Here is a 57,671-nt window from a genome sequence, read left to right as displayed (position 1 = left end):
GCGTTGCCATATTAAGGAGAGAAAAGTGGATGAAGGAATTATTTCAGGCAGTTACCATTAAAGAGGCGCGGGAAATAGTTTTAAACCATGTGTCATTTCCCCGGGAGGGGGAGAAAGTTTCATTGTTGTCCGCCCTCGACCGTTGTCTTTTGCACGATGTAGTGGCCGTTGACGATGTGCCCGGCTTTGACCGTTCCACCATGGACGGTTTTGCCGTGCGGGCAAGGGATACCTTTGGCGCCTCCGAGGGCCTGCCCGCCTACCTGGAAGTGGCGGGGGAAGTCCTGATGGGTGTGGCGCCGGGAGGGGAGTTAAAGCCGGGCCAGGCCTGGCGCATTGCCACCGGCGGTATGCTGCCTCCGGGCGCCGACGCGGTGGTGATGGTGGAGCATACCGAGGAGCTGGATGAGAAAACCATTGGCGTTACCAGGCCCGTGGCCCCCGGGGAAAACGTCGTCCGCCGGGGCGAGGATGTCCCGGCCGGGAGCGTGGTGTTGCCGGCGGGACACCGCCTGCGGCCGCAGGACCTGGGGATACTGGCCGCAGCCGGGGTTGTTGCGGTGGAAGTAAGACGCCCCTTAAGGGTGGGTATCATCTCCACCGGCGATGAAGTGGTCTCCCCGGAAGAAAAGCCGGCTCCGGGCCAGGTGCGGGACATCAACTCCTATACCCTTTACGGCGCGGTGGCCGCCTGTGGCGGCGAACCCCGCCTGTACGGCATTGTCCGGGACGACTTTTACCAGCTGCAGGAACGGCTGGCCCGGGCCCTTTCTGAAAACGATATGGTGCTGCTCTCCGGGGGTAGCTCGGTGGGCACCCGGGACGTGGCGGCCCGGGTGATTGATTCCCTGGGGCAGCCGGGGGTTTTATTTCACGGAGTTTCCCTGAAACCCGGCAAGCCCTCCGTGGGGGCGGTGGTGAACGGCAAACCGGTCTTCGGGCTGCCCGGGCATCCCGCCTCGGCCCTGGTGGTCTTTGAGCTGCTGGTGGCCCCTTTGATTAGATCTTACAGTTACCCCCAGGAAAGCTTTTGGGAATTCCCCTTGAGGGCACGGATAACCCGCAATTTGCGTTCCGCCGCCGGGCGGGAGGATTTCGTGCGGGTGAAACTGCGTTTGCAGGACGGGGAGCTTCACGCGGAGCCCGTGCTGGGCAAATCGGGCCTGATTACTACTATGGTTCGTGCCGACGGGCTGGCCCGCATCCCGGCGGGCAAAGAAGGTGTAGAAGCAGGCGAATGGGTGGAGGTCAAACTTTTTTGAGGAGTGATGGCGTTGTCTAAAGTTACGGGCAAACGGGACGTTTATCTGGACGACCGGCCCTGGGAAGAAGCCCTGGAAGAATACATGGCTTACCTTGAGCAAAAGGGGGTACTTAATCCCGGCCCGCCCGAGGTGGTGGCGGTGGAGGAAGCCCGGGGCCGGGTGACGGCGGCTCCCGTTTATGCACGGGTGTCTTCGCCCCACTACCACGCGGCGGCCATGGACGGCTATGCGGTCAGGGCTGCCCTTACCTTTGGTGCTTCCGAAACTGCTCCCAAACGGCTGGCTGTGGGCAGCGAGGCCATCATGGTCGATACGGGTGATCCCCTCCCCGAAGGGTGCGATGCGGTGATCATGGTGGAGGACGTGCATTTTGTGTCCCCGGAAGTCCTGGAGATCACCCAGCCGGTTTATCCCTGGCAGCACGTGCGGCCCATTGGGGAAGATATCGTCGCTACGGAAATGATCGTTCCCGCCAATCACCGGGTGCGCCCGGTGGACATCGGGGGGCTCCTGGCCGGCGGGGTAACGGAAATTTCCGTCCACCCCCGGCCGCGGGTGGCCATTTTGCCCACCGGTACGGAACTGGTGGAGCCGGGTCGGGAGCTGAGGCCCGGGGATATTATCGACTATAACAGCCGGATGCTGGCAGGCCTGGTGAGCGAGTGGGGGGGCGATCCGGTCCGCAAAAAAATCACCGCCGATGATTTTGAGGCCCTGCGCCAGTCCCTGCTCGAAGCCCTGCAGGAATCCGATGTGGTCCTGATCAATGCCGGTTCATCGGCCGGCAGCGAGGACTACACGGCGGAAGTAATCAGAAGTCTGGGCCGGGTGCTGGTGCACGGTGTGGCCACCAAGCCGGGGAAACCGGTGATCCTGGGGGAAGTGGACGGGCGGCCGGTGATCGGGGTGCCCGGTTACCCCGTATCGGCCTACCTGTGTGCCGATTTGTTTGTTAAACCAATCATATACAAAAAGCTTGGTTCCGTCCCGCCAGCCCGCCGGAAAATTGAAGCCACCGTTTCCCGCAAGCTGGTCTCCTCCCTGGGAGTAGAGGAGTTTGTACGGGTCAAACTGGGACAGGTGGGGGACAAGATCATTGCCACACCAATATCCCGGGGAGCGGGCATTATTATGTCCCTGATCCGGGCCGACGGGATTGTGCGGGTGCCCCGGCTTTCCGAGGGTTACGGTGCGGGCCAGGCGGTGCCGGTGGAACTCCTGCGTCCCCTGGAGGAGATCAAGGAAACCACCGTCATCATCGGCAGCCACGATATCGCCCTGGACGTCCTGGCCAATTACCTGCGGCGCCTTTACCCCCAGGCAAGCCTGTCCAGCGCCCATGTAGGGAGCCTGGCGGGTCTGAACGCCTTGAAAAGGGGGGAGGCCCACTGTGCCGGCACGCACCTTTTGGATGAGGAAACGGGGGAGTACAACGTTTCCTATATCCAGCGGCTGCTGCCGGACAGGGGAGTAGTGCTGGTCAACCTGGTCTACCGGGAGCAGGGGCTGATTGTGGCCAAAGGCAATCCCAAAGGGATCAGGGGGCTGGAAGACCTGGCCCGGCCCGGTGTCACCTTTGTGAACCGGCAGCGGGGGGCGGGTACCCGGGTTTTGCTGGATTACCACTTGAAACAGCTGGGGATCAGCCCGGACCAAATAAACGGTTACGAGCGGGAGGAATACACCCACATGGCCGTAGCGGCGGCCGTGGCCGGCGGGGTGGACGCAGGGCTTGGCATCCGGGCCGCCGCGGTGGCCCTGGGGCTCGACTTCATACCCCTGGCCGAGGAGCGTTACGACCTCTGCATCCCCCGGGAATACTGGGATACACCTTACATCCAGCGTTTGTTGACCGTGATGAACCTGCCGGAGTTCCGGAAAGAGGTACAGGCCCTGGGCGGCTACGACCTGCGGGACTGCGGCAAGGTCATGTGGGAACAGAAGTAAGAGGCAATCTTGATACGACCATGTTCCAGGGATATAATTCCGGGCCGGTATCCATATTTATCCGGCCTTCTTTCAGGGGAGAAGGATGAATGACTAAAGATGAATTACGTCTATTGCTGGAGGATGTGCAGAGCGGCCGCCTGAAAGTGGATGCGGCTTTGGACAGGCTCAAGACACTGCCCTTTGAAGACCTCGGGTTTGCCAAGGTGGATCACCACCGGGCCCTGCGCAAGGGTTTCCCGGAATTGGTTTTCTGCCAGGGCAAAACCACGGAACAAGTAGTGGAGATTGTGCAGAGGCTTTGCGGGGACAACCGGACCGTTCTGGCCACCCGGCCCGGCCGGGAGGTTTATGAAGATGGTGGGGGTCTGAATGTGAGAGTAGCGTACTTTGATTGTTTTTCCGGCATTAGCGGTGATATGTGCCTCGGTGCGTTGATTGGCGCGGGGGTGGATTTCGAACATCTGGCCGGGGAATTAAAAAAACTGCTGGTGGAAGGTTACCGGTTGCGCCTGGAAAAAGTGAAGCAGGGTGGCATATCGGCTATTAACTTCTTTGTAGACGTGGACGCCCACGGCCAGCCAGACAGGCATTTGAAGGATATTGAGGAAATAATTGCCCAAAGCTCCCTGCCCGAAGAGGTGAAAGAGAAAAGCAAAGCGGTATTCCACTGCCTGGCCCGGGCTGAAGCCAGGGTGCACGATACAACCCCCGAGCGCATTCACTTTCACGAGGTGGGTGCGGTAGATGCCATCATCGACGTGGTGGGCACCGTGCTCGGGCTGCATCTGCTGGGCGTGGAAAAAGTCATCGTTTCACCCCTGCCCATGGGAAGGGGGCTTATTCGCTGCATGCACGGGCTGATCCCGTCGCCTGCCCCGGCCACGCTGGAGATTCTATCTGAAAGGAAAGTGCCGGTCTACGGGGCCGGCGTTGACGGCGAACTGGTGACGCCAACGGGGGCCGCCCTGGCGGCCACCCTGGGCAACGACTTTGGGGAAATGCCCCCCATGACCGTTTTCCGGGTTGGTTACGGGGCCGGAAAGAAAACTTTTAAGCACCCCAACCTGCTGCGCGTGATCATCGGAGAAGCTCAGGATAATTGTAAAAATACCATTAACCTTGCCTTACCCGGCGGTCAATTACATGGGTTGCCCAACCATCATGGACATAATTGAAACCTCAAGAGTTTATATCCTCTTGAGGTCATCACGCCGGTATTTGGGCCGGCACCTGTGGATGAGTCCAGGCAGGATACTAGTTGGCTTTACCCCGCCGCGTCGCTTTCAAAAACCCGGTAAAGGGATGTAATGTAGTTTTCCCGCCGGGGTTTTACTTTAAATATTTCCTCGAAGGTGCCTGTTTTGACCAGGCGGCCGTTTTTGAGCACGGCCACCCGGTCGGTGAGGTAGGGCACCTCCGAAAAATCATGGGTTACAAAAATAGCAGCAATCCCCGTGTCTTTTAAAAGCCTGTCCAGTTCATTGAGCAGGGACAGGCGGGTGGGGAAGTCCAGGGCGGAAAAGGGTTCGTCCAGGAACAAAACATCCGGTTCCAGGGCAAAGGCCCGGGCCAGGCTGACCCTCTGGGCTTCTCCCCCCGAGAGCTGGTGGGAACGGCGCCCGGCCAGGTGGGCGATGCCCAGCAGTTCGAGCCAGCGGTCTACCCTTTTTTTCATTTCCCCCTGGGGAACCCCCCGCAGCTTCAGTCCTGTGGCTACATTCTCATAGACCGTGGTATTTAAAAGAAGCGGTTCCTGGAACACCACGGCCATGCGCCGGCGAATGGCCAGGGCATTTCGGGGGGTGGCCGGTACGCCCCGGAATTCCACGGTTCCGCGGGTTGGTTTTAATAAAAGGGCCATTACCTGCAACAGGGTGCTTTTGCCGGCTCCATTTGCCCCGATCAGGGCGATGGTTTCCCTCTCGTAAAGGGCAAAATGATCGATATTTAAAATTTCCCGGTTTCCCCGTTTGAACTGTAGATTGTGCACTTCTAAGATAGTGTTATTCACTGGATGATCCTCACTTCTAAGATCTGCTCCATACTTAATTAACGCAAAGCTTAAGGAGCCCGCCCTGCATTTATGGTTAAAGGGTTTAAGGCAGGGCGGGCGGTTTTATACCTATCCTACTTCCCCAGTTCTTCTTCCTTTTTACCGGCATCGGGGAAGAACAACGGCTGGCCGTACTTGTCTACCCCGAACTTGCCGATGATCTGCTGGGTTTCAGGTGAAACCATGAAGTCAACAAAGGCCTTTGCACCTTCGGCATTGACCTTACTGAACTTTTCCGGGTTGACCTGCATCACGTGATAGATGTTCAGCAGGGTTTTATCTCCCTCGTACAAAATTTTCAACTTCAGGTGTTTCTGGTTGGCCAGGTAGGTTGCCCGGTCACTGAGGGTATAGCCTCCCTTTTCCGAGGCAATGTTCAGAGTATTGCCCATGCCCGTGCCGGCTTCCTGGTACCATTTGCCGCCGGGGGTAATGCCGGCTTCTTTCCAGATGTCTTTTTCTTTCTTGTGGGTGCCAGATTCATCCCCGCGGGAAACAAAGGTGCTCTGGGTTTGGGCGATTTTCTTAAAGGCTTCCACAGTGTTTTTGGCCGACTTGACTCCGGCCGGGTCATTTTCCGGGCCGACCACCACAAAGTCGTTGTGCATTACCAGCCGGTAGTTGATGCCAACGCCGCTGTCTACCAGTTCCTTTTCTGCTTTGGGGGCGTGCACCAGCAGCACGTCCGCTTCACCTTTTTTGCCCATTTCCAGGGCCTGTCCCGTGCCCACGGCAATGGTTTTCACTTTATAACCGGTTTTCTTTTCAAATTCGGGAATAAGTACATCCAGGAGACCGCTGTCCTGAGTGCTGGTGGTGGTGGCAAGAATTACGTCCTGTTTTTGCGGTTTTTCCTGGGCCGGCTGTCCCTGTTTTGCTTTTTCCCGTGCGGTATTGGAAGAGCAGCCTGCAATAAGCATGAGCGCAAGGAGAAGGGTTAATACAGGGGTAAGAATTCGCTTAAACATTGTCATTCACCTCTTCAGGTATTGGATTGTTTCAAAGGTAAGTGTTCAGTTAATCCGCATAAGGCACGGCCCAGCACTCACCACAATATGACTCTGCTTCCGGTGTTTCAGGTTTAACTGACAAATCAGGTTTTGGGAAGAGCTAGTATTCCAGTGAGTGCTGGGTCCCCGCTTACTCATATCCTCCGCGCCGGCAACAAGTTTCAAAGATCGCCTCTCTCACCTCCTGACTGCCTTAAGGACAGGCCATACAAAATTGAATTCGCAGCCTGCGCAGGGACCTCAAGGCCTGTTCCAAAACAAAAAAGCTGTGCTCTGGCGAAAAGGCAGAAGCACAGCCATTTTCCGGGCGGCCAGGTGGTTATACGTCTGCAGAAAAAAACTGTGTTCTGCGGGAAACAGAACACAGGCCTACCCCTTAAAAGCTTGGCAGTGTTCTCCTTTCCGCACTGGGAGGCATACCAGTTTCCCGGTATACCCTGCCGGCCCGAAAACCATAGCCCTGGCCACAGGTAATCGGGCTCGGAGAACGGTTGTTATATTGTCCTATTGCAAGTTGCTACAGGACATAATACTTATTCGAGGGAATGAAAAGAAATCCTCCCGAAGGAATAATTTTTTAACCACTAAAACCCACGGGCCTGCCTCCCGGCTAAAAAGGTGTCGCCCGTTAAGGGCGCCGGGCTTGTTCGGGACGATGTTCACAAAAAATGACCGGGCAGAAGAAATAGTGTTCATAAAATTTGCCCGCGGCGGCAGGGATCGGTCGTCCATTTGTAGAAGTAAAATGTAATAAAGATAAATTTCTCACAAGGGAGTTGGAGAGGATGGCCGAAGCCCAAAAACAACAAAAAGAGGTGGTCATTACTTTAAACGGTGTCCAGTTTGTAGTGCCGCCGGGAACCAAAGTCAAAGATGCCGCTGCGTCTGCGGGCGTGGAGATTCCGCCTTTAAAAGTGGATCCGGGAAAATGCAAGGGTTGCCAGATGTGCACCAAGGCCTGTGAAACAGGCGCCATCTCGGGCAATAAAAAGGAACCCCATTCCATTGACCAGGCCCTGTGTATCCGCTGCGGCGAGTGCCTGGCAAAGTGCAAGCTGGGTGCTATTGTTCCTGCTTAAAGGCGGAATGTTAAAACCAGGCCCGGTGCCGGTGCCTGGTTTTAATCTGTCCGTTAATTCGACCCAATGGCAGGGAGGCGAAAATGTGAAAGAAAAAAAGGATACTTCCGTGGAACCGCGGGTTCTGGAAGCCGTAAAACAGGCAGCGGTTGACGGCCGGCTGACCTGCACGGCCGCACGACGGCTGGCCGGGGAACTTAACGTACCGGTACGGGTGGTGGGGGCGGCCTGCGACGCCCTGGGCATTAAAATTAAGGCCTGCGAGCTGGGTTGCTTTTAGCTACGGCACGATAACCCGTTCACCATGGGTATATATGTTCATTCTGTCGTCCCGGGCAAATCCTACCACGGTGATGCCCACCGCTTTGGCCATTTCCAGGGCCAGGTCGGTGGGTGCGCCCCGGGCAATGAGAATGGGGATACCCATGCGGGCCACCTTGATCAGGATTTCCGAAGAAACGCGGCCGCTGAAAACCAGCAGTTTATCCCTTAAGTCCATATCGTCCAAAAAGGCGCGGCCAAAGATCTTATCCACGGCATTATGCCGGCCGATATCCTCATAAAACAGCAGGCGTTCGTTCTGAGAGTACAGGGCTGCTCCATGGGTACCGCCGGTGGATTGAAACATGGCGGCTGCTTCTTCCAGCTCCCGGGCGAAGTTAAGTATTGAGTCGGCCCTGATGATCAGGGATGAGGTTACCGGTGATATACCCCGGGCATCATTGATAAAATAAAAGGAGGTACGACCCCGGCCGCAGCAGGTGGTGATGTAGCGCTTTAAAAAGTTCTTCCGGCCTGGAACCGGTCTTGAAGTTTCCACCCAAATCAATCCTTCCTCGGGGCGGATAAAGACACCCATTAAGTCCGTACGCCTCTGGAGGATCCCTTCAGAGCATAAAAAACCCACTGCCAGCTCTTCCAGGTGATCCGGCGAACAGACCAGGGTAACCAGTTCCTCATCATTCAAAAATAGGGTTACCGGTACTTCTCTGATCACCTGATCTTCGATAACCGCTGTATGATGACCGGTTACTTTTTTTATGGTTACGGTGGTGGTTTTGGGTAAGACCATGGGGTTTACCTCCTTTACTGTCCCATTTTACTCTTTTATACGTCATACTTCAACCACTTAAAGGCGCATAACTACTTAGACGGCAGTCGTTTTCGTGAATGTCCCCGGTACGGACCTTTTCGTGGGCAGCTTGTTATACTTAAGTTGGAGGTGTTGGCCATGTGGCGTGTAGGTATTCTTACGGCCAGTGACAAGGGCTCCCGGGGTGAACGGGAGGATAAGAGCGCGCAGGTAATCCGGGATATGGTGGCCGGCATCGGGGGGAAAGTGGTGTCTTACCGTATTGTGCCCGATGACCTGGATGTCTTAAAGGAAATACTCATTAAAATGGTCGATCAGGAGAAGCTGGACCTGATTTTAACTACCGGGGGTACGGGTTTTAGCCCGCGGGACAACACCCCCGAGGCGACCCGGGCGGTTATTGAGCGGGAGGTGCCGGGTATTCCCGAGGCGATGCGCTACGAAAGCCTCAAGAAGACTCCCCGGGCCATGCTCAGCCGGGCCGTAGCTGGCATCCGTCACCAAACGCTCATCATCAACCTGCCGGGCAGTGCCAGGGCGGTCAGGGAGTGCCTGGAAGTGATTTTACCGGCGCTTTCTCACGGATTGGAAATACTGACCGGCCGGAGCGGGGAGTGCGGGGCGGATTAAGGGGAATTTTGCCCGCGGCAAAAGCTTACGGCTGGGTTTCCCAGCCGGACTACGGGGAGCAGGCCCTGGAATTCTGCGACCTGCTGGTGACGGGCGCCGCCGTTGACGTGGTGGTCGTGGACCCGGTGGCCGCCCTGGTGTCGTAAAACGAGATCGACGGGGAAGATGGGCGAGGTGCAGGTGGGGCTCCGGGCGCGCCTTATATCCCAGGCCATGCGCAAGGTGACGGCGGTGGTCTCCAAGAACAGGGCGGTTGTGATCTTCATCAACCAGCTCCGGGAGAAGGTGGTGGACAACAGGTTCGGCCTCGTCCCCGAGGTCACGCCCGGCGGAAGGGCGCTGAAGTTTGTTCAAGGAAACCGTGGTGGACTTATGGTGATATAAAGAAAGAGAGAGCCTTGCTTTAACAAGGTTCTCTCTTTATGAGTCTAGATAAAAAAATCAAATGATTTTTTCTCCCGGGTTACTTACCGAAAGATCATAAATCTCATCTATAGAAATTTTTACTGCTGCTTTGGGCTTGGGCACACCCATTTTAGCAAATTCTTCAACAAAGCGTTCATAAAGGGGGCCTTCAAAAATCAACTCGGCCCGGCCAACAAATCGATAGCCTTTCATCGACTGTCGGTCGGCAACCACTACGGCAACTCTGGGGTTTTCCAGTAAGTTCCGGTAAGTTTGCTTTCCAATCGCTTCACCATACGCTAGGGTTTGTTGGTCTAGCACCGCCATGGAAGCCTTGGGGGCTGCAGACGGCTGCCCCGTTTTATCAGCAGTTACTATAAAGCACAGCTCCCTCTCAATGATGGACTTCATTTCCTCAGTAATCTTAGGCATAGGTTAATACCCCCTAAACTTATTTCGCAGATTTCATCACTAAAAAATGCCGCCTATAATAATGCTTCGGCTTTTTCTACCTTGAACAGTACTTCATTTTCTTTGACGCATGCTTTTCCGCTCAGGCGGTAACCGACCTTGCCGGATACCGCAACTACCTGCATTAAGCCTTTTTTAGAAAGGTTTTAGCGGGTTTTGACCATCTTGTATACGCCGAAAACCAGCGTATCATCATCCCGGATTTCCTTTGCTTGGCCGACCACATGACCTTTTTGATTTCTGGGATCAAAACCGTGCCGCAACCTGCAGAGCAACTACTTTTTTCTTACTCACCTCCCCTTAAAAAAGTTTAACTTGATATTAACACTTGCCCGGGGAGGGAGCTGTAAAAGATTTTACATTGATCACACGAAATTTAAAAGCATCGATCACGTAAAACATAGTACTTTTCTTCCCGGTAGAGGTAATTACTCGTGGCCAGTTCTTTCAGCACCTGTGCCACCATTACCCGAGATGCTCCTACCATGGAAGCTATTTCCTGCTGAGTTAGATGGAGCTTGATACGCGTACCTTCAGGGCAGACTTCACCGTGTTCCCGGGCCAGCCGTATTAATAAACTTAACACTTTCTCCCGGGTAGTAAGCGAATTTAATTCGGCTACCTGCTCCCAGGTAGCATAAAGACGGCTTCCCAAGCTAGCAATAACCTGCCACGCCAGATCCGGTGTTTTTTTGATTACCTCTTCCACGAGGCGTCTGCTGATGCTGCAAACTTTGGCGTCTTCTAGAGCGATGGCAGTTGCCGGATGACATTTTTCCTGAAACAGAGCAGCTTCACCGATTGTTTCGCCCCGGGTAATGATTTGCAAAATTGTCTCCCGGCCATCTTCGCTTACCCGTACCATTTTAAAACTTCCTTCCTTAACCAGGCAAACAGTATCTACTTTATCCCCCTGGTAAAAAAGAACCTCTCCCCTCCGGATATAGCGTTTTGTAGCAGCCTGGCAAATGGGCCGAAAGGTTTCCCTCTCCACACCAGTAAAAAGGGGAATATCCTTAAGGCAAAGGCAACGTTTTACTTCCATCTTCTTTTCCCTGCCCATCAAATTTTCATTCAACTTAATTGTGCTGTTTCTAAACACATAATTTTACCATAACTTTTTTTCAGACAATGTAAAAATTTTAACATGTAGCGTTCGTCGCCGAGCGGCTGGGGCACTCAAGCGTGCAGATTACCCTGGCCACATACTCCCACGTCCTGCCCGACACCCAGGCCGAGGCAGTGAAGCCATCGAGAGCATCTTCAGCAAGCAGGTTTGCAAATGTTTGCAGCTGGAGAAAAAAGGCCGGGAAGCCTCGATTTTCGGGATTTCCCAGCGCCTGTACAGACACTGCATGTATAAAATATTTTCATGTATAAAATGTTTTTTTGTGGGGAAAATGTTTCTAGAGCAGCTAAGAAATGTTTACACAAAAAGCAGTGATAACAGCTCATTGGTGGGAGAAAAAGCGAGATAATTCCCTGTAATTTCCCTCGATCGGTGCAAAAGGGGGATTAAGTCTTTTGAGGAAAGTTGCTTTTTGCCCTTCCCCCTTTATATTATAGTACTTGGGTATTAGCACTCGGTTTAAATGAGTGCTAACAATAGAGGAAACCAATCTCTTATTTTAAAGGAGGGGTTTTAGGTGAGGATTAGACCATTAGGTGAACGGGTGGTTGTCAAGCCGCTGCCCAGCGAGGAGAAGACCAAGGGGGGCATTGTGCTGCCTGAAACCGCCAAGGAAAAGCCCCAGGAGGGGGAAGTGGTGGCGGTAGGTCCCGGCCGCCTGCTGGAAAACGGCACCCGTGTACCTATTGATCTCAAGGTGGGGGACAGGGTGTTGTTCTCCAAGTATGCCGGTAACGAGGTCAAGATAGATGATGAAGAGTATCTGATCATGCGTGAAGCTGACATCCTTGGGGTTATTGAAAAGTAACTGGTGCTTTGGAACGCGTGATCAAAATATCTAAGGAGGTCGAGGAAATTGGCTGGTAAAGAGATTATTTTCCGGGAAGATGCACGCCGTGCCCTGGAAAGAGGCGTAAATGCCCTGGCTGAAGCGGTGCGGGTTACCCTGGGACCAAAGGGCCGCAACGTGGTGCTGGAGAAGAAGTTTGGTTCTCCCATGATCACCAACGACGGTGTGACCATTGCCCGGGAAATTGAATTAACCGATCCCTTTGAGAATATGGGCGCCCAGCTGGTTAAAGAAGTAGCCACCAAGACCAATGACGTGGCCGGCGATGGTACTACCACTGCTACTGTACTGGCCCAGGCCATTGTCCGGGAAGGTTTGAAGAACGTAGCCGCCGGCGCCAACCCGATGATCATCAAGCGGGGCATTGAAAAGGCGGTGGAAAAAGCCGTAGAGGCCATCAAGGCAGCCGCCAAGCCGGTGGAAAGCAAGGCTGCCATTGCCCAGGTAGCTTCCATCTCGGCCAATGACCCGTCCATCGGCGAGTTAATCTCTGAAGCCATGGAAAAGGTGGGCAAGGACGGTGTAATTACCGTCGAGGAATCCAAGGGTATCGGTACCACCCTGGAAGTGGTGGAAGGGATGAACTTCGACCGGGGTTACATATCCCCGTACATGATCACCGATACCGAGAAGATGGAGGCCATCCTCAACGATCCCTACATCCTCATCACCGACCGGAAGATCAGCGCCGTGGCCGACCTGCTGCCTATTCTGGAAAGGATCGTCCAGGCCGGCAAGCCGCTGTTGATCATTGCCGAGGATGTGGAAGGCGAGGCCCTGGCCACCCTGGTGCTGAACAAGCTGCGTGGCACCCTGTCCTGCGTCGCCGTCAAGGCTCCCGGCTTTGGTGACCGGCGCAAGGCCATGCTGGAGGACATCGCCATTCTTACCGGAGGTACCGTGATCAGCGAAGAGCTGGGCTTGAAGCTTGATAAGGCTACCATCGACATGCTCGGCCGGGCCTCCAAGGTACGGGTGAAGAAGGAAGAAACCATCATTGTCGGCGGTGCCGGTTCCCAGGACAAGATTAATGCCCGGATCGCCTCCATCAAGAAGCAGATCGAAGAAACTACCTCCGACTTTGACCGGGAGAAGCTGCAGGAGCGTCTGGCCAAGCTGGCCGGCGGCGTAGCGGTGATCCAGGTTGGCGCAGCCACTGAAACTGAAATGAAGGAGAAGAAGCTGCGTATCGAGGATGCGCTGAACGCCACCCGGGCTGCAGTGGAGGAAGGTATTGTCTCCGGTGGCGGCGTGGCCTATGTGGCAGCCATCAAGGCTCTGGACAATATCGAAACCAGCAGCCTGGATGAAAAAGTCGGTGTGGACATTGTACGCCGGGCCCTGGAGGAACCCCTGCGCCAAATTGCCAATAACGCCGGTGCGGAAGGTTCCGTGGTGGTGGAGAAGGTCAGGGCCCTGCCCGATGGCATGGGCTTCAACGCCTTGACCGGCGAGTATGTGAACATGATTGAAGCCGGTATTGTGGACCCGGCCAAGGTCACCCGGTCTGCCCTGCAGAATGCCGCTTCCATTGCCGCTATGATTCTGACCACTGAAACCCTGGTGGCGGAAAAGCCGGAAAAGGAAAAGGATACCGGCATGGGCGGCGGAATGCCTCCGATGTAATTTAGCCGGGCTAAGTCCCCGTGGAGTTCCGCGGGGACTTAATTTATGCCAGCCGTGAATAAAAAGCAGGTTTTTCGAAAGGGGTTGAGGTCTTGCCCGTCTTTAATGATATAACGGAATTGATTGGTGGTACCCCCATGCTCCGCCTGCAAAAGATTGCTTCCGGTCTGCCTGCCGTTGTTCTGGCCAAGCTGGAGTATTTTAATCCCGGTGGCAGCGTTAAAGACCGGATTGCTTACAACATGATCCGTGAGGCGGAGGAAAAAGGGTTAATCAACAAGGACACCCTGATCATCGAGCCTACCAGCGGAAATACCGGCATTGGCCTGGCCATGGTTTGCGCGGCCCGGGGTTACCGGCTGGTGCTGACCATGCCTGAAACCATGAGTGTGGAACGACGCAGGCTTCTCAGCGCCTACGGGGCGGAAGTGGTCCTTACCCCCGGGAACGAGGGCATGGCCGGGGCCGTACGCAAGGCCCGGGAACTGGCGGCCTCCCATCCCAATGCCTTTATGCCGCAACAATTTGCCAACCCGGCCAACCCGGCCGCCCACCGGGCTACAACCGCCGAGGAAATCTGGCGGGATACCGGCGGGGAAGTGGATTTCTTTGTGGCCGGTGTTGGTACTGGAGGTACCATTACCGGGGTGACCTCCGTTCTGAAAGCCCGCCGTCCCTCCCTGAAGGCGGTGGCGGTGGAACCGGCCGCCTCACCGGTGCTTTCCGGCGGGAAGCCCGGTCCGCATAAAATTCAGGGCATCGGTGCGGGTTTTGTGCCGGAAGTAATAGATATGGCTTTGCTGGACGAGATCATAAAGGTGGCCGATGAAGATGCGCTGGACACCGCCCGTCGCCTGGCCCGGGAGGAGGGCCTGCTGGTGGGTATTTCTGCGGGGGCGGCCGTCTGGGCGGCTTTACAGGTGGCCGGCCGGCCGGAAAACCGGGGTAAGACCGTGGTGGTTTTGCTCCCGGACACCGGGGAGCGTTATTTGTCTACGGGGTTGTTTGTATAAGCTCACCCGTGTGAAAACCAGGGGGTAATTCCGGCCGTAAAAGCCGGGCTGTCAACCCAGTGGGGCGACTGGTATTTTGGCAGCAGTTGTCCTGGGTAAAGCTTCCGGATGTGACCGGTGGAAGTTCACTTGCCTGGCAGGAATCTCTGCTCGATTGGTAGAAGTATGAAGAGTAGTCCTGGTTGTTTAAAGTAGGAGACTTGATGAATGAGCATGCCTCAAAAAGCACCAGAATATTGCTCCCTTGAAGAGGGGTCGGGGTTATTAACCGCCGGCCTGGAGCGTCCTTTTATCAATCCCTACCTGGCCATCCTGGTGGGAGTGGTGGGAGCCGCCTTTTCTTCCATCTTTACCAAGCTGGCCATGGCCCCACCCCTGGTCATTGCCTTCTACCGGTTGGGGTTTGCCGTGCTCATGATTGCTCCCATTGCCCTGACCAGGGGACGGGAAGAACTGCGCTCCATGGGCCGGTGGGACATAATGCTGGCCTGTCTTTCCGGCGTGCTGCTGGCATTGCATTTCACTGCCTGGATTACTTCCCTTGAGTACACATCTATTGCCAGTTCCACCGTGCTGGTCACCATGCAACCCTTATTTGTGGTTTTAGGCGGCTACCTGATCTTTAAAGAAAAAATCGCCCGCACGGGGCTTGTGGGGGCAGCCCTGGCTTTAACCGGCAGCACTATTGTGGGTGTGGGTGATTTTCAGATCGGCGGGCAGGCTTTTTTGGGAGACATCCTGGCTTTTGCCGGGGCTATTTTTATTGCCGGCTATGTATTGATCGGGCGCGGCTTGCGGCACCGCCTGTCACTATTCCCGTACATTTTTGTTGTTTACGGGGTCAGTACCGTGACTTTGTTCCTGGGTGCGCTGCTGGCCGGCTTGTCCTTTTTTCCTTACCCGCCTTCCACATGGCTGTGGTTTTTCCTCCTGGCCCTGGTGCCCACCATTTTCGGGCATACCATTTTCAACTGGGCCCTGCGTTATGTCAAGGCTGCCGTGGTCTCAGTGAGCATACTCGGCGAGCCGGTGGGGGCAACCATTCTGGCTTATATTATTTTTCACCAGGTGCCTTCACCCTTACAGCTTGCGGGCGGGGCGATTATTATCACGGGCCTGTCCATTTTTATCCGGGCGGCAGCGGAAAAATAGCTTGTTCCATTTTGCGGCTGTGGGGGGGCGTTCTGTGAATGGGTTTCATTTATTATCCACCAGAGCGGGCTGGGTTGGTACTGCCTGGGGTAGGCAGGGGCTGCTGGTCCTGACATTTCCCCGGCCCAGCCGGGAGGAAGCCCTGGCTGCTCTGATGGATGAAGTAATACCCGCAGAAGTCAATCAAGGAAGTGGGCCTGCATTAAAAAGGTGGCCCGTGGCTTTTCTGGAAGAAAGGCTGAACCAATACTTCCAGGGCCGGCCGGTTTCCTTTACGGATATTCCCGTGGATCTTTCCTGGTGCACCCCTTTTGTGGCCCGGGTGCTGGATTTTGTACGGCACATCGGGTACGGTGAATTATGGTCGTACCAGCAGGTGGCGGCAGCCGTCGGCAGCCCCCGGGCCGCCCGGGCCGTGGGCGGGGCTTTGGGGACCAACCGGGTTCCACTGGTTATTCCCTGCCACCGGGTAATCCGCCGGGATGGATCGCCCGGCGGTTTTGGCGGCGGCCTGCCTCTAAAACTGCAGCTATTGCAACTCGAAGGCGTGCGACCCGGCCCCACCGGGCGATACCAATTGACAAATGACTCTGTTTGCGTTAATATAAGTAATGCGCCGGGTAGTCAAATGAGATAACAGAAAAGTGCTGGTGTGGCTCAGGGGTAGAGCAGCGCACTCGTAATGCGCAGGTCGTCGGTTCGAATCCGACCACCAGCTCCAAAAAGCTAGACGCCGCAAGGGTTTGCGGCGTTTATTGTTTATTATATTACATTGTCTTGCTTCTTTCAGAAGGGAAAATAAAAATGGATATCGTATATTAACTTTTGGGTGCAGGTATCTTGTCCGCAGACATGGCTTTGGTACCGGTGGTTATGAATTTTGTCTACAAGGATTATTCCTCTCTGCTCCTTCTGGTTGCTGGCGGAGCACGTCATGTCCGTTCTTATCCACACGGGCCTGTTTTTGTATTTTCTCTCATCATATTTCCCATACCTAACAGTTCTTCAGGGGCTGAATTTTTCGCTGGTGGAAAATTTTCTGTGTTCTGGCGGTGTTGAATCAGCCTTTTAACTGTTAAATTAAAAACTTTATTGTCTTTATTGTGTTAAAGGCAAACCACTCGAAAGGGTGGGGCGCAAAGCCATGGGTCTGCAGCCCTAAAGGGTATGACTGCCAGGCTGCCGCGATAAAGGTATTGATTGTTTTCTTTTTAATGGTGTTTTGTTGCGGCAGCCTGGTCAGGCTGCCGTTCCTGCTTATAAAAAAGTATGTTTACCCATTTGGGGTATAGAGGTCGACTCTAACAGAGCCAATGGCTGGGACATTTGCTGGCAGTATTGTGGCAATTGAAAGGGCATGGGGCCGGGAGGGGCTGAAAGGCAGAAGGGTGGTGAAAAAATGCAACGGTGTCTTGAATGCGCAAAGAAAGAACCGGACCGTCCTTGTGTGGAGTGCCAGTATTTTGTCCAGCTAAGCCCCCTTCGGCGGGTGCCTTCGCCGCCTGTCCGGGTGTTACTGGAAGATGAGCATGGCAGGCAGTATCCGGCTCACATCCTGGTGTTAAATACCACGGAGTTTGGGCTGGAAACGGAAGCTCCTGTTCCGGGGCGGTATGTAATCAGGCTGCAGGAAAACTTGTGGGTCGAGGTGGCCGGGGTACCGTTCAAAGGGAAAAATAACGTCCACGTTTTTGATATCCTGTGTGTCCACCGGAAGCAGGGGACTGCCCGTCGTCTTAGCAGGGAGGAGTATCAGTTGCTGGCCGGAAGCGCCGGCGAGCTAATACAGGAGATTTCCCGGCACTTGCCGGAGCACCTTCAGGACCTGGTCAGGGAGAAACTGCTGGCTGAGGTGGAGAAATCCGAACTAATTAACGCTCTCAGGGTGGGGAAGGTGATGAAATATGAAGGAGGGCGCTTCCGCTACCTTTCAGGCCAGGCTGACCTGGACCTGCCTATGGAAGAAGCGGAAAAACTGATGCGCCAGGCTATCCGCCAGGCCGAACACCGCCGCGAGGTGATCATTAGCGCTGACGGGCAAAAGGTGTTTGACCTTCACGGCGTGCCCTTCGACCACAGGAGCGGTGGACTGCTGGCCTTTGACATCACCGAGGTGATTGAAAAGGAGAGAAAGATGCACCAGCAGGAGATGCAGGCTTACCGGGAGGCCATAGCGGCGGTAACGGGGGGCCGGTTATACCTGGTGAATAGTGGAGAAATGGAAAAAGTGATCTCAGAAGGGACGGAACTGGCCAGGGGTGAGGTCCGGCAGACCCATGACATTCCGGAAGCCCGCCGGGCAATGCGGGAAGCCTTGCCTGTTCTCGACAGCCGCAGGCAGCACGCGATTGCCTTGTGCTTGACAGAGGCGCTGGCCAATGCTCTCAAACATGCAGGGGGCGGTTGCTGGCAAGCCAGGCAGTCAGGGGACACCGTCAGGATTATCGTTCAGGACCGGGGTCCGGGAATCAAAACCAGCGAATTGGCCCGGGCAACGTGATGCAACATTATTCAACCAAGAATTCCCTGGGGTGTGGATTTACCCTGATGCTCTACTATGCGGACCACCTCTACCTTAATACAGGACCGTCAGGTACCGCCCTGGCCCTGGACTTCGGCATTAAAACCGGACAAGACCAATGAAAGAGGGGGTGATTTTGTTGCTGAAAGTAGATGTTTACGTTGACCGGGGGGTGTGCCGGCTGGTGCTGAACGGTGAATTGGACGTGGAAACGGTAGCGCAGTTGCAAGAAGTTGTTGGGAAAGTGGGAGAACACACGCTGGAAGTTGACCTGTCGGGCGTTTCTTTCGTTGATTCCACCGGTTTGAAAAGTTTGCTGGACATTAGCAACGACTGGCGGCAAAAAGGGGGCCAGATGCTGATTTTGAGGCCGCAACCTGATGTGGCGGAGGTGATGCGGCTGGTAGGGTTGGACAGGCTCCTGGCGCAAAACACCGCTCCGGGCGGAGAAGAGAGGTAGGAGCAGGATGGGAGAAGTGATTACAGTGAATGGAAAAATACTAAGAGCTTACGGGTTGGAAGTTAGTGGGTGTAGCCTGCCTGCCGAACAGGTCGGGGGGGATTTTTTTGAGTTTATTTCCTGCGACGAGAGAACCGTGTTTGCCGTCATCGGAGACGTAATGGGTAAAGGATTCCATGCGGCCCGGCTGATGGAAACAATCCGCCATATGCTCCGGGAGTGTATCAGGATTAATCCCCATCCTCTGGAGGTGGTGCGCCGGTTAAACAGGGTGGGAGGGGATGAACTGCGGAAATGCGGGGCTTTTGCCACCCTATGCCTGCTGTGTTACGACGGGATAGCTGGACGCCTCTCCTGTGTCAATGCAGGGCACCACCCTCCCCTCCTTCTATCTGACGGCAAGGTGAAAGTGGCCCGGTGCCGGGGAGTCGCCCTGGGCCTGCTGGAAGATTACCTCGGGTCAGGGGTGGAGGAATTTTTTCTTGCCGACGGAGATGCGGTGGTGCTGTATACCGATGGACTTGTGGAGGCCTGTGGCCCGGGCGAGCAAAGGTACGGGCAGGAACGATTGAAGAAGATAGTTCGCCTTCAGAATGGTGCTGATGCAGACAGGATGAAACAAAACATTTTATCAGACCTGGAGACATTTACCCGCGGTTTTTCCCAAAAGGATGACGTGACACTGGTTGTTATGAAGGTGACGGGAAAGGGAGGTGAAAGGGGTGGAGATTAGAGTCCGGCAAAAGAAAGGGATGGTAATCCTGGAGGTGGAAGGCGAACTGGATTTCAGCAACGTGGAGCAGTTGCAACAGGAAATTCAGCGACGGACGGAAGAAGTGGTGGAGATAGATCTGCAGGGACTTCGGTTCATAGACTCTTCCGGGGTGGGAATGCTCCTGAGTCAGGTCAGACACCTGTACAAGCAGGGGCGTACCTTGAGAATTGTTCGTATCCCCGATTTTATTCGAGAAGACCTGGAAGTAATAGGTTTTTTTCAAGTACTGGAAGCTCTTAAGACAAATCCCAGCGCTTAGCAGGAGGTGGGTTCCTTATGAAATATGAAGAGACTATCCGGGGCTCCCCCGCAGCAACAGCGAGTACAGTGGACAATGCTTTTCCGGATGGAGAATCGGTGGGTCCATATGCTTTTGTGAAACAGGGGCGCCTTGTTGTATGGCACCGACCGGAGGGACCTTACCCGGTGGTGGTACCTTGTCCGGGGGTAAGGCTGATTGTTAACGGCCGGGAGTGCACTCAACCCACCCCCGTATCCATGAAGGATACGGTGCGGGTGGAAACGGTGGAAGAGCGTAGAGAAGGGAGCTGGTCTGTATCCGTTTCTTCCGATGGTCTACAAGCGATATTGCGAACGCGCCCTGCGGTGGTAGTTCATCGGGAACTGCCGGATCTCCCGCCTGCCAGGGTACTGCAACTGAAGGTAGTGGAACGGGAAGAACGTTTTCCACCACTCACTAAGGACGAACTATTGCGGGAGTTGTCCCGGTTGGGGATTAACCATGGCGTAGACTGGGAAGCATGTTCTCGCGGTGTTGCATCCTGTGTTGAAGAGGAGGTGGTTATCGCCCGGGGTATTCCTGCAGAACCGGGAAAAGACGGCCGGGTAGAATTGCTTTTTTCCTCTATTTCCAAGGTGCCGGTACTGGCGGAGGAAGACGAAGCGGTGGATTTCCGGGAACGCTATGTTTTTACGTCGGTAGAGGCGGGAGACGTCCTGGCTGTCAAACACCCGCCTGAGCCGGGTCGTCCCGGCACCAGCGTCAAGGGTGAGGTAATTGTGCCGCCGTCGCCCCGGGACTTCATCCTTTCGGTAGGCGAAGGAGCGGTGCTTACCAGGGATGGTGAACGGGCCGTAGCGGCCCGGGCTGGACGTCCTGTGGCTTCCCGCTGGCGCGACCTGGTGAGAGTAAGCGTATTGCCTGAACTGGTGCATGCTGGTGACGTAGATCTTGCTTCAGGTAACATTGTCTTTAAAGGAGATATCCTGATTGCTGGAAATGTGGCAGAAGGGATGGTGGTAGAAGCGGGCGGGAATGTCAGGGTGGGAGGGTTGGTCTCCGGCGCGAGGGTTCAAGCCACGGGGTCCGTCGTAATCAGGATGAATATCCTGTCATCGGTGGTAATCGCAGGAGGAGTTCCTGCTTTCCTGCAAGGAATGTTACCACAGGTTCATACCCTGGCGACCGGTTTGCAAGAGATGACCATGGCTATCCGGCAGTTACTGGGTCACCCGGCGTTCAAGCAGGGCGATCTTAAAGGCGGTATCGGCCCCCTGGTAAGGTTGCTGCTGGAGGGGAAGTTTCACCACCTTCCCGCTACCGCCAGTACCTTCAAGAAACAGGTTAAAAACATGCCTCCGGGAATGGTCGCTGAAGGCCTGGAAGAGTTTGTCCGGGAAGTCGAACGGGCGCTGGTTCGTTCCCCTCTGGCCGTGCGTGACCTCCAGGAGCTCGAAACATTGGCCAGGCGAGCCGGGGAATGGGAACAGGCCTTTGCGTCCCCGCCGTCTGCAGAAAGTGATGTGGTGGCGTCAAGCATCCACAATTCTACCGTTATAGCTACCGGCGATGTCCGGGTGGTGGGGAGTGGTTGTTATAATTCCCGGATCCATGCTGGTAAGAAGGTGACTGTATCCGGGGTCTTTCGCGGTGGCGAGATACAGGCTGGCGGGGATGTGCATGTGGGAGAGCTGGGGTCCAGGGGTGGGGCCACCACAAGGGTGGTGACTGGCCCGGCAGCCGTGGTTACCGTGGGATGTGCTTTTGAGAACGCTTCTATAGTGGTGGGAGGTCTGGTTTATCGTTTTAACAGGGAGGAAAAAGGCATCCGCCTCTGGTTGGATAAAGAAGGGAACCTCAGGTCCAAAGGAATTCCAGCTTGGGAAATTGCGGATCTGCCGCAAAACCGTCGCTGATTCTGCTGGATTCCATTAGCAGAAAGCCGGGCGCCATTTTTCTGCGCCCGGCCTGAAGGTTTTTACTGGGCCTGATAGGGGAAGAAGCCCTTGCCGAAGAACAGCAGGATCAGAATCAAGAAGAGAATGAAGGAGAAGTGGCCGTAGTAGTAGTAGCCGGGATCAGGAGCCATATATTTGCCTCCTTTCTATTCTGGTATGTTGTTGGTTTCAATAATAGGGTATGAACGAAGCCTGAAAAAGGTGCAGGGCTTTAGATAAAGTTGGAAATTGGTTCCAACCACTTGATTAATGGATAGGATGGGGATTCCAAAAGCTCAGTACCGTGGTATAATTAAGATTGGTATAATAAATTAAAGAGAGGAAAAGCTCCGCGGGACACACGGTCACGCCGGCAACCCGCACGGAGCGCTCATGAGGTGGTGGGGGTTCCTTGATATCGCAGGGGGAGTATCATTTTTATCTTTACTTTCCGGAAGGGGCAGAGCAAATGGGTGCCTATTTTGCCAGCCGCCTGCCGGGGGTAGGAAAGGTACCGTGGTTTATTTGTGAAACTCTTTCCTGTTTGTTTGATGACCTGGGAGAGATTAATCCCGACTATCCCGGTTTTAAAAAGATGTCAGAGCATTTTGTCCTCTCCATGTTCGGCAGCGATGGCCAGCCGGTGGGGTTCTGCGTATTTATCCCGGAACGATTGGACTTAATTCAAATTGATATTATACTGATTAAAAAAGAATTGCGGGAAAGGGGATTGGGCAGGTTACTGCTGGGTTACCTGGAGCAGGCGTTGGAACAGGGTACTGTTTTATATGTCAGACAGGTAACTAACACAGGCAGGAAATTTTTCACCAGTTGTGGATTTGCTCGAGATGTGCAACTATTTAAAGTATTAAGTCACAATAATCGTTTGCTCAAAGAAAAAACCAGCTATACCCCGGCCGTTTATGCCTGCGTATAATTGGGCGGTATCCGTTACTACCATAAATTAACACCAAAATCTCCTTGACTTTTGGGAATTGGATTGTTATAATAACAAATGCTGACGGAGCAGGGGCACACCGTGAAAAAGGTGTCGTTCCTGTGCGCAGCAGCATGTGGTGGATGTAGCTCAGTTGGTTAGAGCACCAGGTTGTGGCCCTGGGGGTCGTGGGTTCGAGTCCCATCTTCCACCCCACGCTGGGGCGTAGCCAAGCGGTAAGGCAGCGGGCTTTGGACCCGCCATTCGTTGGTTCGAATCCAGCCGCCCCAGCCAAACAAGACAGTAGTAGTTGGTCGCAGGAGGCAGTTATTGCTGCCAGCGGCCAACTATAATTTTATATTTACGGAATTAAGTGGGCCATTAGCTCAGCTGGTAGAGCACCTGACTTTTAATCAGGGAGTCGGAGGTTCGAGTCCTCCATGGCTCACCAGTTTTTATGCGGGCGTGGCGGAATGGCAGACGCGCCGGACTTAGGATCCGGTGGGGCAACCCGTGGGAGTTCAAGTCTCCCCGCCCGCACCAAAAACAGAAAAATTAAGGCCCTGCGATCCTGGGATCAAATACCACCGGATACGGGAAAAGTCTAGTCCGGTGGTATTAAAAAGGCACGCAAGCCACACCGGATTCAGCCTCCTTCGGTTACCACTTACATAAAAACCTGGGTAGCGAAGGAGGCTTGTTTTTTATGGCGAAGGGAAAAGTTTAATTGCTAGCTTCTTGAAATCGCGGTTTGGGCGTACCCGAACAATTCTTTGCCGTTCCCGCCGTTTTCCGGGTAAACCGCCAGGCCAAAGCGCCACCCTTTTTCAGCCACCCATTCCTGCAGCTTTTTTATTACGGTGGCTGCTCCTTCCTTATCTGTTAAAGGAAGTACCAGCGCCAGGAGGTTATCATCAAGCATCAGCACCTCGTCAATTTCACGCAGCTTTTTCTGTAGAATCCTCTTTACACTTGCTGTGTTGAACCTGCCGGCTGCTGTTCTCTGCGCCAGTACCAGGGAGAATTTTGAATTTCCTCTCTTGGCGCGGTTAATTTCTAATCTAAGCATCCTTTCTAAAATTTCACGGGGGTCTTCGCTGCGTCCAATAAGCTTTTCTACCCGCTGCAGCAATTGTTCGGAACTGAAGGGCTTGCAAAGGTATTCGATGGCGCCAACCTGGATGGCCTGCTTAACCGTGGATATCTTTGCTTCAACAGTCATAATCATCACCGGAACATAACGGTAATGCGGGATAGCTTTTATTTTTTCTATAGTGGTCAGGCCATCGATACCGGGCAGGTTAATGTCTATAATAACAAGATCAAATGGATCAAGCCTTTCCCTTATTTTGACCAGGGCTTCTTCCCCGCTGGCCGCCTCTGTTACTTCATAACCGTTATTTTCTAAAAGCCTCCTGGAATAAAACCTGGTTAACGTAGAGTCTTCCACCAGAAGTATCGATCCTTTGCTGCGGCTCAAAAACCCCACCCCATCTCACTCCTGTAAGTCCAGATTAAATAACAGGGCCTTTTTTCTACATCAAAACAAAAAATTCCTGCATTAGAAAATATAGATCCTGTCCTCCGGGCCTGTTCCGGAGGAAGTTCACATTTTACGGCGAAAGACTGATAGAGGTGTCAGGGGATTATCTTACTTACATTATCCAGCGATCCGGTGAAATTGGTGGAAAATTAAAGCAACTGGGATATACCTATGTAACTCTCGATATACAGGGTTTCCGGAGCGGGAGCATGAATGAGGCTTTAAACCAGTGGAGCCCACTTTAATCCAGTAACATCATTAGTTTTTAAAGAGCCACCGCTCAGTTCCAGCAGGTGGGCCAGGCCCGGGAATAATCTGCCGGGGCGGCGGGGTCCGGGTTATGCTCGCGGCTTTTGATCAGCTGATAAAACCCTTCTATCACTTCATCCAGTGGTTCGGTGTTCTTGAGCGCCTTCAGCCATCTATGGGGGATGGCCTCAAAGCCGTAATGGATTCCGGCCAGGCCGCCGGTTACCGTACCGGCGGTATCCGTATCATCCCCCCGGTTGACTACCGTAATAAGGGCATCTTCAAAACTTTCCGTATTCAAAAAGCACTGCAGCGCTGCGGCCAGGGTATCCAGGGCGCTGCCCCGGGGGACAACCTCCGGCGCACCCTTCTGGATGTGGCGGATAATATACCAGAAAAATTTGCTCGGCTTAATGCCTGTCTGGTTGCAGTATTGATCCGTCAGGTGCAGGGCACGGGTTACTGCTTCCCGCCGGTTTACATGCCGTTGGGACCCCAGCAGGTAGATCAGCAGGTTGTAAAACAGGCAGCAGGCAGCGCCCTCCTGGCTGTAATGGGTCATGTAAGCTATTTCCACCGACCATTTGGCCATGGCCGAAAGGTTGTGCCAGTAACCGAAGCTCACCGGCAGGGTGCGCATCAGCCCTCCATTGGAGTCGAGCTTGTTCAGGGCCTGGGCGGTAAGGCGGGAGGCTTCCTGCCAGTTGCCCGTGCGCAGGAAATTACGGAAGGACATTAAAGTGGTGTTGCCGATGTCCTTGGGCCTGGACTGGTACCAGCGGATGAAGCCGCGCCCGATTTCTCCAATGGGGGAGACGGGGTTGGCCAGGATGCCCCGGGCTACCGCCAGGGTCATCTGGGTATCATCGGTATATTCCCCGGGTTCTAAATTCAGCCAACCGCCGCCGACCATATCCTTCAGGACGCCGTACTTTTCGCGGATTTCGTCGGCACTCATCAGTTCCACCGGGCCGCCCAGGGCATCCCCCACTGCGGCACCGTAAAAGGCTCCCTTAATTGTGTTTTTCACCGCAGTCACCTCCCGTAAAGATAACGGTAAACCTGGTAGTTCCAGAGCACTTTACGGACAAACTCCCTGGTTTCGGCAAAAGGGATCTGGTCCAGTTTGCTTTTTTCACCTGTCCAGTGCTGCTGTTCCAGCCATTTTTGCACGTTTCCCTGCCCGCCGTTATAGGCAGCCAGAACCAGGATGGTGTCCCGGTTAAAAGTCCGGTACAGGTCGGCTAAATACCAGGTGCCAATGCGGATATTGAATTCCGGATCATACAGCAGGTCCGGGTGGTAGCAGGACAGGCCCATTTTTTTAGCCGCCCAGGTTCCCGTTTCCGGCATTACCTGCATCAACCCCCGGGCGCCCCGGCGGGATGTGGCCCGGGGATTAAAGTTGCTCTCGGTTTTAATCACCGCCGCTACCAGGTAAGGATCCAGCCCGCGGCCGGCGGCATACTCCATTACCGTTTCCCGGTAAGGGAAGGGGTAGATGAGCCGGCCCAGGTGATCGATGTTCAGGATGGCCAGCAACGATAAGATGAAGAAAAACAACCGTACCTTGAAGCCTTTACTCCTCTTCAGGTGTAAAGACAAGCAGTCATCACTCCAGCAAATAAAAAATTAAAAATAGTCCCCTGATTTCCCTTATTATGTACAAGCAATTCGCTCCTGCAGGGCTGGGTTCCTGCATGCGGCCCTACCTTACCGTAATTTGAATAACCCCAGCAGGATTAAAATGCAGCCGGGCAGGGCGGAGAACTGGCGGCCAAGAGCGGTGGCACCAAACCCCCGGCCGGCCAGCAGCCCCGCATATGTAGTGATTATAAGTCCGGTACCAACTAAAAGGGCGGTAAGCATCAGGTCCAAACCCAGCATGGAAAAGGCAAAGCCGGCTCCGAAGGCGTCCAGGGCCAGGCCAAGGCCCAGCAAAATGGCCTCCCCGGCGGAGATTACGCCCGAGCGGTCCAGGTCGGCCCGGTGGGGTTCCCGCAGCACCTGGACCATTACCGCCAGGGAGCGGATCCGTATTTGAAACACCGTATGGGGCTCTTCTTCGTATGCAGGGGGTTTAACTCTTTTATTTCCTTCCCTGAGAGCCTGAAACATTGTCCAAAGACCAATGAGTATTAAGATGACCCCACCCAGGCGCCGGGCAAAGCTTACCGGGATCGCCTGGGCCACCAGGTTGCCCGCGATCATGGAAAGGCTGATGGCCGTCACCGACATGAGGCTGATGATCAGTACGGAAGAGAAGGGCAACCTGATACCCTTTACCCCGTAGGCTACCCCGGTGCCGAAGGCGTCCATATTCAGGGCGAGAGCAAAAATGATGATGGTGAATAATTCCACTGACCAGTCCCTCCCGGGAGGTTTTAAAAGTCTTCTAACATTTGTATGGGAGGACTGGTCGAATCGTGATTGTGAAGCCCCGGTTACTTCTGGCATCCGGGGCAGAAGTAGGTGCTGCGGCCGCCGAGGCGCAGGCGTTCGATGGGTTTGCCGCACTGCATGCAAGGCCGGCCGCTTTTGCCGTAAACCCTTAGTTTTTCTTGAAAGGTACCGGGCCGTCCCGTGCCGTCCACATAGTCCCTCACGCTGGTACCCCGGCCGGCAATCCCTTCTTCCAGCACCGCCCGGATGGCCCGGAAAAGGGCCTGTGCTTCCCCGGTGGTGAGGGTGTTTGCCGGTCTTGAGGGGTGCAGACCCGCTCGGTGGAGCACTTCATCTACGTAAATGTTTCCCAGACCGGAAATGAATGTCTGATCCAGCAAAAGGGGTTTTAAACGGGTGCGCCGCGCCTTTAATTCCTTCTCCAGAAATTCTATGGTAAATTCCCGGCTTAAAGGCTCCACTCCCAGGTCTTTCAGGCCGCCGACGGCCTGCAGATCCTTTTCCGGCACAAGCCAGAAGCGGCCGAACTGGCGCATATCGGTAAAGCGCAGCTGGTGGCCGTTGTTCAGGTGAAAAATCAGGTGGGTGTGTTTGGACCGGGGCTCATCCGTGACGGTGTAGACCAGTCGCCCTGTCATGCGCAGGTGGACGACCAGCACCAGCCCCCGGGAAAGGGAGATTAAAAGGTACTTGCCCCGGCGGCCCACGTCCAGGAATGTTTTGTCCACCACCTGACGGCAGAATTCCTCCGGTGACGGCATCTGGATGATTTTAGGAAGATAGATGTCCGCCCTGCAGATGGTGAGGCCAGGCAATTTTTCCTGCAGGGTGCGCTTGACCGTTTCTACCTCCGGTAATTCGGGCATGGACCTCGCTCCTAAATTTTCTTCACCTCGTACCAGTTTGGCCCCAGCTTCATGTCTACCACCAGCGGGACATCCAGCACCAGGGCGTTTTCCATGTGCCGGCGGACCAGTTCGGAAACCTCCGGCAGCTCCCCGGCGGGCATGTCGAAAATCAATTCGTCGTGCACCTGAAGGATCATCCTGGTGGCCAGTCCCCGCTCCTTTAATTCCCGGTGAATGCGCACCATGGCCAGCTTGATGATGTCGGCAGCGCTGCCCTGAATGGGTGTATTGATGGCGGTACGCTCGCCAAACATGCGCACGTTGCGGTTGGCGCTAAAGAGATCCGGCAGGTAGCGGCGCCGGTTTAAAAGGGTGGTTACGTAACCTTTCTCCCGGGCCTGCTGGATGGTCCGCTCTATAAAGGCCTTTACTCCCGCGTAACGGGCAAAGTAGTTTTCGATGTATAGCCGGGCCTCCTGGCGGGAGACATTGATGTCCCGGGCCAGGCCATAATCACTGATGCCGTAGACAATCCCAAAATTAACTGCCTTTGCCCGGCCCCGCATGTCGGCCGTTACTTCGGTGATGGCCACGCCGAAAACCTCGGCGGCCGTCCGGGCGTGGATGTCCTGGCCCTGGCGGAAGGCTTCCAGCAGGTTGGGATCCCCGGACATGTGGGCCAGAATCCGCAGCTCGATCTGGGAGTAGTCGGCGGTGAGGATCAGGTTTCCCTCCCGGCGGGGGATGAAAACCCTCCTGATTTTGCGTCCTTCCTCCATGCGGATGGGGATGTTTTGCAAGTTGGGGTCGGAGCTGGAAAGCCGTCCGGTAGCCGTTACCGTCTGGTGGAAGGTGGTGTGCAGCCGGCCCGTTTCGGGATTGATCAGGGCGGCCAGACCGTCGACGTAGGTGGATTTTAATTTCACCAGCTGGCGGTATTCCAGCAATAAAGGAATAATGGGATGGGCGTTGGCCAGTTCCTCCAGCACGGAGGCATCGGTGGAATAGCTCGTTTTGGTTTTTTTGATCACGGGCAATTCCAGCTTTTCAAAAAGGATGTAGCCCAGTTGGCGGGTGGAGTTGATGTTGAACTGTTCCCCGGCCAGACGGTAAATCTTTTCCGCTAAAGTGGCGATCTTTATCTCCAGTTCCCCGGACATTTCCTCCAGGTATTGTCCATCCACGGCTACCCCGGTCATTTCCATGTCGGCCAGGACGGCTACCAGGGGCAGCTCCACTTCGTAATACAGCCTTTCCATTTCCGCCAGGCGCAACTTTTCGGCTAGCAGTTCCGACAGGCGCCAGATGACGTCGGCCCGGGCCGCCAGGGCTTCCTCGCCCCGGGTGGGCAGGACAACTTTTAAATGTTCCAGGGCCAGGTCCGCCAGTTCCTGGTTGGCCGAGGCGGGATTGAGCAGGTAAGCCGCCACCATGGTATCAAAGGCCATGTTGTTCAGGGCGAGGCCGTGCTTTTGTAAAAGCCAGAGGGCGCTCTTGCCGTCATGGAGGAATTTTTCTATTTCGGGGTCGCGGACAATTCCGGCCAGGGCGTCCAGGGCTGCCGGGCCGGTGCTAGGGTCCCCCGGGTCCAGATAAAAAATTGAGAGATAAGGTGCTTTGGGATTGTCCTGGGGAGTTTTTAAGGCCAGGGCAGCCGCCCCTATGCCGTCCTGGCGGCTCCCACTCAGAGCTATGGCTACCCGGCCTGCGCGCCGGCACAGTTCCACCAAACGGGACAACTCTTCCCGGCCGGTGAGGTGCCGGAAGGTTACCCGGTAGGTTTCCACCTCCCGGCCAGGTTGCCTTCCCTCATCCTCTTCCTTTTGTCCCAGCTCCTGCCTGATGGCCCGGATTAAGGTTTTAAATTCCAGCCTGCTGAAAAGGGCCAGCAACTGATTGTAATCCGGCCCCGGCCAGCGAAAGGCGTCCAGGTCAATCTCCAGGGGTACCTCCCGCTCAATGGTGGCCAGTCGTTTGGAGAGCAAGGCCTGCTCCTGGTGCTGGCGTATTTTGTCCCGGTGGCGGCCGGGCAGGGTGTCGATTTGGGACACCACTTCTTCCAGGCTGCCGTATTCCTTAAGTAAGGCTTTAGCCGTTTTGGGACCAATTCCCGGTACCCCGGGAATATTGTCGGAAGGATCTCCAACCAGTCCCTTATAATCGGGAAACTGTGCCGGGGTAATACCAAAACGTTCCCACACCCGGCCTTCAGTGTATTCCTCCAGTTCACTGATTCCCTTGCGGGTGAGGAACACCCTGGTCAGGGGTGAAACCAGCTGCAGGGTATCCTGGTCACCGGTAACGATAATGCTGGAAATTCCCGCCTGCTCCGCCCGGCCGGCCAGCGTACCGATTAGATCATCAGCCTCGTATCCCTCACATTCCAGCACGGGGATGTTCATGGCCGCTAAAACTTCTTTGATCAGGGGAAACTGGGGGCGCAATTCATCGGGGGTAGCAGGACGGTGGGCCTTGTAGTCCTCATAATGATCGTGGCGGAAGGTAACCCTCCCCTTATCAAAGCAAACGGCTACCAGGTCAGGTTTGACTTCTTTGAGGACTTTAAAAAGCATATTGGTAAAACCGTAGACGGCATTGGTTGCTACCCCTAGACTGGTTGCCAGGTGGGGTATGGCATGAAAAGCCCGGTGAACCAGGCTGTTGCCGTCCAGGATTAGAAACGTGCTTGCCTGCAAAATCACGCACCTGCCTTTTTTTAATTATTTCACCGTGTAAATCTGCAATACCTTCCGCATAAAAATGTTGGTAATAAAAATGTTGATAAATTTAAACCCGCCCCTGTTTCTTTCGGAGGTTCCGGCAGGAAATTAACCAGGGCAGGGCGAATTACAACTTGAATTACAACTTATGGATCTTAAACTTTGGGGTGAGCCGGTTTGCAAACAAGAATAATCTTTCTGGTGGTGGCTTTATTATTTTTTCTGCCTGTTTTTCCTGCCGGTGCGGGTGAGGAGCTGGAACGGGGAACTGCTGCGGTAGCAGAGGTAATGGATTATGTTTACCATTACCACGTTGCCCGTCCCGATGTGGACCGGCTGGTGAACGGGGCCATTGATGGCCTTTTAAGCAGCCTGGGTGACCCTTATACGGAATATTTTACAGCCGAAGACCTTGATAATTTTACCAATTCCCTGGAAGGAAATTTCGCGGGAATAGGCGTGGAACTGGAAGGATGGCCCCCTTACCCACAGGTGGCCAGGGTACTGGGTGATTCACCGGCTTACCGGGCCGGAATCAGGGAAAAAGACCTGATTATCCGGGTGAATGGGGAAGATACCGCCGGGTTGACCCTTTCCCAGGTGGTGGAGAAAATTCGCGGCCCTGCCGGTTCCCGGGTGCAGCTGACCATTCGCCGCGGGGGGGTTCCCGATTTCGATGTGGAACTGGTGCGGGAACAAGTGAGCAGTCCCTCGGTTGAATGGGAGGTGCTTCCTGGAAATATCGGCTACGTTAGAGTGCATGTTTTTAGTTCCAGGACGGCTGAGGAATTTGGTGTCCTGATGCAGGAATTCCTGGCCAGGGGAATCAAGGGAATGATCCTTGACCTGCGCAACGATCCGGGGGGATACCTGCATGCTGCCGCTGATCTGGCCGGTTATTTCTTGCCGGCCGGTAAGGTGGTAGTCACCACGGTGGACCGGAATGGCCAGAAGGAAGTTTATTATACCGCCGGTAAAACCCCTGCCCTTGATCTGCCCCTGGTGGTCATGGTCAACGACATGAGCGCCAGTTCCGCCGAAGTTGTGGCCGCGGCGTTGCAGGACTACCGGCGGGCGGTGCTGGTGGGCGACCGTACCTTCGGTAAGGGGGTTGTCCAGGCCATCATTCCCCTGGAAACGGGAGGTGCACTGAAATTAACCATTGCCCGTTGTCTGACTCCAGCAGGCAGGTCAATTGATGGCCGCGGCGTCGAGCCCGACCGGTGGGTTTCCACGCCATCCCTGCAACTGGTGGCTGCCCGGCAGGAATTGCAGCCCCGGTTACCGCGTACCGTATTATTTAATCTATCGGGTACAGGTGTCTTCGTTAACGGGGAAAAAATAAGCGATCATTTATCACCCCTGATTCAGGCCGGGGAAACCTGCGTTCCCCTGCGATTTACCCTGGAGGCTCTGGGGTTCAGCGTCCACTGGCAGCACGAAGGACATAAGGTTTTGGCCCGTGCCGGTGACCGGGAGCTTGTTCTGGACGTAGACATGAAAACGGCCGTAATCGGGGGACAAAAAGTGGGGTTAGGATCTCTCATGATCCGGGGGGAAAGCATATACCTGCCGGTTTCCCTTTTTTCCCGGTTGGGAGTGGAAGTCGAACGGGAGGGGGAACAACTAAAACTGGAATTATTGCCGGTTAAGCAGGAATAATGTCGCCCGTGTTGAATCACTTAGAATAAACTAAAATAAACAAGAAGGATTGTATAACCCGCGGGCCGGGTTCGCTGCCGGTGAAGGAGGTGTTTAGGAATGGGTGACTATCTTTGCCCTTGCGGGAGCGGGAAGTCTTATCGTAGCTGCTGTGGTATGAGGGAAAAGGTAATTTTTCTGGAACAGTACAGGTGGCGGCGTGCCGGTCAGGAGTTGCGCCGCAAACTGGGTGAATTTGCCGATAGCCAGTGCTTTGCCCGGGAAGTGGTTAAGGCGCAGGAAAAGTACCTCAATTGTCTTGACCCGGAACTGGTTGACCGCAATGACGAATTTACCATGGAAAGATGCTTTGAATGGTTTATCTTCGATTACGTCCTTCCCGACGGGTTGACCATCATTGAAACTTTCCGGCAGAATCCCGATCTCTCCGAAAGGGAGCAGGCCTTACTGGCAGACTGGGCCGCGGCGAGGATTTCCCTTTATGAAGTGCTAAAGGTTCTGCCCCGTAGAGGAGTTGTATTACGGGATCTCCTTCAGAAAAGAGAATTAAAGGTACATGATATAAATGCGGCTGCCGAGCTTCAACCGGGGACTATCCTGCTTATGCGGGTATTAAAGGTGGGAGATGAGTACGAGTTTTCTACCAGCGGCCTTGCTTTACCTGGTTTCTGCAAGGATATCCTGCTGAAAAAGCTGCGCCGGGACCTGCGGTTTTATGCCCGGAAACGGAATGCTTCCACCAGGCAGGTGCTGGGTGACTACCTGCGGGAACGTTCCCACATCATCAACGCCATCGTGGTGGAGATGGGGTTTAATTATACCCTGCCTCATTTAATTGATGAAAGTGAGGAAGATGGGTATATTCCGCCGGTCAACGATGCCCTGTTTGACAGGATTTCGGCCCGGATTGCCCAGCAGATAACCGAAGCCGTGCTGGATGAATATTATGACCGCTGGATCGATAAGCCTGTTCCGGCCCTGGAAGGGAAAACTCCCCGGGAGGCCTGCCGGACTGCCGAAGGCAGGGCCAGGCTGGAAGAGTTATTTCGCGAACTGGAACTGGTGGAAACCAGCCGGGAATTAAAGGGAGAGCCCCATTACGACCTGCAGAAGCTGCGCCGCAAGCTGGGGCTTTTGCCGGCCGGTGGAAATGCGGGACAGGATGTCCTGGAACGGGAGAACTTTAAAAAGCCCGAGGATTACCAGTGGCCGACGGTAACCCACGCCGATGTGGCCCGGGGTGTGATGGAAGACCTCCGGGTGAGAGGTTACGGGCCGGGCCAGGTCCAGGGGGCACTGCATCTGTGGCACGACTACTGTTCCAAGGTGCAGCCCTCCTTTCGCAAGCCCGAGCTGTGGGTGGCCACGGTGATATATGCCATGGCCCGCCTGGAGTGCGACCACCGAATCAGCCAGCACGAGCTGGCCAGGCAATACGGGGTGGCCCCCTCGAGCATCTCGGCCAATTTCCGGGCCATGTGCCGGGCGCTGGATCTCGTGGCCTTCGACAAGCGCTATTCCACACGCAAGTCGCCCCTCGCCGGGCTGGAAGAAGCTGATCCGCTTCTGGCCCAGATACTCGAGAACCTCAAGCTATAACCCTGGTTGGGATACTTGATATTGCTAGGAAAAAGGGCGGGCTAAGCACCCGCCCTTTTTCGGGCGGAGGGATTGCCGGTTGGGTTATCTTTCTTACCTGCTGGAAATTGTTGTTGAATGGGTGGTTGGTTTTATTTCCGACCTGGGGTACTGGGGGATTGCCATTGGCATGGCTATTGAGAGTGCCAATATACCCCTGCCCAGCGAGGTCATTCTCCCCTTTGGCGGCTACCTGGTATCCACAGGCCGGTTGGATTTCTTCTGGGCGGCAATGGCCGGTACCATTGGCGGTACCGTGGGGTCGATCATTTCTTATTTTATCGGTCTGTGGGGTGGACGCCCTTTTTTACTGCGTTACGGGCGCTACATCGGGATTTCCCACAAACACTTCGAACTGGCAGAAAGATGGTTTCATCGCTATGGTGAGGCAACGGTATTCTTCACCCGGCTGATGCCTGTTGTGCGTACCTTTATTTCCCTGCCGGCAGGAATCTCCGGCATGAACTTTCCCCGTTTTGTCATTTACACCTTTTTAGGTTCCTTGCCCTGGTCCTTTTTTCTCACCTACCTGGGTTTAAAAATGGGCCAGCACTGGCAGGATCTGAAATACTGGTTTCACCGCCTGGACCTGGTGGTGGCCCTTGGGCTGCTTGTGCTTGTGGTCTACCTGTGGCGCAAAAGGAAAAGATAAGCCGGATTTTGCCCGGCTGACGGGCAACGAGTCTTTTTACAACCAGCCTTTTCCTGCGGCTGGTTTTTTTTGTTTTCATAAAGCGCCCGGCAGGCGAGGAAAAATAAAGGGGTGAAAGGAAGGGGTCGCTTTGAAACGGAAAACAGGTGAAAAAACTGGCGGCGGGCCGCTTATGAAAACCTCAGCCGTCATCCGGTATTCTGCCTTCATTTTAAGCCTGACATTGTTCCTGTCTGGCGCTTTGCTTTTGTCCTTCCCTGCGCCTGCAGGAGCCGTCCCGCCTTCTGTTACTGCGGATGCTGCCGTGCTCATGGATACGCGCACAGGGCGGATTTTCTACGATAAAAACGGCTTACAAAGGCGTGAGCCGGCCAGCCTGACCAAGATCATGACGGCTATCATTGCCCTGGAGTACGGCCGTTTAAACGACGTGGTAACCGTAAGCCGCAATGCCGCAGCCGTGGGTACGGGTTCCGTGCTGGACCTGCGCGCCGGCGAAAAAATTACCCTGGAAAACCTGCTCAAGGCGGCCCTGATCATGTCGGCCAACGACAGCACCGTAGCCATCGCCGAACATGTGGCCGGCTCGGAAGAGGACTTTATCAGGATGATGAATGCCAAGGCACTGGTCCTGGGGGCCCTGCACACCCGCTTTGCCAACACCAACGGTTACCATGATCCCCAGCATTACAGTTGCGCCCGCGACCTGGCCGTGATTACCCGTTACGCCCTGCAAAACCCCCTTTTTAACCGGATGGTACGTACCCGGGAAACTACCGTCAGCTTCTGCGATTCCAATCGTAAAGAAACCATTTTCAACACCAACCGCCTTTTGCGCGAAGGCAGTTACCCGGGCATTGACGGGGTAAAGACTGGCTCCACCCCCCGGGCCGGTAATTGCCTGATTGCATCGGCCACCAGGGGCGACCGCCGGTTTATTGCGGTGGTGCTCCACAGTGCCAACCGCTACCGGGATGCCGTCACCCTTCTGGAGTATGGTTTTAACGAAGTGGCGCGGGTGACCCTGGCTGCTGGAGGGGAAGAGGTGGCCCGGCTACCCGTTGCCAGCGGCCTGGCCGGTACAGTACCCGTTGTTGTTGCCGCTCCCGTGGAGGTTGACCTGGCCCGCGACCAGCTTTCCCGGGTGCAAAGGGAAGTGAAGATGGTGCCATCTCTTACCGCCCCCGTTCGGGCCGGACAAAGGGTGGGGGAGGTAGTCTTTCGCTTAAAGGATGAGGAACTGGCCCGGTCGACCCTGGTGACTGCCAGGGACGTGCCGAAAAAAGGCCTTTTTGCCCGCTGGCGAAAGTCGTAGTACCCCTTGACAACCTCCCCGGTTTACGTCATAATATAAGGTGTTATAACCGCATGTGGGCGGGTAGTTCAGTGGGAGAACGTCTGCTTGACGCGCAGAAGGTCGTAGGTTCAATTCCTACCCCGCCCACCAGGAAAATCAAGTATCGTCGGCCCATCATTCGCCTTCCTGAACGGAAGGTTTTTCTTTTGCCTTCAGGAAGGCCGCCCGGGGCCTGACCTCAGAACGGGACAAAATTTGCGACAGGAAAGCAACTTTTTCGTTTTAGAGAAGGATTCCACGCCGGGAAGTAGAAAGAAAATCCAAAAGTACCGATGGTACGGAACCGTCTCACAGAAAGGCTGTAGAAGAACCGGCTATTAGACAAGCAAAACTGCCGTACAGCAAACAGGAGTTCTCGGGCAGGTGTTGTAAGCAGGATATTTCGTCGATTTCGTGGAAAGGGGAAGCTGATGCAGCTCTACGGAGAACTAAAATATTTACAAAAACTTCAAGAAACCATGAGCCGGGCTTTGGGACTGTCGGCCCTGATCGCTTACCCGGACGGGCGCCTGCTTACCGAAATCACCAACCTGTGCTCTTTCTGTGCTTTGATAAACAACAACCCGGAAGGAAAGGCCAGGTGTGCGGCTTCGCGGGCAGCCACGGTCAGAGCCGCCGCGAGCGCAGGGAAGGCGGTTACCCACACCTGTCATGCCGGCCTGGTGCACCTGGCAACGCCTTTAAATGTGGCGGGGGAGCTGGCGGCGGTGCTGATGGGCGGCAGTGTGGCGCTGCAGGAGCTTGCAAAAGAAGCAGTGCTGCAACTAGCCCGGGAAACGGGCATTGGCCACGAAGAGCTTCTGGCGGCGGCCATAAAGGTACCAGTCTGGAGTGAAGAGCGGCTCTCGGCTGCCACGGGGATGATGCAGGCAGTGGCGGAGACCGTAGCCCGGCTCCTGTACACCGGGCAAGAACTCCAGAAGAAGGTGAACGAACTTACAGCCCTTTTTGAGTTCAGTAAAACTGTTTCCAGCAGCCTGGAGGTGGCCGAAGCAGCCCGGCAGGGGCTGGAGGCGGTGCTGGGGCTGACCGGGGCCGCCGGCGGCTCGGTGCTTATGCTGGACGAGGCGGAGCCAGGGGCGGCAACCGCCGAAGTGGCGGCCGCTCTGGAGCCGGACAACGGGCCGGGGATTATTCCCGCAGGGGAAATAATAGCCGCGGTCGGGCGGGAAGCTGCCGCCGCGCACTTTGACGATGAAAAAAACGCAGCCGAAGGAAAGCGACCGGCAGTGGCGGTACCTCTTACAGTCGGAGGCAGGGTGACGGGGGTGCTCACCCTGGCGGGCAGGCCGGGAGGGCAGCACTTCACCGGGGAGGAAACTGTTTTCCTGACCACCCTGGGCACCGCTCTGGGCCTGGCGCTGGAGAACGCCCGGCTTTTCCGGAGGGTTCAGGAAAGGGCGGCCATGCTGGAACGGCTGCTCGAGGTAGGACAGGTGGTGTCGGGCAGTTTCGATGCAGACCGGATCATTGAAGCCGCTCTGGGTGGCGTGCGGGATGTGCTGGGCGCCCGGTGGTGTGTGCTGCGGCTGCTTGACGAGAGTACCGGCGACCTGGTGCTCAGGGGTAATGTGGGCATGAGCCCGGGGTTGCAGGTGGAGACGGGCCGTATCCGGCCGGACGGCAATTTGCTGGGCGAGGTGCTCCAAAAGGGGGAGCCTGTGGTCGTGGAGGACCTGGCCGATGCCGTGACGAGTACGCGCCTCCCCTACTCCGTGCCCGAGGTGCGGGCGCTGGTTGTCGTGCCGGTGAAAGCGGGTGGAAAGACCCTGGGCACTTTAAAGATCTATTCTCCCGTGCCGCGGCGCTGGTCGGAAGAGGAAGTCGAATATCTGGTCATCATTGCCTCTCAACTGGGCCTGGCGCTGGAAAACGCCCGCCTGTATTCCTCGCTGCGGAAATATTACCTGAATGTCGTGCAAGCACTGGCGGCTGCCCTGGAGGCCAGGGACGCTTACACCAGGGGTCACTCCTTGAGGGTTGCAAAGCTGGCGCGTTTGTGTGCCCGCCTGATGGGACTCGGTGCCGAAGAACAGGAGCAGGTGTACATGGCCGGGCTCCTGCACGACATCGGCAAAATTGGCGTCTGCGAGAACATTCTTCTCAAGCCGGGTCCCCTCACTCCGGAAGAAAGGAAAGAAATGCAGGGTCACCCCGAAGTGGGGGCCAGGATTCTGGAACCTGCCGGGTTCCCCGGCGGGGTTACGGCAGCCGTGCGGCACCACCACGAAGACTACGGCGGCGGGGGTTACCCGGACGGGCTTTCAGGAGAAGAAATTCCGCTCCTGGCGCGCATAATCCGCGTGACCGACGCATACGACGCCATGACCTCCGCCAGGCCCTACAGGAAAGCACTTACCCCGGACCAGGCGTTCAATGAACTGAAGCGGTGCGCGGGCAGTCAGTTTGACCCCCGGGTAGTGGAGGCTTTCCTGCGAATCCCCGGGGACGAAATGGTAAATATTGACGGGGGGGGGGGGGGGATAGCAACTCTTCTGGCTATTCTGGGAGAAATTTTCTTTTTGTTCAAGCAGGTGCGGTGACGGCCGCGGTCCGCTCCGGATGAAAAACCTCCGGGGGAAGATTGTACCTTTTTCTTCCTGTAGCGGTTGTAGCCTGTTTCCCGGGTTTGGCTTTTTCGTCCGGCAGGCGGTCAAGACTTTGCGAGGCGTCTGCTATGGCAAGAGTGCGGCTCAAGAGGCGGATTTCTTTTTCCCTGCCCGGGAACACCGAAGCCCGGTTTGTCCACCGTGCGGACCGAAGGCAGACTGTTCAAAGTGGGCACCATGGCAGTAGTAGTTCCACTATTCCGGCTTTTTTAAAAGCTGTACCTCATGGAATGATGCGATTATTTCTGTTAGTGTGGGGGCACCCTGCCACCTGAATTAGGATTCAGAATAAGGAAGGGTTGAAGCAGGTATGGAGGGAAAATTTACGGGAAGGCTGCAAATCAGGATGACTCTTTTATTCGGGTTGATAGTCCTCATCGGGTGCCTGGTGCTGGCGTTTATAAGCGAAAAACGCGCCGGGAGTGCCGTGGAGAGCGAAGCCAGGGATGCCATGCTGAAACTGGCCAGGCAGGCCGCCGAAACCGTGGACAGCCGTGTTCAGGCGCGGATTTACATTCTGGAGACCATAGCCAACCGCAACGTTATCCGCGGTATTCAGGGTGACCGTGAGTCAACGCTGGATGAAAAGTTAAAAGCCCTGTCCAGTGAGCAAAAAAGGGTGGAAGGTCTGGGCTTCAAGCAATTTGGTATTGCGGACAGGGAAGGAAATGCCCTTTTCTCCAATGGAAGTAAGGTTAACATCGCAGACCGTGATTACTTCCGCGCCGCCCTGACGGGTAAAACGGTAGTCTCCAGCACCATTATCAGCGGGATTGACAACACAGTGGTAATTGCCTATGCCACGCCCGTACGCCACTATTCTACCAATGAAATAACCGGCGTCTTGGTAGGTGTGGTGGACGGGGCGAGGTTCAGCGAGCTGGTCGGAAACATCACCTACGCCCGCTCTGGATACGCCTTTGCTGTTGACGGCACCGGTAAGATCATTGCTCATAAGGACTTTGAGAAGGTCAGAGCCCAGGAGAACATTTTGGAGCAGGCCAAATCCGACCAGTCTCTGGGGACCCTGGCGGCAGCAGTCTCCAAAATGGCCAGGGGAGAGGAAGGTGTGGCGGATTACACACTTCGGAACCAGGGGTACATAATAGCCTATGCTCCAGTCAAGAGCACCGGCTGGTCTATAGCGGTCACCGCACCAAGGTCTGAAGTGCTGCAGAGGGCGGCAGGGCTGAGATGGTCCATGCTGGTTGCGTCCCTCATAATAATCCTGGTCACCCTGGTCCTGACCTTTATAATAGCCAGGGCTATTACTGCCTCCCTGCTTTCAGGTCTCAGGAAAGACGCTGAAACCCTGGCGAAAAATTCTGAGACCTTAAGCGCAGCGTCCGAAGAGATTGCCTCTTCTTCCGGAGAGGTGGCCAGGGCCATCCAGCAGGTGGCAGCCGGGGCCTCGGACCAGGCGGGTCACCTGCAGGAAATAGTCAAACTTATGGAGGACATAACCTCCAGCCTGGATAAAGTCTACACTGAGCTCGGCCACGTCAAAACAAACAGTGAACAAACTTCCAGGCTGGCAGATGTGGGCAAGAAAGAGCTGGATATACTGGTTGCATCCATCAAGAACGTGCGCGAATCCTTCCAGTTAGTTGCTGAGAGATTGAAAGGCTTGAGCGGTTCCGTCGACCAGATTAGCGAAATCCTGGAAGTGATCAATGCAATAACGGACCAGACAAATCTCCTGGCGTTGAATGCAGCCATTGAGGCGGCACGTGCAGGGGATGCCGGCCGCGGCTTTGCAGTAGTAGCGGAAGAGGTTCGCAAACTGGCCGAAGAGTCACGGGCGTCTTCTAACAAGATAAGGGTTTTGCTGGACACAATAACCTCGGCAACCGGTGAAGTTGTCAATACTTCAGAGGAAGTGAGCAAGCAGGTAGCTGATCAGCTGGAAAAGGTTGAGAACACAGTTAAGTCCTTCGACGACATACTCGATTCGGTGGCTGCCATTACGCCCATGATCGAGGAAACTTATCTCCAGATGGATAACACTGTGAAGGCTAAGGACATCGTGCTTGAACGGGTCCAGAATGCAAGCGCAGTGTCGGAAGAAACTTCGGCTTCCGCAGAAGAGATTGCGGCCACAGCCGAGGAACTGTCGGCTTCCACCCAGGAGATAGCCTCCGCAGCTCAGGAGGTCCTGGCGGTGGCCAAACGGCTGGAGGAACAGGTCAAGGTATAGGGATAGTGTTGGTGTAGTGATGGTGGGCTGACCGGAAGTGCACCCCCGGTCAGCCCTTAAAAGTGCCGGGCGGTAGCCAGCCGGCAACCGGGGGTGCGGTGCCGGACCGGCCGGAAGCGGTGGTGGAGAACTACCTGGCGGCCGCCGGGCACAGCGAATACAAGAGAGCGGCGTGGTACCTGGAACACCCGAAGGCGCTCGTCTGGCCGGCAGTTGGCGCACTTGAGGCCACTTTCGGTGCCCAAGTCCCGCCGGACGTGGTGCGTGTGACAAACATTGCCGCGGGACCGGCGTTCGCGGTTAGCCACCGTGGCGACGAGGTAGGCTGCCTGGCGCGTACCCACGTGGCCCCCGGGAAGGAGGCGCACCGATGGGGCGTCGAGCAGGAGGGGAACTGGCAGTTTGCCTTTTATCTGTTTACTGAATTTGCAAAGCTGTATCTAGAAAAATCTAGTGTGGGAGGAACGGTGGCACTTTGGTCTGGTAGTTGTCCTGCAAATGGTATTGACCGTACGGTTGGACGAGGAAGTAGAAAAATGATGATAGTGGATGTAGCCAGCATAGTTAGATACATGCGAATTTTTTCACGGTTCTATGGTATCACTGAAAGCAGCAGAGGGGTTTTACAGCAGTTTAAGGAAAATTCCCACCAGGTGAGGGTCGAACCGGGTTCCTGCCCCTTGCTTGAGTTCTGTCATCACTTCCTCGGCGGACATGACTTTTTTGCCGGGCCGCACGGCGGTTATGGTCTCGTAGGCGTCGGCTATGGCAAGAATGCGGCTTAAGAGATGGATTTCTTCCCCCTTTAAACCCTGCGGGTACCCCCGCCCGTCCCACCACTCGTGGTGTTGCAGGATTAGCTCGGCCACCGGGGTCAGTCCGGGTGAGCACCTGGCAATCCGGTATCCCACTTCGCAGTGGCGTTTCATTTCTTCCTCTTCTTCTTTTGTGAGTGATTCATTTTTACGCAGGATGTGATCCGGGAGGCCCACCTTTCCAATGTCGTGCACCTCGGCCAGCAGGAGCAGGTTGTCCATCTCCTCCGTGGAAAGGCCTGCTGCCTCCCCCAGTAGCCTTGCCAGTTCCTTAACCCGCCCGGCATGCCTTTCGATGTGGGGGTAATTCCTGAAAAGCGCTGCCAGGATGGAACGGCCGATATCGTACCTCTCTGCAGCACAGCGCTGTAACTTGTCACGGTACATTTCATCGTCTGCCTGCTTGTAAGCGTCGTAAACGGACCTGCGGGGATTCTCCGTAACACCCACCCCGGCGGAAATGTTGAGCGGTACGACAGTGTGCCCCATGTTGAACTTCTCCCGGGTTTCAACTAAGATCGAGCAGGCTTTTTGTGCCGCTTCCCTGTCCCTTGCCGGCAGGATGACGGCAAACTCGTCGCCGCCTACCCGGAAGGCCTCTTCTCCGGGGAATACTTCGCGGATCAGGGCGGCAACCTTTTGAAGCAACTCGTCCCCCTGCCTGTGACCCAGGCAGTCGTTGACCGGCTTCAACCCGTCTACGTCACACACAATGACGCTTACCGGCCGCACGCCCTCTTCATCCAGCTGGCGGATTTTTTGCTCGAAATAATTGCGGTTATAAAGGCCGGTCAGGCTGTCAAAAGCGCTCAGACGCCTGAGTTCTTCCTCCATTTGCTTTCGCCCGGTTATGTCTATGATCATGCAGAAAACCTCTTCCACTTTTTCGTCCTGCTTCACAGGGACCAGGGTTAAAAGCGCCCACCGCAGGTCTCCCTCCGGCGTTTGAATCTGCCATTCCCCGGGCCCGACAACCTGACCGGTTTCCCACGTCCGGGTCAGGAGCTTTTGAAAATCGGCCGCAGGCCTGATCCGGGTGAACCAGTCCCCGTCCTTTGGCAGCACACCCTGGCCGAGGATTTTCTGCACTTCCCGGTTGTAGTGTAAAATCCTTCCCTCCCGGTCAAAGGATAGGGCACCCACCATGGGCATGTTTTCGAAAACCAGCCGGAAGCGTTCTCTCAGCTTTCTGGTTTTCCTCTCCCAGATGTGGAGCTGCAGAATATTTGCCAGCCGCCCGGAAAACACGTCCAGCAGGCGGCGTTCGTTCTCCAGGAAATCTTCGTTTCTTTCAAGGTAAAGATTCCCCAGGGGAGGGCTCCCCAGTTCCTTAAGATAGACCCTCCCCGGATCCCGGTTCTGCCAGGGCCGTTCCTTGAGAACGTTTATTTTGTTCTGGCCGAAGCCCCAGGTATGGCAGGTAGACTGCCCTGTGTCGTCGTGGAGGACAAGGGCTGCCCGCTGGACCCCGAAAAGCCGCACCGCTTTTTCTATTACTTCATCGAAAAGGTCTGCTTCTGAACCGGGCCAGGCAAGCGAGGAAACCTCGTACAGAAAGGCCAGCTCCAGCGCACTGGAGTTCATCAAAAAGACGTCCCTCCCATGGCGAAGAGGAAAGTTTTGTTGTGGAAGAGTGGGGGGCCGCTGGAGTAACTGCCCACTTCCCCAAAAGTCAGAAAACCCGCCACCGGCAACCCGCCCAGTGTATTCCGGATATCTTCCAGTTCCCGGTCTGCATGTTCTCCCATTAACAGAAAACGGGATACGCAGTTGAAGATCAGGGCAAACCCGGGAAATTTCACAGAATTCCTGGCCTGCACTGTTGCTTCGAGGGCCGCCCGCATAAGGCTTTCGGGACTGGTATAGCGCATGAGGTAGGCCACGGCACGGTAAGGCACTTCTGTGACAAATTCAATCGAATCGTTTGCACCCAGTTTGAAAGGATCGCGGATAATGAATCTTCCGCTCAAATCCGGTACCCCCAGCGGGTGGCGGACGGCGCAGTCGGGAAACTTTTCGCCCGTTATCCCCCCGAGCCGGCGCGAGTAGACCCGAAAGGCCGGCTGCTCGTCAATTTCAAAGACAACCTTGCCCTTTGTCCTGGTGATGAGCAGCGGAGGACCGAAAGGCTCCCAGCCGTGACCGATGCCGGTAGCAAAGGAAAAGCCGGCAACCAGGGCTGCCGCTACCGCGCCGCTGGTCACGCCGGTTTCGGTCATCTGGTATGTCCTGAAAAAGCGCATATTATCTCCGGTTCCCCCGCCTGCATATGTAAACCGGGGGCCCAGTACGTCGTAAATACCGCGTAGCATGCGCGCAATGTTGCCCGCCAGGCCGTCGGGAAATACAAATACAGTGCCTTCGCCTGGAGCCGGCCCGCTTAGGAGTCTTTCGGCCAGTTCCCTGCCCGTTTCGTCGGCCCGTTCGCTCAGCATTTCCACCAGGGCCGTCCTGGCCGTGATCCCTTCACCGGCGAGCGTCACCACTTCCACACCGTGCTTTTTGATCCCTTCTGCCGTGATGATTCCCGCTCCGGACGCGCCGACTAGTTTTGGAGTCCCCGTTTCGGCCATCACTGTTTCGAGGATCTCTTCCTGATTGTACCCTTCGGTGGTAAACAGAAATGTGAGGGCGGGCGGTCCCGATCGGGCCATGGCGAACCGTGCCGCCTTCCTTGCGGCTTCCCGGGAGTCCGGATGTAAACTATACCCCACACCCACCTTCATGCGCACAGGACTCCTCTCTTCTCCAGTCCGGCAACTAGACAAGGAAATTTTCTGCAAAGGTTTTAAAAACCCTTCCCGGGTCGTAACAAAAAGAGGAGTCCCTTTGCAGGCCGGGCTCCTCTCATCCTTGGGCTTCTTACGGTTCGATCCTTGTTCCCAGGAGCTTGAGGAATTTTGCAAGCCACCCGGGGTGGGCGGGCCAGGCTGGTGCGGTGACCAGGTTGCTTTCAACGCAAGCCCCGCTTACCTCTACATCCACCCATTTGCCTCCTGCATTTTCCACTTCGGGTTTTACCGCCGGGTAGGCCGTGCAGGTTTTCCCATGGAGCACACCTGCCGCCGCCAGTACCTGTATGCCGTGGCAAATGGCGGCGATGGGCTTGTTGGCTCCGGCAAAGTGCCGGACTATTTCCAGCACCGCGGGATTCAGTCGGATGTACTCCGGCGCACGCCCGCCGGGTATCACCAGGGCGTCGTAATTTTCCGCCTTCACTTCATCAAAAGAAGCATTCAGGGTGAAGTTATGGCCGGGCTTTTCGCTGTAGGTTTGATCCCCCTCGAAGTCGTGCACGGCCGTGCGTACTTTCTCCCCGGCCTTCTTTCCGGGGCAGACCGCGTGAACGGTGTGCCCGACCATCTGCAGCGCCTGAAACGGCACCATTACTTCGTAGTCCTCCACATAATCGCCGACAAGCATCAGAATTTTTTTGGCACCCATGTCTTAATTGACCGCCTCCTTTTATTAGCATTAACTGCCTTTTAAAACCATTCGTCAGGCAGGTTGATTTTTCCTTCCCTGCACTAAAACAAGTGCAATCCTGCCGGCAACCTTCATTCCATTGCCGGCTGGTCATCCCACCGCGCCTTTAATTCCCGGTCCTCGAGAAACAGGGAAGCCATCAGACCCCCCGTCAAAAGGATAGCTCCGATGAAAAAACCGTGGGTAATACTGAGAGAAAAAGCATGTTTCAGCAGGGACAGGCGGGGATCGCCGGGCATCTGCATCAAACGGCCCAGGACCTGACCGGGGTCAACTTTTGCCGGTGCACCGGGTGGCAAAAGACCCGCCAGACGGTGGCTTAAATCGGTCAAAACAATATTGCCGGTGAGAGCGCTACCAAAAACGCCGCCAATACTGCGGAACAACTGGGAAGCGGCCGTAACTGTTCCCAACTCCGTGCGGCGCACGGTATTTTGTACGGCCACGGTAAAGGTGGGCATGGCTATACCCATTCCGGTACCGCTGATAATCATGCCGGCGACGACCATGGCATGGGTGGCATCGACGGGCAGCCGCCCCAGGTAAAACATGCCGACAGTGGCAACGGCCAGGCCGGATACGGCGAAGATTTTATAGTGCCGCAACCGGGAAATCAGTTGTCCGCTGACCACCGCTGCAATCATGACCGAAAGCATCATGGGCGTAAGCAATGTACCGGAGTATGTCGCGCTTACACCCGTCACGATTTGCAGGTACATGGGCAAATAAAGGGTAATGGCAAACATGCCCAGGGTAACTAAAAAAAGGGTTATGGTAGAAACAACGAAAATGTTGTTCCTCCAGAGCCAGGGTGGGAGTAATGGTTCTTCAGCCCGGCTGTCCGCCAGGGCAAAAAGGATACCGGACACTCCTGCCACTGCAAAGCCAAGTAACACACGGTGGGTGGCCCAGCTCAAATCCTGCTGGGCAAAGGTCAGTGCCAGCAACAGACCAACCACGGAAACAGTCAATAACACCGGACTCCAGTAGTTGACCCGTGGTTTATGTGCTGCCCGGTTAGGCGGCAGGGCATAAAAAAGCAGGACCAGCGAAAGGAAACCGAAGGGGGTACTTACGTAAAAGACCCAGCGCCAGCTCCAGTGGTCCGTAATCCACCCGCCGAGAGTGGGACCCAGGAGGGTGGCCAGGGCAAATACGCTCATCATTATCCCCTGCCAGCGTCCCCTCTGGGCCGGTGGGAAAAGATCCCCGATGGTAATGGTATTCATGGCCATTAACATGCCGCCGCCCAGGCCCTGCACGGCCCGGGCGGCAATGAGCCAGTGCATATTATGGGCCAGACCGGAAGCCCAGGAACCCAGTAAAAAAAGAGTTACCCCGGCCAGGAAAAAAGGCCGCCGTCCCCAGAGGTCGGAGAACTTTCCGGCCAGGGGTACCACCACGCTTGAGGTAAGAATGTAGGCGGTGGCCAGCCAGCTATAGAAGTCCAGTCCACCCAGATCGGCAACTATCCGGGGCATGGCGGTTGCTACCACTGTTTGGTTTACGGCGGAAGTCAACATGGTAATCAGCAGGGCTACCATCAGCAATCTCCTTTTATCGCCCTTCAAAACTCTGAGCAACCCAAATTCACCTTCCTGTCCGATTAATATGGATTACTTAAGAACGTTAAATATTATATCCCTAAAGTATATAGAAGGCAATGGTATTTCAATTTTTGTGGTACATCTCGACTTATATCAAAGCGGTTTTGTTGAGTACATGATGTCAATAGTATAATCTTCATTTTTGATCGGCTCTCGGAGCAAGTTGCAGGCCCGCAAAACATAAGCCTGCAAATTTTTTGTTCTTCCGTGGAAAACTTAACCTGAAAAGGAGGAGTTAGCCTGTACTGGGTCGAATTTTGTTCATAAAAAAGTTGCGCCCGGTTTTCATGCCGGGTGAGGATTGGACCGGGAAGTGGAGCATGGAACATATATTTCACTATTATGCTCATACGCCAAATGCGCAGAAGGTTTGGCACGATCTGGTCTCTCACCTGCAGAAAGTAGCTGAGCAAGCGTCTGCCTTCGCCCGGCCCTTCGGCGGTGAAGCCCATGCTGCCTGGGCCGGCCTCTTTCATGACCTGGGGAAGTTCAATCCCTCCTTTCAAGAATACCTGCAGGCGCAGTACCGGGGGGAAAAATATCCCCGCGTGCCGCATGCTGTGTGGGGGGCCGCCCTGATTTACCGTCTTTTATGCAAAGGGGCAAAAGACCCGGAAGGCTGGAAGGATATTGCCCTGCCCGTCTGCGGCCACCACTCCGGGCTTGCCGCTGCCGGCCGCCTGGCTCAGGATCTGGAGGAATTCTTGCAAAAGAACTCTGAGTCTCTTTCGATATTTTGCACCCGGTTTTTACACTGGATGAGGATTGAAACGCTGCCCAAGCCTCCCCCTCTTCGTCCACTCCCCGCCCGGGACACCCGCCGCGAATTTTTCATCCGTATGCTCTTTTCTGCCCTGGTGGACGCGGATTACCTGGACACGGAGGCGCACTTCGCTCCGGAGCCGGCACAGGTGAGAAGAGGCTGGCCGGAAATCCCCGAGCTCTGGACCCGGTTTGTGAAAAACCAGGAGTCGTTTCTTGCGACCCGGGATGCAGATACTCCTACAAACCGGGTCCGCCGCGAGGTTTACGAGTCCTGTCTGCGGGCCGCCGAAGGTCCGCCCGGCGTCTGGCGCCTTACCGTGCCCACCGGCGGCGGGAAAACGAGGAGCGGCCTGGCCTTCGCTCTGAAGCACGCCGTGTTGCACGGCAAGCGCCGGGTGATTGTGGCTATTCCTTATACAAGCATTATCGAGCAGACGGCGGATGTTTACCGGAAAATGCTGGGGAATGAAGCCGTCCTGGAGCATCACAGCCAGGTGCCCGTGCCCGAAGACGAAGGACAGGACCCATTGGCTTTGCGGCTACGCCTGGCGGCTGAAAACTGGGACGCTCCATTGATAGTTACCACTACAGTTCAATTATTTGAAAGCCTTTTTACCAATCGTCCCGCCCGGGCACGCAAGCTGCACAACCTGGCCCGGAGCATCATCCTCCTGGACGAAGTGCAGGCCCTGCCTCCCGAAATCCTCAAGCCTACCCTGGATGTTTTGAGGGCACTGGTGGAGGACTATGGGGTAACCCTGGTCCTTTCCACTGCTACCCAGCCGGCCTTTGACGATACGCCTTACCTCCGGGAGTTTTACGGTCTTGAGGTGCGTGAGATCGTGCCCCGGTACCGTGAACATTTCCAGCGGCTGAAAAGGGTGGATTACGAGCTGTGGGATGAACCGCTCTCGTGGGATGACCTGGCGGGTGAGATCCGGGAATTGCAGCAAGTGCTGGTGGTTCTCAACTCCCGCCGGGATGCGCTGGAACTGCTTAAGGCCCTGGGCGACTTGCCTGATGTGTTTCACCTTTCCACACTCCTCTGCGGGGCCCACAGGCGCCGGGTGCTGGCTGAAGTATCGTGCCGGCTGGAAGAAGGAAAGCCGGTGCGCTTGGTCAGTACCCAGGTGGTGGAGGCCGGGGTAGACCTGGATTTCCCGGTTGTTTTTAGGGCGGTAGGGCCCCTGGACCGGGTGGTCCAGGCGGCCGGAAGGTGCAACCGGGAGGGGCGGTTGGCCAAGGGGCGGGTTGTTGTGTTTGAGCCGGCTGAGGGCAGGGCTCCCCGGGGACCGTATAAAGCTGGTCTGGAAAAAGCCCGGCTCCTTTTAAAAGGACGCCCGGCCGAAAGCCTTCACGATCCCGAACTCTACCGGCAATATTTCCGTAGGCTCTTTGCGGATGTGGACCTGGATAAGAAAAGAATTCAGGAATACCGCCAGGATTTGAACTATCCGGAAGTGGCCCGCCTTTACCGCCTGATTGAGGAGGAGATGGTTTCGGTAGTCGTCCCGTACGGTGAGGCTGGTGAGCGGCTTGAGGAGTGGCTGAAGCAGCCGGGCCGTACGACCTGGCGGCGCCTGCAGCCCTACCTGGTCGGCCTCTTCCGGCACGAAGCGGCAAAGTTCAAAAAAGAGGGCCTGCTGGAGCCCCTTGGGGAGGGATTCTACCGCTGGACCGGGGGATACGACGAGCGCCTGGGACTGGTGGGGCCCGTTTACGACCCCGGTGATCTAATTGTTTAAGAGGTCGCTTGGTCACGGTTGCTCCCTGTCCTGGCTGACGTCGTTGCACCCGGCATAGAAGCCGGGTGAGGATTAAAACAAGCAATGCTGTCCCATGCCGCACCGTAGAGCGGGGTTGCACCCGGCCTCTGTGCCTGGTGAGAATCGAAACAAACACGGGGGTGTTCAGGTGGAGCGGACCGGAATGGTTACGGTTAAAGTGTGGGGTGAGTATGCCTGCTTTACTCGCCCGGAATTTAAGGTGGAAAGGGTAAGCTACCCGGTCATGACCCCTTCGGCAGCACGGGGGGTGCTGGAGGCCATTTTCTGGAAACCGGAGTTCCATTATGAGATTAGAGCTATTGGCGTCCTCAATATGGGGAGCGAAATGGTGATCTTGCGCAACGAGATAGACCGGCGCCAGGGAAGCAACCCATTCTTTGTGGAGGATGCCCGCCAGCAGCGTTGCAGCCTGGTGCTTAAGAACGTGGCCTACCTGATCCGGGCGGAAATGTCCCTGCAGCCCTGGGCCACCGATCCGGTCTACAAGTACCGCGACCAGTTTAACCGCCGCGTGGAGAGGGGTCAGTGCTATCACCGGCCCTATCTCGGCACCAGGGAATTTGCGGCCTTTTTTGCACCTGCCGATGGGGAGAGCCCCGACCCGGCCTTAAACCTGGACTTGGGAATAATGCTCTTCGACATCGCCTTCGTGGCAAGTAAGAAGCGGGTAGATCTCGAGTTCATGCGGCATGGTCCGCAAGGCGCTAGGCGGGTTCAGGGCTATACCCAGGCCTTCTTCTTCCCGGCGCGGCTGGAACAGGGCTGGCTTAAGGTGCCGCCAGAGAAGTACCAGGAGCTTTACCGGATGGAGGAGGGAGAAAATGCTTAGAGCCCTGGTCGATGCCGCGGAGCGTTTTCGGCGGGAGGGCGAGTTACCGCCAACAGGGTACAAGCCGAAGGTGCCTAAATGGATTGTGAACCTTGAGAAGGGCAGGCCCTATCTAGAGGGGCCGTATACGCAGAAAGAAGTTCGCGCTTTCTTGGCACCAGATCGGCAGCGTTCCGGCACCCCATCGAAGAAGAACCTCAAGCCCTACCTGCTCTCGGACGATGCTCGCTACGCCCTGGGCAAGGCCGAGCCCGGTAAGGAAGAGGAAGCCAGGCTCCTGCATGAAGGCTTTCTGACTCTTCTGGAGGAAGCCCATCGAGAGACCGGGCTCCTGGAACTGGCACAACTGCTTGCTTTTCTAAAATCATCCGATGTAGAGCAGATTCGGGAGCGGGTCGGGCCTAGGGATCTTGTGCAGTTCCGGGTGGAGGGAAAGAACCTCACCGAGGACGGGGCGGTGCAGGCCTTTTGGTCAGAGTACCTCGCTCGGGAGCTGATGGCAAAAAATAGGGCTTATTGTTCTATATGCGGTAAAGAAGGACCCGTGCTCCGCATCTTGCCGCGTGAAGTGGTTGTTCTGGGTCAGAAGTGCCAGGTGAGCTCGTTTAACCGTGACGCCTTCACCTCTTTTGGCAAGACCCAGACCGAGAACGCTCCAACCTGCTTTACATGTGGGAGCGACGCGGTGGATGCCCTCGACTACCTGATCCGCGCCGAACGACACCGTCGCGCCTTAGTAAGCAACCCCGAGGCCAGCGGTCTGGAAAACCAGCTTGCGGTTTTCTGGTTGGACAAAAAGGTGGAGCTTTCCTACGAAGACCAAACCTACGATCTCGAAACTCTCCTGGGTTCAGTGCTGGACAATGCTGGTGGGCAAACGGGACCACCCGCAGAGCTTTCCCAGCTTGATTCTTTACTGGCCGTTCCCTGGACTGCAAGAACAAGCGCTCTGAACATTGATCAAAGCTGCTTTTACCTGGCAGTGCTTTCGGCCAATAAGGGGAGGATGGTGGTACGGGAGTGGTTTGAGGCCTCAGTGGGGAGGCTTAGAGAGAATCTCAGGGCTTTTCTAGATGGGCAGAGGATAGTGGGCCCTCTGGGAGAGGAACCGCAAGTGTTCCCCATCCCAGCCCTTCTGGATGCTCTGAAAGCCGGTGATCCTAACCTCACCCAGGACCTCCTGCGTGCAGCCTACTTGGGCCTAAGACCGCGTGAGGGACTCCTGGGAGTTGCGTTGCGCCGCTTTCGTAATCCCAGGGTACTACAGAACCATCGGGCGCTCCACCCCCTAGCGGCCCTGCTCAAACTTGCCCTGACCTATGAGAGGGAGGAAGTGAAGAGCATGGAAAGACTGGATTCCGGTCGCAACGAACCAGCTTACCTTTGTGGGAGGCTCCTTGCAGTGCTGGAAGAAGCCCAACAGCGCGCTTCTGGATGGAGCCTGAATAGCACCCTGACTGACCGTTTCTATGCAGCTACAGCTGCAGCGCCTGCGGCGAACCTCGCTCTCTTGCTTGCTCGGGCCAAGGTGTCCCATCTTCCCAAGATCCGTAGGGAGGGACGCGGTTACCGGGAGATCGAGGGGTTTTTGGAAGAGATTCTCTCCTACCTGGACGCCCAGCAAGGTTTCCCCTCGATCCTAAACCTTAAAGCTCAGGCTGAGTTTGCCTTGGGCTACTACCACCAGCGGGCGGAGTTCCGCCGAAAAAGCTGAGGAGGTGCACAGTAAGCGTGGAAAAGGCACACCTAGAACCCAATAGGCGGCACGAATTTATACTGCTCTTTGACGTTAAGAGCGGTAACCCTAACGGTGATCCTGACGCAGGCAACCTGCCCCGCATCGACCCCGAGACTATGCATGGCCTGATAACCGATGTGGCTTTGAAGCGCAAAGTGCGGGACTATGTGGCTTTGGTTCTCAAGAAGGATATTTTTATTAAAAGCGAGGTGGCTCTGAATACCCTTATTTTTGAGGCCTTCAAGGAGGCCGGAGTAGAGCCCTTGCAGGTACCTCTTAACGAGACTGAACAGGAAGACGAGGAACTTCTGGCCTGGCTACAGCGCAAAGCAGAGGCGGGCTTTCTGTTAGACGGGGGTCAACTCATCTACTCGGCCGAGGCTTTGAAGCAAAGGGAGATTGCCAGGTTGCTCGCAGAGGGCCTGGAAGAAGAGCGGAAGGATCTTGCCAGAAAGCTTCAGCAACTAGCCCAGCGCTTGGCGGAGGCAGCCAAGAGTTACAAAGGCAAGGCTATCACCCGTGAAACCCGGGAGGAAGCGCGCAAGCGGCTGTGTGCTAAATACTTCGATATCCGTATGTTTGGGGCCGTGCTTGCCACGGGCTTAAATGCTGGGCAGGTGAGAGGACCCGTGCAACTCACCTTTGCCCGCTCCCTGGATCCAATCTTTCCCTTGGACATCTCCATAACCCGTCAGGCTCGTACCACGCAGGAACGGTTGGTAACTGGAACCACTGAGATGGGCCGGAAACCGATTGTACCTTACGGCCTTTACCGGACTCACGGTTTCTACAACCCTTTCCTGGCCCAGCAAACCGAGGTGAGCCAGGAAGATCTCGAGGCCCTTTGGGAGGCCCTGGGGAACCTTTTCGAGTACGACCGCTCAGCTTCAAGGGGTGAGATGCATGTGCGCGGTCTCTGGGTTTTCACGCACGAGAATGCTAAGGGCAATGCTCCGGCACACAAGCTCTTCGAATTGGTCCGGGTGAGCCGGAAAGAAGGGGTAAGCGTGCCTCGCAGCTTCAATGACTATGAGGTTATGGTGGAGGAGGGGAACGTGCCTCCGGGTGTTACCATCACCCGGCTGGTCTAGCCGTGGAAGAACCTATCCCCATCAGTGCGCTGCAGCACTACGTATACTGTCCCAGGCAGTGCGCGTTGATCCACCTGGAACAGGTTTGGGAGGAAAATCTCTTCACTTTACGGGGGCGGCGGACCCACGAGAATGTGGATCTGCCCCACGACTACACTGCGGAAGGAGTTCGAGTTGAGCTGGCCGTCCCCCTCTGGTCGGAGCGTCTGGGGTTAATTGGCAGGGCGGATGTGGTCGAGTTCCTGCCGGACGGCATCCCCTATCCGGTTGAGTACAAGGCCGGTCCCCGGCGGGCCAGGAGGGCCGACGAGGTGCAGCTCTGCGCCCAGGCCTTGTGCCTTGAGGAAATGCTGGGACGACCCGTGCTCCGGGGAGCCCTGTACCATCACGGGTCACGCCGGAGGCGGGAGGTTCGCTTTACGCCCGAACTCCGTTCGCAGGTGGAAAGGGTGGTCCTGGACGTGCGACGGTTGCTCCAGATCGGCTCCATGCCACCTCCGGCGGCAGATGAACGCTGCCGGGACTGTTCCCTGGTGGACGCCTGTATGCCCTTTGCCCTGCGGGATCTCCCTGCCTGGCTGGAGCGTGAATGGAAGTGATGCACCAACTCCTTAATACCCTGTATATTCAAGCCCAGGGCGCCTACATACACCTGGATCACGATACGCTCAAGGTGGAAGTCGAGCGGGTTCAGCGGCTCCAGGTACCCCTGCACCATCTGGGCGGACTGGCCGTTTTCGGCAACGTACTCTTAAGCCCCTTTTTGATTCACCGTTTTGCCGAGGACGGCCGGAATATCGTCTGGTTTGACCAGAATGGCCAGTTCCGGGCCCGCCTCGCCGGGCCGGTATCTGGCAACGTCCTTTTGCGGCGGGCCCAGCACGAGGCCTACGGGGATGCGTGCCGTCGTAAGGCCCTGGCACGCCGTTTTGTGGCCGGTAAGATTAGAAATGCCCGCCACGTGCTGCTCCGGGGAATGCGCGATAACCCCGAACTGGCCTGCCGGCTTGAACCGGCCGCCCGGGAGCTGGAAACGGCCCTGAAGGAAGTGAACAGGTCGGAGGACCTGGATGAATTGCGCGGAATCGAGGGCCGGGCCGCCGCTGTATACTTTTCGGTATTGAGTTCGCTCATCCTGGTGGACGATCCCGCCCTGCGCTTTGAGATTAGAACGAAGCGGCCGCCCCGGGACCCGGTGAACGCTTTGCTCTCCTTTGCCTATGCCCTGCTGGTCAATGACTGTGTATCGGCCTGTGAAGGGGTCGGGCTTGATCCCCAGATCGGCTACCTCCACGCCCTGCGCCCCGGTCGGCCTGCCCTGGCCCTGGATCTAATGGAGGAGTTCCGTGCCTTCCTGGCAGACCGGCTGGTGCTGACGCTGCTGAACCGCCGCCAGATAACGGAAAAGGATTTCCTGGAGCGGCCGGGAGGTGCCATCCACCTTACCGACCGGGCCCGCCGGACCTTTTTAGAGGCCTATCAGAAAAGGAAACAGGAGGAGCTCACCCATCCTCTGCTTGGTCAACGGGTACCCGTCGGGCTCCTCCCCCACATCCAGGCGCGCCTGCTGGCGCGACATCTTCGCCAGGATGCGGCCGAATACGCGCCGTTTGTTGCCCGATGAAGCGGATGGACATCATCGTTGCCTACGACGTGAATATGGAAAGCAGGGAAGGGCAGGCCCGTCTGCGGAAAGTGGCAACAATTTGCAAGAACTTTGGCCAGCGGGTCCAGTATTCTCTCTTTGAGTGCCGGGTAACACCGGCTCAGCTCGAGGAACTCATTTACAGGCTCCGGAAAGTCATCGATGAGAAACGGGACAGCCTCCGCATCTACATACTGCATGGCGGCAGGGAGGGTTCCCTCAGGGTTTACGGCCAGGACCGGTATGTGGACTTCGATGGGCCGCTGATTCTGTGAAGGCTCTCGCGGGGCATGGCGAAATTCGGGCGGCGTAAGTGTGGTATTAGGCTTTCATGCCGGGTAAGGATTAAACAAAGATGGTGGTGCGCGGATCCCCAGTGGAGCTGCAAAACCCGGATGTATCGCGATTTGGCATTCTTACGGCCGGCCGGGCAGTTACAGGAGCCCCGGCCGGTCAAAAAATCCCCGGTCTGCCCGGTTCGCGCTGGATGGCCGCTAAAACCGCACAGGAAAAGAACCTGTGCGCGAACTGTTGCACCCGGCTTCCATGCCGGGTGAGGATTGAAACTGGTGCGGGCTGGTGAAGCCATCCACCGCCCGCGTTGCACCCGGCTTCCATGCCGGGTGAGGATTGAAACTTTATCAAACCCTGCGTTCCCGTACCCCCAGAAATGTTGCACCCGGCTTCCATGCCGGGTGAGGATTGAAACTTGTGTGTTGCAATGAACTTTCCGCCGTTTGTCAGGTTGCACCCGGCTTCCATGCCGGGTGAGGATTGAAACATGAGGTTGGTTTAACTCCGAAGTATGCAGAGGGGTTGCACCCGGCTTCCATGCCGGGTGAGGATTGAAACCAACACATACACCGCCAGCCAATATAGTGCCCGTATGTTGCACCCGGCTTCCATGCCGGGTGAGGATTGAAACACGGATTGGGAGCCTATTGATGTTATTCAGCCGAGGTTGCACCCGGCTTCCATGCCGGGTGAGGATTGAAACCTTTCTCGCCCGGTGATATTGTTTACCTCCGGCTAGGCGTTGCACCCGGCTTCCATGCCGGGTGAGGATTGAAACCTGGACGGCAACCACTACATCGACCTCGACCCGCGTTGCACCCGGCTTCCATGCCGGGTGAGGATTGAAACCTTACCTTGTCTTACAATCCTACACCAACTTGGTGTGTTGCACCCGGCTTCCATGCCGGGTGAGGATTGAAACATCTTCGCGCCACAGTTGAAGGAGCATCGCAATGGTTGCACCCGGCTTCCATGCCGGGTGAGGATTGAAACTTAATATTATCAACGAAATAATAAATAGTGATACAGGGTTGCACCCGGCTTCCATGCCGGGTGAGGATTGAAACATGTAATGCGGCTTTAAAATCTCTAGCACAATCTGGTTGCACCCGGCTTCCATGCCGGGTGAGGATTGAAACTGGAGGCCGGGGCTAATACCCCAGCGCTCCAGAACGTTGCACCCGGCTTCCATGCCGGGTGAGGATTGAAACTACGATTTCACTTGGTATTTCTCCGTCAAACCCTGCGGTTGCACCCGGCTTCCATGCCGGGTGAGGATTGAAACCTCCTTTCTCCGGCCACTTTCCCCCGGCCGGCGGGGTTGCACCCGGCTTCCATGCCGGGTGAGGATTGAAACTACGATTATGTCATCTATTTCCCAGGGGGCTGTGTTGTTGCACCCGGCTTCCATGCCGGGTGAGGATTGAAACCTTCCTATATTCCTTTTGTTTGTCTATATCATACCGTTGCACCCGGCTTCCATGCCGGGTGAGGATTGAAACAGTTCGTTCCAGACGATGCCCCGCAAATTGCCTTGGTTGCACCCGGCTTCCATGCCGGGTGAGGATTGAAACGTGGATCATCTCCTACCCGATCAATCACCCAGTCCTGTTGCACCCGGCTTCCATGCCGGGTGAGGATTGAAACAAATACTTCGCGATCTCAATCGTACTCATGCCGTCGTTGCACCCGGCTTCCATGCCGGGTGAGGATTGAAACATAGACCAATCACCGTAAGAAAGAATACCCCCCCCGTTGCACCCGGCTTCCATGCCGGGTGAGGATTGAAACCAGGACGGACTCCCTGTCCCGGAGGCGGATGCTCCAGTTGCACCCGGCTTCCATGCCGGGTGAGGATTGAAACTTGCGGGCGGTGGAAAGGGAAGGGTCCGCCCGCGGTTGCACCCGGCTTCCATGCCGGGTGAGGATTGAAACAAGCTCCTTTTCCTTTAGTTCAAGGGTTTCCCTAAGGTTGCACCCGGCTTCCATGCCGGGTGAGGATTGAAACATGATAACCTCCTCAAATGCCCTCATAATTGCCCGTTGCACCCGGCTTCCATGCCGGGTGAGGATTGAAACACGGTTGCCGGCTTAAGCCCCCGGACGGTGAGCATGTTGCACCCGGCTTCCATGCCGGGTGAGGATTGAAACAAGAAAAACCCGGCAACCCCGTCCCAACCCTGCTGGTTGCACCCGGCTTCCATGCCGGGTGAGGATTGAAACAGAGCTGGTGAACCGAAAGAGGTGAGGCACTAATGGTTGCACCCGGCTTCCATGCCGGGTGAGGATTGAAACTGGCGATGGCCAGCAATGAGTATGAAAGACGACACGTTGCACCCGGCTTCCATGCCGGGTGAGGATTGAAACCCCAGTAAAGGGGAAATAATGCGGGCTGACGATAGTTGCACCCGGCTTCCATGCCGGGTGAGGATTGAAACATTAAAACCCAAAAATGTCTGTCCGATCTGTGGAGTTGCACCCGGCTTCCATGCCGGGTGAGGATTGAAACCGCGTCGCGGCAGATGGCGTAGTCTCCCTCCAGGAGTTGCACCCGGCTTCCATGCCGGGTGAGGATTGAAACCCTATCTGCCGGCTTGTCCGGGTCAAGAACCGGGGTTGCACCCGGCTTCCATGCCGGGTGAGGATTGAAACAGGGCCTCGATGTAGTCAGTAGCTGTCGCCGGGATGTTGCACCCGGCTTCCATGCCGGGTGAGGATTGAAACTTTTTTGGGGGTGGTCGGGTGATTCTCGGCGCAACGTTGCACCCGGCTTCCATGCCGGGTGAGGATTGAAACCTGGATTCAGTATCGGACGACTTGCGAAACCCTGTTGCACCCGGCTTCCATGCCGGGTGAGGATTGAAACCGCACCCAGTCCGGGTGCATGGGCCGGGCATTAGGTTGCACCCGGCTTCCATGCCGGGTGAGGATTGAAACCATATGACAATTTCCCCGCATTGTTGCACAAAGGAGTTGCACCCGGCTTCCATGCCGGGTGAGGATTGAAACAGGATGAAGCCGCAAGGTAAACCTCCGGCCCACGCGTTGCACCCGGCTTCCATGCCGGGTGAGGATTGAAACCATATGACAATTTCCCCGCATTGTTGCACAAAGGAGTTGCACCCGGCTTCCATGCCGG

At 55.8% G+C, this 57,671-nt stretch carries 47 protein-coding genes, 6 tRNA genes, 1 pseudogene, 1 CRISPR repeat array and 2 riboswitches; of the genes and pseudogenes, 37 read left to right on the top strand and 17 right to left on the bottom strand.

Going from position 1 to position 57,671, the window contains the following annotated elements; all coding sequences use genetic code 11:
* Positions 1-29: 29 nt before the first annotated feature.
* From J2Z49_RS05820 to larC, 3 genes are all read left to right on the top strand, one after another.
* Positions 30-1,262, top strand: a complete 1,233-nt coding sequence (locus J2Z49_RS05820; RefSeq protein ID WP_307400907.1) for a molybdopterin molybdotransferase MoeA — start codon at positions 30-32, stop codon at positions 1,260-1,262.
* Positions 1,263-1,274: 12 nt separating this feature from the next.
* Positions 1,275-3,212 carry a molybdopterin biosynthesis protein gene (locus J2Z49_RS05815; protein WP_307400713.1) on the top strand — a complete coding sequence of 646 codons (1,938 nt, stop codon included), beginning with the start codon at positions 1,275-1,277 and terminating at the stop codon, positions 3,210-3,212.
* Between the two features lie 89 nt (positions 3,213-3,301).
* On the top strand, positions 3,302-4,390 hold the full coding sequence (gene larC / locus J2Z49_RS05810) for a nickel pincer cofactor biosynthesis protein LarC (RefSeq protein ID WP_307400711.1): 1,089 nt from the start codon (positions 3,302-3,304) through the stop codon (positions 4,388-4,390).
* Positions 4,391-4,479: 89 nt separating this feature from the next.
* Here larC and J2Z49_RS05805 read toward each other — a convergent pair whose 3' ends face one another.
* Both J2Z49_RS05805 and J2Z49_RS05800 read right to left on the bottom strand, forming a co-directional pair.
* Positions 4,480-5,226 (bottom strand): energy-coupling factor ABC transporter ATP-binding protein, encoded by a 747-nt coding sequence (locus J2Z49_RS05805; protein ID WP_307400708.1) that lies wholly within the window; start codon positions 5,224-5,226, stop codon positions 4,480-4,482.
* Positions 5,227-5,342: 116 nt separating this feature from the next.
* Complete coding sequence (locus J2Z49_RS05800) at positions 5,343-6,236, bottom strand: substrate-binding domain-containing protein (RefSeq protein WP_307400706.1); 894 nt, start codon at positions 6,234-6,236, stop codon at positions 5,343-5,345.
* Between the two features lie 421 nt (positions 6,237-6,657).
* Positions 6,658-6,776: riboswitch (molybdenum cofactor riboswitch) on the bottom strand.
* Between the two features lie 287 nt (positions 6,777-7,063).
* Here J2Z49_RS05800 and J2Z49_RS05795 point away from each other — a divergent pair.
* Together J2Z49_RS05795 and J2Z49_RS05790 are read left to right on the top strand one after the other, a co-directional pair.
* Complete coding sequence (locus J2Z49_RS05795) at positions 7,064-7,357, top strand: 4Fe-4S binding protein (protein WP_307400703.1); 294 nt, start codon at positions 7,064-7,066, stop codon at positions 7,355-7,357.
* An 85-nt stretch (positions 7,358-7,442) separates the two neighbouring features.
* Positions 7,443-7,637, top strand: coding sequence for a hypothetical protein (locus tag J2Z49_RS05790; RefSeq protein ID WP_307400700.1), 195 nt, complete (start codon positions 7,443-7,445; stop codon positions 7,635-7,637).
* Here the strand turns inward: J2Z49_RS05790 and fdhD are convergent, their stop codons facing one another.
* Positions 7,638-8,429, bottom strand: a complete 792-nt coding sequence (fdhD, locus tag J2Z49_RS05785; protein ID WP_307400697.1) for a formate dehydrogenase accessory sulfurtransferase FdhD — start codon at positions 8,427-8,429, stop codon at positions 7,638-7,640.
* Positions 8,430-8,588: 159 nt separating this feature from the next.
* On the opposite strand from fdhD, the gene J2Z49_RS05780 reads away from it, so the two are divergent.
* Positions 8,589-9,080: a MogA/MoaB family molybdenum cofactor biosynthesis protein gene (locus tag J2Z49_RS05780; RefSeq protein ID WP_307400695.1), complete on the top strand. Its 492-nt coding sequence runs from the start codon at positions 8,589-8,591 to the stop codon at positions 9,078-9,080.
* A 35-nt stretch (positions 9,081-9,115) separates the two neighbouring features.
* A pseudogene (locus J2Z49_RS05775) lies at positions 9,116-9,428 on the top strand (recombinase RecA); the annotation flags it as partial.
* A 93-nt stretch (positions 9,429-9,521) separates the two neighbouring features.
* Here J2Z49_RS05775 and J2Z49_RS05770 read toward each other — a convergent pair.
* The 3 genes from J2Z49_RS05770 to J2Z49_RS05760 all read right to left on the bottom strand — a co-directional run bounded on the left by J2Z49_RS05770 (position 9,522) and on the right by J2Z49_RS05760 (position 11,034).
* Entirely contained in the window at positions 9,522-9,917 is a 396-nt protein-coding gene (locus J2Z49_RS05770) for a pyridoxamine 5'-phosphate oxidase family protein (protein WP_307400692.1), read from the bottom strand.
* Positions 9,918-10,102: 185 nt separating this feature from the next.
* A complete protein-coding gene (locus J2Z49_RS05765; protein WP_307400690.1) occupies positions 10,103-10,231 on the bottom strand; it encodes a hypothetical protein in 129 nt (42 codons plus the stop codon).
* 101 nt (positions 10,232-10,332) lie between these two features.
* Positions 10,333-11,034, bottom strand: a complete 702-nt coding sequence (locus J2Z49_RS05760; RefSeq protein WP_307400688.1) for a Crp/Fnr family transcriptional regulator — start codon at positions 11,032-11,034, stop codon at positions 10,333-10,335.
* 568 nt (positions 11,035-11,602) lie between these two features.
* Between J2Z49_RS05760 and groES the strand changes: the two genes are divergently transcribed.
* The 16 genes from groES to J2Z49_RS05680 all read left to right on the top strand — a co-directional run bounded on the left by groES (position 11,603) and on the right by J2Z49_RS05680 (position 23,140).
* Entirely contained in the window at positions 11,603-11,893 is a 291-nt protein-coding gene (gene groES, locus J2Z49_RS05755) for a co-chaperone GroES (RefSeq protein WP_207666882.1), read from the top strand.
* Positions 11,894-11,941: 48 nt separating this feature from the next.
* Positions 11,942-13,561: a chaperonin GroEL gene (gene groL, locus J2Z49_RS05750; protein ID WP_307400683.1), complete on the top strand. Its 1,620-nt coding sequence runs from the start codon at positions 11,942-11,944 to the stop codon at positions 13,559-13,561.
* Positions 13,562-13,653: 92 nt separating this feature from the next.
* Positions 13,654-14,574, top strand: a complete 921-nt coding sequence (cysK, locus tag J2Z49_RS05745; protein ID WP_307400679.1) for a cysteine synthase A — start codon at positions 13,654-13,656, stop codon at positions 14,572-14,574.
* Positions 14,575-14,787: 213 nt separating this feature from the next.
* Positions 14,788-15,726, top strand: coding sequence for a DMT family transporter (locus tag J2Z49_RS05740; protein ID WP_407650052.1), 939 nt, complete (start codon positions 14,788-14,790; stop codon positions 15,724-15,726).
* Positions 15,727-15,760: 34 nt separating this feature from the next.
* The gene (locus J2Z49_RS05735) at positions 15,761-16,363 is read left to right on the top strand and encodes a methylated-DNA--[protein]-cysteine S-methyltransferase (RefSeq protein ID WP_307400673.1); all 603 of its coding nucleotides are present in this window, start codon (positions 15,761-15,763) and stop codon (positions 16,361-16,363) included.
* Between the two features lie 9 nt (positions 16,364-16,372).
* Positions 16,373-16,447, top strand: a tRNA-Thr gene (locus J2Z49_RS05730).
* Positions 16,448-16,827: 380 nt separating this feature from the next.
* Positions 16,828-16,913, top strand: a riboswitch (cyclic di-GMP riboswitch).
* A gap of 323 nt (positions 16,914-17,236) precedes the next feature.
* Positions 17,237-18,226 carry an ATP-binding protein gene (locus tag J2Z49_RS05725; RefSeq protein WP_307400671.1) on the top strand — a complete coding sequence of 330 codons (990 nt, stop codon included), beginning with the start codon at positions 17,237-17,239 and terminating at the stop codon, positions 18,224-18,226.
* A gap of 160 nt (positions 18,227-18,386) precedes the next feature.
* On the top strand, positions 18,387-18,707 hold the full coding sequence (locus J2Z49_RS05720) for an STAS domain-containing protein (protein WP_013821686.1): 321 nt from the start codon (positions 18,387-18,389) through the stop codon (positions 18,705-18,707).
* Positions 18,708-18,714: 7 nt separating this feature from the next.
* Complete coding sequence (locus tag J2Z49_RS05715) at positions 18,715-19,440, top strand: PP2C family protein-serine/threonine phosphatase (protein WP_307400666.1); 726 nt, start codon at positions 18,715-18,717, stop codon at positions 19,438-19,440.
* On the top strand, positions 19,430-19,741 hold the full coding sequence (locus tag J2Z49_RS05710; protein WP_307400663.1) for an STAS domain-containing protein: 312 nt from the start codon (positions 19,430-19,432) through the stop codon (positions 19,739-19,741). The genes J2Z49_RS05715 and J2Z49_RS05710 overlap by 11 nt, the downstream gene beginning before the upstream one ends.
* Before the next feature lie 167 nt (positions 19,742-19,908).
* Positions 19,909-21,639 (top strand): DUF342 domain-containing protein, encoded by a 1,731-nt coding sequence (locus J2Z49_RS05705; protein WP_307400660.1) that lies wholly within the window; start codon positions 19,909-19,911, stop codon positions 21,637-21,639.
* Positions 21,640-22,129: 490 nt separating this feature from the next.
* The gene (locus tag J2Z49_RS05700) at positions 22,130-22,597 is read left to right on the top strand and encodes a GNAT family N-acetyltransferase (RefSeq protein ID WP_307400657.1); all 468 of its coding nucleotides are present in this window, start codon (positions 22,130-22,132) and stop codon (positions 22,595-22,597) included.
* Between the two features lie 139 nt (positions 22,598-22,736).
* A tRNA-His gene (locus tag J2Z49_RS05695) sits at positions 22,737-22,813 on the top strand.
* A gap of 3 nt (positions 22,814-22,816) precedes the next feature.
* Positions 22,817-22,891 (top strand) — tRNA-Gln (locus J2Z49_RS05690).
* 81 nt (positions 22,892-22,972) lie between these two features.
* A tRNA-Lys gene (locus J2Z49_RS05685) sits at positions 22,973-23,048 on the top strand.
* Between the two features lie 8 nt (positions 23,049-23,056).
* Positions 23,057-23,140 (top strand) — tRNA-Leu (locus tag J2Z49_RS05680).
* A 187-nt stretch (positions 23,141-23,327) separates the two neighbouring features.
* Here J2Z49_RS05680 and J2Z49_RS05675 read toward each other — a convergent pair.
* From J2Z49_RS05675 to polA, 6 genes are all read right to left on the bottom strand, one after another.
* On the bottom strand, positions 23,328-24,086 hold the full coding sequence (locus J2Z49_RS05675) for a response regulator (RefSeq protein ID WP_307400654.1): 759 nt from the start codon (positions 24,084-24,086) through the stop codon (positions 23,328-23,330).
* Between the two features lie 334 nt (positions 24,087-24,420).
* Positions 24,421-25,419, bottom strand: a complete 999-nt coding sequence (locus J2Z49_RS05670; RefSeq protein ID WP_307400651.1) for an ADP-ribosylglycohydrolase family protein — start codon at positions 25,417-25,419, stop codon at positions 24,421-24,423.
* Between the two features lie 5 nt (positions 25,420-25,424).
* The gene (locus tag J2Z49_RS05665; protein ID WP_307400649.1) at positions 25,425-25,994 is read right to left on the bottom strand and encodes a lytic transglycosylase domain-containing protein; all 570 of its coding nucleotides are present in this window, start codon (positions 25,992-25,994) and stop codon (positions 25,425-25,427) included.
* A gap of 108 nt (positions 25,995-26,102) precedes the next feature.
* A complete protein-coding gene (gene ytaF, locus J2Z49_RS05660; protein ID WP_307400646.1) occupies positions 26,103-26,750 on the bottom strand; it encodes a sporulation membrane protein YtaF in 648 nt (215 codons plus the stop codon).
* A gap of 83 nt (positions 26,751-26,833) precedes the next feature.
* The gene (gene mutM, locus J2Z49_RS05655) at positions 26,834-27,658 is read right to left on the bottom strand and encodes a DNA-formamidopyrimidine glycosylase (protein WP_307400644.1); all 825 of its coding nucleotides are present in this window, start codon (positions 27,656-27,658) and stop codon (positions 26,834-26,836) included.
* Positions 27,659-27,669: 11 nt separating this feature from the next.
* Entirely contained in the window at positions 27,670-30,336 is a 2,667-nt protein-coding gene (gene polA / locus J2Z49_RS05650) for a DNA polymerase I (protein ID WP_307400643.1), read from the bottom strand.
* A gap of 201 nt (positions 30,337-30,537) precedes the next feature.
* On the opposite strand from polA, the gene J2Z49_RS05645 reads away from it, so the two are divergent.
* The 7 genes from J2Z49_RS05645 to J2Z49_RS05615 all read left to right on the top strand — a co-directional run bounded on the left by J2Z49_RS05645 (position 30,538) and on the right by J2Z49_RS05615 (position 40,475).
* Complete coding sequence (locus J2Z49_RS05645; protein ID WP_307400640.1) at positions 30,538-32,022, top strand: S41 family peptidase; 1,485 nt, start codon at positions 30,538-30,540, stop codon at positions 32,020-32,022.
* Positions 32,023-32,121: 99 nt separating this feature from the next.
* On the top strand, positions 32,122-33,621 hold the full coding sequence (locus J2Z49_RS05640) for an antitoxin Xre/MbcA/ParS toxin-binding domain-containing protein (RefSeq protein WP_307400637.1): 1,500 nt from the start codon (positions 32,122-32,124) through the stop codon (positions 33,619-33,621).
* Between the two features lie 79 nt (positions 33,622-33,700).
* Positions 33,701-34,312 (top strand): DedA family protein, encoded by a 612-nt coding sequence (locus tag J2Z49_RS05635; protein ID WP_307400634.1) that lies wholly within the window; start codon positions 33,701-33,703, stop codon positions 34,310-34,312.
* Between the two features lie 172 nt (positions 34,313-34,484).
* On the top strand, positions 34,485-35,627 hold the full coding sequence (locus tag J2Z49_RS05630) for a D-alanyl-D-alanine carboxypeptidase family protein (RefSeq protein ID WP_307400632.1): 1,143 nt from the start codon (positions 34,485-34,487) through the stop codon (positions 35,625-35,627).
* 57 nt (positions 35,628-35,684) lie between these two features.
* Positions 35,685-35,759, top strand: a tRNA-Val gene (locus tag J2Z49_RS05625).
* A 320-nt stretch (positions 35,760-36,079) separates the two neighbouring features.
* On the top strand, positions 36,080-38,212 hold the full coding sequence (locus tag J2Z49_RS05620; protein WP_307400629.1) for an HD domain-containing phosphohydrolase: 2,133 nt from the start codon (positions 36,080-36,082) through the stop codon (positions 38,210-38,212).
* Positions 38,213-38,588: 376 nt separating this feature from the next.
* A complete protein-coding gene (locus J2Z49_RS05615; protein WP_307400626.1) occupies positions 38,589-40,475 on the top strand; it encodes a methyl-accepting chemotaxis protein in 1,887 nt (628 codons plus the stop codon).
* A 56-nt stretch (positions 40,476-40,531) separates the two neighbouring features.
* Here J2Z49_RS05615 and J2Z49_RS05610 read toward each other — a convergent pair whose 3' ends face one another.
* The 5 genes from J2Z49_RS05610 to J2Z49_RS05590 form a co-directional block, all read right to left on the bottom strand.
* A complete protein-coding gene (locus J2Z49_RS05610) occupies positions 40,532-40,819 on the bottom strand; it encodes a hypothetical protein (RefSeq protein WP_307400624.1) in 288 nt (95 codons plus the stop codon).
* A gap of 279 nt (positions 40,820-41,098) precedes the next feature.
* Complete coding sequence (locus J2Z49_RS05605) at positions 41,099-42,874, bottom strand: sensor domain-containing diguanylate cyclase/phosphohydrolase (protein ID WP_307400904.1); 1,776 nt, start codon at positions 42,872-42,874, stop codon at positions 41,099-41,101.
* On the bottom strand, positions 42,874-44,016 hold the full coding sequence (locus J2Z49_RS05600; protein WP_307400901.1) for an FIST signal transduction protein: 1,143 nt from the start codon (positions 44,014-44,016) through the stop codon (positions 42,874-42,876). Before J2Z49_RS05600 ends, J2Z49_RS05605 begins: the two co-directional genes overlap by 1 nt.
* Positions 44,017-44,152: 136 nt before the next feature.
* Positions 44,153-44,734, bottom strand: coding sequence for a DJ-1/PfpI family protein (locus tag J2Z49_RS05595; RefSeq protein WP_307400621.1), 582 nt, complete (start codon positions 44,732-44,734; stop codon positions 44,153-44,155).
* A gap of 113 nt (positions 44,735-44,847) precedes the next feature.
* The gene (locus J2Z49_RS05590; RefSeq protein WP_307400618.1) at positions 44,848-46,359 is read right to left on the bottom strand and encodes an MDR family MFS transporter; all 1,512 of its coding nucleotides are present in this window, start codon (positions 46,357-46,359) and stop codon (positions 44,848-44,850) included.
* 281 nt (positions 46,360-46,640) lie between these two features.
* On the opposite strand from J2Z49_RS05590, the gene cas3 reads away from it, so the two are divergent.
* The 7 genes from cas3 (at position 46,641) to cas2 (ending at position 54,513) form a co-directional block, all read left to right on the top strand.
* Positions 46,641-48,893: a CRISPR-associated helicase Cas3' gene (gene cas3 / locus J2Z49_RS05585; RefSeq protein ID WP_307400615.1), complete on the top strand. Its 2,253-nt coding sequence runs from the start codon at positions 46,641-46,643 to the stop codon at positions 48,891-48,893.
* A gap of 169 nt (positions 48,894-49,062) precedes the next feature.
* On the top strand, positions 49,063-49,764 hold the full coding sequence (cas5c, locus tag J2Z49_RS05580; protein WP_307400612.1) for a type I-C CRISPR-associated protein Cas5c: 702 nt from the start codon (positions 49,063-49,065) through the stop codon (positions 49,762-49,764).
* Positions 49,757-51,478 carry a type I-C CRISPR-associated protein Cas8c/Csd1 gene (cas8c, locus tag J2Z49_RS05575; RefSeq protein WP_307400610.1) on the top strand — a complete coding sequence of 574 codons (1,722 nt, stop codon included), beginning with the start codon at positions 49,757-49,759 and terminating at the stop codon, positions 51,476-51,478. The genes cas5c and cas8c overlap by 8 nt, the downstream gene beginning before the upstream one ends.
* 17 nt (positions 51,479-51,495) lie before the next feature.
* Positions 51,496-52,593, top strand: a complete 1,098-nt coding sequence (cas7c, locus tag J2Z49_RS05570; RefSeq protein WP_307400608.1) for a type I-C CRISPR-associated protein Cas7/Csd2 — start codon at positions 51,496-51,498, stop codon at positions 52,591-52,593.
* A 2-nt stretch (positions 52,594-52,595) separates the two neighbouring features.
* Positions 52,596-53,192 (top strand): CRISPR-associated protein Cas4, encoded by a 597-nt coding sequence (gene cas4 / locus J2Z49_RS05565; protein WP_307400606.1) that lies wholly within the window; start codon positions 52,596-52,598, stop codon positions 53,190-53,192.
* Positions 53,183-54,217, top strand: a complete 1,035-nt coding sequence (cas1c, locus tag J2Z49_RS05560) for a type I-C CRISPR-associated endonuclease Cas1c (RefSeq protein WP_242655977.1) — start codon at positions 53,183-53,185, stop codon at positions 54,215-54,217. The genes cas4 and cas1c overlap by 10 nt, the downstream gene beginning before the upstream one ends.
* Positions 54,214-54,513: a CRISPR-associated endonuclease Cas2 gene (cas2, locus tag J2Z49_RS05555; protein ID WP_073166755.1), complete on the top strand. Its 300-nt coding sequence runs from the start codon at positions 54,214-54,216 to the stop codon at positions 54,511-54,513. Before cas1c ends, cas2 begins: the two co-directional genes overlap by 4 nt.
* Before the next feature lie 255 nt (positions 54,514-54,768).
* Positions 54,769-57,613: direct repeats of the CRISPR family, unit length 37 nt; unit sequence GTTGCACCCGGCTTCCATGCCGGGTGAGGATTGAAAC.
* Between the last annotated feature and the right edge of the window lie 58 nt (positions 57,614-57,671).

Origin of the sequence: Desulfofundulus luciae, from assembly GCF_030813795.1 — a bacterium.
Taxonomy (GTDB): Bacteria; Bacillota; Desulfotomaculia; order Desulfotomaculales; family Desulfovirgulaceae; genus Desulfofundulus; species Desulfofundulus luciae.
The sequence above is the reverse complement of the archived record's forward strand: the minus strand, read 5'-3'. Positions and strand labels throughout refer to the sequence as shown.

Bases quoted from the DNA above. Each gene is read 5' to 3' on its own strand.
- J2Z49_RS05820 (WP_307400907.1), top strand. From the start codon at position 30: ATGAAGGAATTATTTCAGGCAGTTACCATTAAAGAGGCGCGGGAAATA.
- larC (WP_307400711.1), top strand. From the start codon at position 3,302: ATGACTAAAGATGAATTACGTCTATTGCTGGAGGATGTGCAGAGCGGC.
- J2Z49_RS05800 (WP_307400706.1), bottom strand. From the start codon at position 6,236: ATGTTTAAGCGAATTCTTACCCCTGTATTAACCCTTCTCCTTGCGCTC.
- J2Z49_RS05795 (WP_307400703.1), top strand. From the start codon at position 7,064: ATGGCCGAAGCCCAAAAACAACAAAAAGAGGTGGTCATTACTTTAAAC.
- fdhD (WP_307400697.1), bottom strand. From the start codon at position 8,429: ATGGTCTTACCCAAAACCACCACCGTAACCATAAAAAAAGTAACCGGT.
- J2Z49_RS05780 (WP_307400695.1), top strand. From the start codon at position 8,589: ATGTGGCGTGTAGGTATTCTTACGGCCAGTGACAAGGGCTCCCGGGGT.
- J2Z49_RS05770 (WP_307400692.1), bottom strand. From the start codon at position 9,917: ATGCCTAAGATTACTGAGGAAATGAAGTCCATCATTGAGAGGGAGCTG.
- J2Z49_RS05740 (WP_407650052.1), top strand. From the start codon at position 14,788: ATGCCTCAAAAAGCACCAGAATATTGCTCCCTTGAAGAGGGGTCGGGG.
- J2Z49_RS05715 (WP_307400666.1), top strand. From the start codon at position 18,715: ATGGGAGAAGTGATTACAGTGAATGGAAAAATACTAAGAGCTTACGGG.
- J2Z49_RS05700 (WP_307400657.1), top strand. From the start codon at position 22,130: ATGGGTGCCTATTTTGCCAGCCGCCTGCCGGGGGTAGGAAAGGTACCG.
- mutM (WP_307400644.1), bottom strand. From the start codon at position 27,658: ATGCCCGAATTACCGGAGGTAGAAACGGTCAAGCGCACCCTGCAGGAA.
- J2Z49_RS05640 (WP_307400637.1), top strand. From the start codon at position 32,122: ATGGGTGACTATCTTTGCCCTTGCGGGAGCGGGAAGTCTTATCGTAGC.
- J2Z49_RS05630 (WP_307400632.1), top strand. From the start codon at position 34,485: ATGAAAACCTCAGCCGTCATCCGGTATTCTGCCTTCATTTTAAGCCTG.
- J2Z49_RS05620 (WP_307400629.1), top strand. From the start codon at position 36,080: ATGCAGCTCTACGGAGAACTAAAATATTTACAAAAACTTCAAGAAACC.
- J2Z49_RS05615 (WP_307400626.1), top strand. From the start codon at position 38,589: ATGGAGGGAAAATTTACGGGAAGGCTGCAAATCAGGATGACTCTTTTA.
- J2Z49_RS05605 (WP_307400904.1), bottom strand. From the start codon at position 42,874: ATGAACTCCAGTGCGCTGGAGCTGGCCTTTCTGTACGAGGTTTCCTCG.
- J2Z49_RS05600 (WP_307400901.1), bottom strand. From the start codon at position 44,016: ATGAAGGTGGGTGTGGGGTATAGTTTACATCCGGACTCCCGGGAAGCC.
- J2Z49_RS05595 (WP_307400621.1), bottom strand. From the start codon at position 44,734: ATGGGTGCCAAAAAAATTCTGATGCTTGTCGGCGATTATGTGGAGGAC.
- cas8c (WP_307400610.1), top strand. From the start codon at position 49,757: ATGCTTAGAGCCCTGGTCGATGCCGCGGAGCGTTTTCGGCGGGAGGGC.
- cas1c (WP_242655977.1), top strand. From the start codon at position 53,183: ATGGAAGTGATGCACCAACTCCTTAATACCCTGTATATTCAAGCCCAG.
- cas2 (WP_073166755.1), top strand. From the start codon at position 54,214: ATGAAGCGGATGGACATCATCGTTGCCTACGACGTGAATATGGAAAGC.